Origin of the sequence: Streptomyces sp. NPDC048636, from assembly GCF_040650655.1 — a bacterium.
Taxonomy (GTDB): domain Bacteria; phylum Actinomycetota; class Actinomycetes; order Streptomycetales; family Streptomycetaceae; genus Streptomyces.
This window is the reverse complement of sequence record NZ_JBEZHR010000023.1, coordinates 1-57,671: the sequence shown is the minus strand read 5'-3', so window position 1 is coordinate 57,671 and position 57,671 is coordinate 1. Positions and strand designations below refer to the sequence as shown.

Genomic DNA, 57,671 nt, shown 5'->3' with positions numbered 1-57,671 from the left:
TGTCATGGTGTGGACTCCTCGGTGAGCCAGCCGTCGTCCAGGCCGAGGTTGGTGTCATGGAGCACGAACTCCCGTTCCACCTCCAGCGGTGGGAGACCGGCCGTGCGCACGGTCCCGAGCAGCGCGGACAGCCGCCGCTCGGCGGTGGCGCGGCCGACCCCGTGGCAGCGCTGGGTGAGGAACCGCTCCTGCTGTCCGTCGGCGCGGACCCGGCGGGCGTTCCATGACACATGGGCGCCGTGCGGAACGGCGAGGCGGGCCAGGGGTGTCCGGTCCCGCTCCACCGGCAGCAGCAGCTTGATGTGGTGTTCGAAGTAGCGGCCGGGGCCATGGACGGCCGCCGCGAGGTCGTCCTGGGGAACCCCGGCCGCCCAGGGCGCGGCCTCGGTTTTGATCCGCACCGGGCGGAAGCCGTCCGCCACCAGTTCGGCGGCCACCCGGTCCGTGGTGTCCCGCCAGACCGTGGCCGGGCCGTCGCCGCGGAGGTTCAGCATGGGCTGGGAGGGCGTACGGCCACGGGCGAGCACGATGTGGGTGAAGCCGAATCCGCGCGCCGCGGCCCAGGCCGCCAGCCGGTCGGTGGCGGACGCGGGGCAGGCCACGGTGATGTGGCTCTCCAGCGCGCCGCGTATGTCGGGGAGTGCGGGGGCCGCCCCCGGAGCGGTGGCCATCAGGGGGCCGACGCCTCGGAGCGCGGTGGCGCCGCGCCGCCGAACTCCTCGACGGCTCCCGCGACGATGGCCTCCAGCCGGGCGTGGTGGGCGCCGCGCCAGTAGACGCGCTCACAGGCGGTGCAGGCGGCGAAGACGTCGTAGCTGCGCCGGGTGCCGTGCTCAAGACGCTCCCGGACCATCTCCTTGTCGGCGTCCTCCAGCGGTCCGTTGCAGGCGGTGCAGCGGGTCCATGGCGCGAGGCGCGGGGCGAACCGGCCGAGCACATCGCGCAGTTGCTCCGCGGGGCGGTCGCTGTAGACATACGCCCCGGCCCACAGCTCACGTCTGCGCAGCAGCCCCCGGTCGCGGGAGAGCATCACCCGGCGCTGGGCGGCGGAGAGCGCGGCGAGCGCCGGATCGCCGATGTCCTCGCTCTCGTACGCGGCGTCGACGCCCAGCAGCCGCAGCCGCCGCGCGAGCGTGCCCAGATGCACATCGAGCAGGAAGCGCAAGGGGGCTCCCGGCACCGGCTGGGGCCGGACCACCGGACGCACCTCGACGCTCTCCCCCGCCCGCGGCACATGGGACACCGGGGTCTCCCGGCCGTCCACGAGCAGTGCGCCGACCTCGGTGAGCGGAACCCCGACCGACTCGACCACGTGCCCGAGGGTGGAGGCTCCGTCGGTGACGAGGGCGAGCTCTCCGCGGCGCCGTTCGGGGGCGGCGAAAAGCCGCAGCTCGGGGGCGATGCTGAGGTGAATCTCCGGTCCGTTCACACCGCCAGCATGCCAGGGTCGGGGGTGCCGGGGCGATCGGATCGACCACCGGTACGGGGCCGTCCGGCCCCGCCGCCTCCTCGGCGGCGGGGCCGGTGCACGGCTGTGCCGTCCGGGCGATCAGACCCGCGCCGTGGCCCGGGACAGGGCGGGCAGCAGACGGCAGGCGTTGTCCCTGTTGATCCCGCGCCGCTGGAGCTCGTCGAGCGCCGGGTCGTCGTCGAGGGCGGGTGCCGTGACCTCCGTGACGACGCGGGCCGGGGTGGGCGGCCAGTCGCTTCCGTAGAGGATCCGGGAGGGGTCCACGGCGGTCAGCAGACTGGGGGTGGCGGAGGGCGACATGGGCCCCGCGGTGTCGTAGTAGAAGCGGTGCAGATAGTCGCGGACCCGGGAGCCGTCGACCTTGGGGGTGAGCTGGTCGCCGAAGGTCTCCAGGCGGCTCGCGAGGTAGGGCAGGAAGCCACCGCCGTGCGGGAGGATGAAGGAGAGGTTCGGGTAGCGGTCCAGCGTCCCGTTGACGATCAGGCTGATCGCGGCACGTGTGGTGTCCATCAGGAAGTCGCACAGGAACGGCGGCACCCCCGGCAGCCCGGCCTCGTCGCCGGGTACCTCCATGGGATGGGTGCTGATGACGGCGGAGCGCTCGTCGAGTTCCGCCAGCAGCGCGTCATGGGACGGATCGCCGAGGAAGGTCCCGCGGACACTGGTGCGGGTGCTCACGCCGATCGCGCCGAGCTCGTCCATGCCGTACGTCACCGACCAGCGGGACAGCTCCATGTTGTCGAGGAAGACGGGGGTGAAGAAGGCGAAGCGCTCGGGATGGGCGCCGACCAGGTCGCTCGCGGACCGCAGTGCGACGCGGGCGCTCTCCTTGCGCAGCGCGGGCTCGCGCAGCCGCCCCAGCATGGCGACGGTGAGCACACTGGTCCGGATGCCCGCCCGGTCCATCAGGGTGAGCGCGCTGTCCAGGTCCCACCGGGTCCACCAGGGGAGCTTGCCGCGCTGGACGATGTCCTTGCTCTCGGCCCATTCGAGCCATTGCGGTGCGGTGTAGTGGTGGTGGACGTCCACCCGTGACCGCCGCGCGTCATCACCCGGCGGTGTGCCGGGGCGGTCCGCCGGGACGGTGTCGTCGACGACTGCGGTGTCGGACGTGTTGAGCGGGGTCATCGGACTCCTCGGGAACGTGAGGGGGGCGGACGGAGAGGTGCCGGGCGGGGTTCAGCGGCCCGAGCCACGTCCGAGGACTTCCAGGAGCACATCCGCCAGCTCCTGTTCCGCGTTCGGCGGCAGGGTCCGCGACCGCCAGGCCACGAAACCGTCGGGCCGTACCAGCACCGCGCCCTCCCGCGTGGTGCCGTGGGTCTCCGCCCAGTCCGCGCCGCCCCGGATCTGGAGGTCGGCGTCGGCGGAGGCGCCCACCAGGTAGGCGTCCAGCGGGACATCGAGCTTCTCCGCCACCGTGCGGGCGACGGCCCGCCACTCCGCCCCGGCCTGTCCGCAGAGCAGTACGAAGGAGCGCTCGTACAGGTCGATGGTGGACACCTCGGCGCCGTCCCGGGTGAGCCACATATGGGGCGCGCGGGTACCGGGGTCACCGCGCAGTTCGAAGGTGTCGGGCACGGTGGGGGCGTCCGGGTCGCCGCCGTGGACCGCGGTGGAGTGGTAGCGGTAGCACAGCGCGGTGGTGACCAGGTCGGTGCCGGTCTTCGCCGACTGGGAGGCGGAGTATCCGGGGTGCTGTTCCAGGGACGCCTGGAGGGTGGCCCGCGCACTGGTGGCCTGTGCCACCGGCCGCCGTTCCACCTCGTAGGTGTCCAGCAGTTCGGGGGCCGCCCAGCCGCGGAGCACCGCGGCCACCTTCCAGGCCAGGTTGTGGGCGTCCTGGATACCGGTGTTGGAGCCGAACGCGCCGGTGGGCGGCATCTCGTGGACGGCGTCGCCCATGAGGAACACCCGCCCGGTGCGGTAGCTGTCGGCGACCCGGTCCGCCGCGTGCCAGGGGGCCTTGCCGGTGACCTCCACATCCAGGTCGGGGACTCCCGCGCCGGCCCGGATGTGCTCCACGCACCGGCTCTCGGTGAAGTCCTCGATGGTTTCCCCGCTTTCGGGGGTCCAGGGCATATGGAAGACCCACTGCTCCTCGTTGTCGACGGGCAGCAGCACCCCCTCACCGGCCGGATCGGTGAGGTAGCACACCACGAAGGGCTGGTCGCCCGCGACATCGCGCAGCGCCTTGCTGCGGAAGGTGACGCTGATGTTGTGGAAGAGGTCGCCGCGTCCGGTGTGCCCGATGCCGAGGCGCTCGCGCGCGGGGCTCCGCGGTCCGTCGGCGGCCAGCAGATAGTCGGTGCGGACCGTGTACGTCTCACCGGATTCCCGGGAGCGCAATACGGCGTGCACCACGCGCTCGTCCTGGGTGAAGGAGACCAGTTCGGTGCCGAAGCGCACATCGCCGCCGAGTTCACGGGCGTGCTCCAGGAGGACCGGTTCCAGGTCGTTCTGGCTGCACGCACAGCGGAAGGTCGAGCTCTTCTCGGCCTCCGGGGGTCTGCCGGTGATCCGCGGGTAGATCCATCGCCGCTTGCCGCCCGCCAGGACGTCGGCCTGGAGGATGCCGTCGTTCTTGGACAGCACCGCGGCCGCCTTGCGGATGTCCGGCTCCAGGCCGGCGGTGCGGTACAGCTCCATCGTCCGCATGTTGTTCCCGCGGCCGCGCGGATGCGCGGAGGTGGCCGCATGGCGCTCGACCAGCAGATGTTCTACGCCGAGGCGGCCGAGAAAGACCGATGCGGACAGGCCGACGAGCGATCCCCCCACGATCAGCACGGGCACGTAATCGTTGTCTCGCGCTTTCATTTCCCGGCGTCCTCCATCTGCGTCGACGGCATGGCACCGCGGACCTCTCGGCCGTGGTGTCCCTGTGCACCATGCTCATCACGGGCCGCACGACCGCATCACCGGCGCGTCGTTTCGGTGCTTGCCGGGGGCGAACGAGTGAACACGGTTTCGCTCCGGCCCGGTCCGGGGAGGACGCGCCGCCCGGCACCTTCCGTCGTCGGCCGGGGCGCGCTCAGAGCCGCGCGCTCGGGGCCCGGGTGCGCTCAGGGCCCGGGTGCGCTCAGGGCCGGGGCGGGCCGTCCCGCCGCCGCTGACGGCGCCAGGCGACCAGCCGCAGAAACTCCTCGTGCAGCACCCGGCCCAGCAGTGCTCCACCGAAGACCACATAGCCGACACCCACCAGCCAGGACTGGACGACCAGCACGGTGCCGACGGGGCCGTAGGAGACGGCGCTGGAGGCGATCAGCGGGGAGAACACCAACTGGGAGAAGACCCGCAGACCCACCAGTCCGGCACCGGTCGCCAGCGCGCCGGGCAGCAGGGCGCCCCAGCTGATCCGCCCGCCCAGCAGCAGCCGCTGCGACCACCAGAAGAACAACACGGTGCCCACGACGGCGATGAGCAGCCGGCTGAGACCGGGGCCCAGATGTGAGGACAGCAGGAGATAGCCGATGAGCACCACGAGCCACACCAGATGGCGCCAGACGTTGTGCCAGCGCCCGGCGGGCAGTTCCCACACCTTCTCGTAGCCGGTCTGCACCGCCGCGCCGAAGCTCAGCCCGAAGATGGCCAGGGTCGCCAGACCGAACGCGGTGGTGGTCTCCAGCGCCCGCTTCGGCGGGGCGAACAGCTGCTTCACCTCGTCCCGCGAGGAGGTGGACACCCCGAGCCCCTCGGCCAGCCACTGGGCGAAACCATGGCGGTTCACCGGGTCGGCGGCGGCGACCACGATGAGCAGCGGCACCAGGGTGAGGAAGCCGAGCGCGGCGAAGCCCAACGCCCTGTGCAGCAGCTCGAACTCACTGCCCCGCCGCCATCCGCGGCCCGCCGGGGAGCGGTGGAACACATGGTGCAGCCGCTCGAACCGGGTGCGGTCGCCGCGCCGGTGCCGGTGCTCATGGCGATGCTCATGCCCGTCTGGCTGTCCGGGCTGGTGTCCGTGGTCCGGGGAGCCGGAGGGTTTCTCGGCCATCACCACTTCCCTACCCGTGCCGAGGGCCCGGACCCGGGCGCGCGGAAACGCGCGCCATACGGCGCGCGCACCACGAGTCCCCCTCAGTACGGGTGTCGGTCGGCCTTGTCCATCCATGCCTTGTACGCCTCGGCGCCGAGCTCGGGGTGGATCTGCTCGATCAGGATCCTGCGCTGGTCCATGGGTCTCTGGAAGTCCTCGTACTGATAGGCGTCATCGAAACCGATCCTCGCGGTGGCGGCCAGGTCACAGCTGAAGTAGACGGCGTCGATCCGCGACCAGTAGATGGCGCTCATGCACATCGGGCACGGCGCCCCGCTGATGTAGATCGCACAGCCCTGGAGCATCCGGGCGCGCTCGGCCACCGGGTCGGGCGATCCCTCGGGGCGAGGCACGAGTTCAAGCGTGCTCTCGTTCACATGCTCCCCGTCGATGCTCGGGGCCTCGGGGTTGAGCACCTGGATCGCCTTGCGGATGGTCTCCACCTCCGCGTGGGCGGTGGGGTCGCCGGTCAGCAGCACACGGTTCTGCCCACGGGCGATGATGTCGCCGTTACGACTGATCACCGCGCCGAACGGCCCGCCCCAGCCGTTCTCCACGGATTCGGTGGCCAGCCGTACCGCCTCGGCCAGGAACTCCTGCTTCGCCATGTCAAACCTCCGCTCGGCTCTGCGTGCCTGTGCCGGCACCCTTGCGGAACGCTCGGTTTGTCCAATAAATTCTGTTTGATCTAGACTACTCGGCATGGATAGCCGTGCAACCCATGGCTCCAGCGGAGCCGGGGCAACGGTGGTGACCTCGCAGAAAGTCCGCCCAGGACGCGACGAGGACTACAAGCGCTGGCAGGACAAGACCAACCGCACGGCGCGCGGTTTCGACGGCTTCGAGGGCACCGAGCTGTATCCACCGGGCCCCGGCCAGGAGAACGAATGGGTGGTCGTCTTCCGGTTCTCCCGGGTCGACCAACTGACCACCTGGCTGCGGTCGAGCGCCCGTCAGGAGCTGTTGGACGAGGGACGCCCGCTGTTCGAGGCACCGCCCACCCAGGAGGTGCTCAGCGGCGGAACGCCCGCCGAGGAGCCCGAGGGCATCACGGCGGTCATCTCCCATGAGATCCGCCCGGGATGCGAAGAGCCCTTTCTGCGCTGGCAGGAGAAGACGCTCAAGGCCCAGGAGAAGTACCCCGGCTTCATGGGCTCGGAGCTCTTCCGCCCGGTGCCGGGCATCCAGGAGCACTGGGTCGTGGTCTTCCGCTTCGACTCCCGTGAACACCTCGACCACTGGCTCGAGTCCGACACCCGCAAGAAGCTGCTGAACGAGGGCGGGCGGTACTTCACCCACTATGACGTGCGGAAGATCGGCTCACCGTTCAGCGGCTGGTTCCGCTTCGGGGAGGGGGCGGACCAGGGCATCCCGCCGAACTGGAAACAGGCCATGTCCGTGGTGCTGGCCCTCTATCCGACCGTGATGGTCCTCAACCTGACGGTGGGCGTCGGCCTCGACGACGCGGGGGTGCCCGGCTACGCGGCCCTGTTCATCGGCAACACCCTCAGCGTCTCCATCCTGACCTGGGTGCTGATGCCGCTGGTGAACCGGGCGCTCGCCTTCTGGCTGCTGCCCGGCCGGGCGCACACCCTGCGGGTCCATGTGGCGGGCGCCGCGCTGGTCGCCCTCTGCTACGGACTGCTCGTCCTCATCTTCGGCCTCACCACATGAGGATCCGCCCACCGGGCGGCAGCTAGGCCGTGAGTGCCACGGCCTCGCCGGTGTCGGCGTCCAGGACGCTCACCCGTACCGCGGGCTCGTGTACCGCGTCACGGCTGGCCGCGGCGTCGAGTGCGAAGAGCACCAGCACCGGGCGGGCGGCCGGGCCGCCGCCGTGGACCCCGGCGTACTGGAGGATCCGCCAGCCGCCGTCGTCCCAGTGGTCCAGCAGCGCGGAGCGCACCAGGGGCGCGGTGTGCTGCCAGGCCAGCGAGTGTTCCAGCAGTTCCACCGTGGCGGCCACCGGCACCCTTGTGGCCGCGCGCGTGCCGTCGAGCGGATGCCCGGTGAGCCGAAGCCGCAGTCTGCGCCAGGGCAGCCGCCAGCGGTCGGGGGCGAGGGCCAGCGCGCCGGCCAGCCCGGTGAGGGCGGCGCCCGCGGTGGCGGCCGGCTGGCGCGGGGCCGTGGTCCACCAGGGGTGCTCGGCGAGGACGACGGCCACCCCGCCCACCAGGACCGCGGTGGCCCGGCCGAAGGCGCGGACACCGACCGGTCCGTCGTCCCCGGCCGTGCAGCCGCAGGACGATCCGGGCGCTCTGCGGCGGGCGTAGCCGAGATAGCCGAGGAAACCGGTGCCGAGAGCGGCGGCCGCCGCTCCCGTGGCCACCGACGGCTCCAGCGCCAGCAGCGCCGCGCACAGCAGGAGTTCGACGGCGCCCAGGCCACGCAGGACGCGGGCCGCCCGGTCACCGCCGCGCACCAGCCGGGCCAGGGCGCTACGGGACGCCGATGTCACGGCGCTCCGGCCGAGGAGCTTGCCCGCACCGGCCGTGCCCAGCACCGCGGCGAGCAGCGGCGCGGCCAGGTCCACGGCCACGGTGGCGGTGGCGGTGGCGGTGGCGGCGGAGTTCACCGGCGGTGCCCGGCGCCCGGCCCGACCGACACCCGCACCAGCTCGACGGAGTCGTCCGACGGGCGCCAGGCGCCGAGCACCTGGGCGTCCTGGCCGATGCGCAGCCGGGAGAGATCCGCGGTGGGCGCGGCGCCGGAGTAGGAGACGCTGGTGGTGTCCGGGAGCACCCGGCCGACGATCTCGTGGGAGCCGTGGGCGAGATGCAGCCGGGTCTTCTCGATCCCGCGGACGGTGGTGTGGAGGTTGACGATGTTGACCCACACCGCGTCGGCGGCGAGGGTGCCGTCGGGCATCGGCACACCACGGGCGTAGAGGCCGTCACCGGTCTCGATGGCGGCGACGGTGGTGGCGCGCGCCTTCCAGACGCTGGTGGCCCCGGTGACCCGGACCCGGGCGTACTCGCCCCAGGAGCCCGCGACCTCCAGCAGCCCGCCGTCGATCCAGGTGATCCGCCCCTCCACGAAGGTGCCGTCGGCGCCCGCGGGATCCAGGGAGCGCAGCGGTCCGGCGAAGGCGGCGTCGGCGTCCACCGCGCCCAGGGCGGTCGCCCCGATGACACCGCCGCCGACGACGGTGGCGCCGCGGAGGGCGGCCGTGGTGAGGAAGCGGCGGCGGCCCAGGGGGTCGCCGGTCCGGTACGCGCTCATGTCCGCCCGCCTCATTCGAAGATGACCACCGGCAGGGTGCCGGTGCTCAGACTGCCGATCGCGGAGAAGGCGGCCGGGGTGAGGTCGATGACCCGGTTGGTGCGGCAGGTGCCGTCGCAGCAGCTGGACTCGGAGCAGAAGCTGCGGGTGCGCGGCCCGCAGTCGCTCACCGTGACGCACACACTGGCGCCGGAGCACTGGTGCCGCACCTTCATCACGGAACCGCAGCCGCGCCGGGGCATCTTCTCCCCGCACAGATCCGGCCGGGTGATGTCCCAGCACGCCTGGGAGGCGTTGGGCCAGGCCGCCTGCAATTTGCTGGACTTGCAGGTGCCGCAGGCACCGCCGCCCGCGGCGGCGCACGGGCCCCAGGCGTTGCCACAGCAGAACCAGGTGGCCTCGCCGTTCCAGAGACTGGTCGATCCGCACGCCATGAGGTCATCATGTGCGCGGCCGTCGGGGCCCGCCACGCGGGGAGGTCCGATCCGGCGGTGGCCCGTGCGGGGCCCGGGGCCGTCAGAGCCGTTCGACAATGGTGACGTTGGCCTGGCCGCCGCCCTCGCACATGGTCTGGAGGCCGTACCGCCCGCCGGTGCGCTCGAGTTCGTACAGCAGGGTGGTCATCAGCTTGGTGCCGGTGGCGCCGAGCGGATGGCCGAGCGCGATGGCCCCTCCGTTGACGTTGACCCGCTCCGGGTCGGCGCCGGTCTCCTTCAGCCAGGCGAGCACCACGGGGGCGAACGCCTCGTTGATCTCCACCAGGTCGATATCGGCGAGGGTCATACCGGTCTTCTTCAGGGCGTACGCGGTCGCGGGGAGGGGCGCGGACAGCATCCTGATGGGGTCCTCGCCACGCACCGAGAGGTGGTGGATCCGGGCGCGGGGGGTCAGCCCGTGGTCGCGTACCGCCCGTTCGGAGGCGATCAGCATCGCCGCGGCCCCGTCGGAGACCTGGGAGGAGAGGGCGGCGGTGATACGGCCGCCCGCCATGACGGGGGTGAGCGCGGCCATCTTCTCGAGGCTGGTGTCCCGGCGCGGCCCCTCGTCCGCGGTGACCTCCCCGTACGGCACGAGCTCGGCTGCGAAGCGGCCCTCGTCCGCGGCGCGTATCGCCCGCTGGTGCGAGCGCAGCGCGAACTCCTCCATCGCCTCGCGGGTGATGCCCCACTTCTCGGCGATCAGCTCGGCGCCGTAGAACTGGTTGACCGGCCGGTCGCCGTACCGCTTACGCCAGCCCTCGGAGCCCGCGAAGGGGCCCTCGGTCAGCCCGAGCGGCACGGTGGCCTGGCGGCTGGCGAAGGCGATCGGCACCATCGACATGTTCTGCACCCCGCCCGCGACCACCAGGTCCTGGGTGCCGGAGAGCACCGCCTGCGCGGCGAAGTGGATCGCCTGCTGGGAGGATCCGCACTGCCGGTCGACGGTCACCCCCGGCACCTCCTCCGGCAGTCCGGCCGCCAGCCAGCAGGTGCGCGCGATATCCCCGGCCTGCGGTCCGACCGTGTCCAGACAGCCGAGGACGACATCCTCGACGGCGGCCGGATCGGCGCCCGAGCGCTCCATCAGCGCCCGCAGGACATGGGCGCCGAGATCGGCCGGGTGGACGGCGGCCAGTCCGCCGTTCCGCTTGCCGACGGGGGTGCGTACCGCTTCGACGATGAATGCCTCGGCCATGACCGCTGACGCTCCTTCTGGGCTGGTGGTCATTGCCTCGGGGTGATGCCGTCCAGGACCATCGACAGGTACTGGCGGGCGATCTCCTCGGGGCTGTGGTGTCCGCCCGGCCGGTACCACGACGCGGCGACCCATACGGTGTCGCGCAGGAAGCGGTACGCCAGCCGGATGTCGAGATCGGCGCGGAAGGCCCCCTCGGCCACCCCGCGCTCCAGGGTGCCCAGCCAGGCCCGTTCGAACTTCCGCTGCGACTCGGTGAGATAGCCGAAGCGGGGCTGGGCGGCCAGGTGGCGGGCCTCCTTCTGGTAGATCGCCACGGCGGCGTGGTGCCGGTCGATCTCCCGGAAGGACTCGGTGACAAGCGCCTCGATGGTCTCCCTCGGGCCGAGCCCGGCGCCGAGCACCTCCTCGTACCCGGCCCACAGCTCGTCGAGGAAGGTGGTGAGGATCTCGTCGATCATCGACTCCTTGGAGTCGAAGTGGTAGTACAGGCTGCCCGCGAGCATCCCCGCCTGGTCCGCGATCCGGCGGACGGTGGTCGCGTTGTACCCCTGGGCGGCGAACACCTCCGCCGCCGTGGTGAGCAGTTCGCGACGTCGTTCGGGGGACGGGCTCACGGTCGTCTTCTTCTCGCTGTTCCCACTGGGGTTCTGGTTCGGCACGGGGTCATTGTCGCCTCATGCGTGCTGGCTGCTGACGGACACGGTCTCCCCCGTCATATACGAGGAATAGCCGCTGGCCAGGAAGACGATCACGTTGGCCACCTCCCAGGGCTCTGCGTACCGGCCGAACGCCTCCCGCTCGGTCAGCTCGGCGAGCAACTCGGGGGTGGTCACCTTCACCAGGTGCGGATGCATCGCCAGGCTCGGCGAGACCGCGTTCACCCGGACCCCGTATCCGGCCGCCTCGACGGCGGCGCAGCGGGTGAGCGCCATGACACCCGCCTTGGCCGCGGCGTAGTGGGCCTGTCCGGCCTGGGCGCGCCAGCCGACCACCGACGCGTTGTTGACGACCACGCCGCCGTGTCCGTCGGCCCTCATCCGGCGCAGCGCGGCGCGGGTGCAGCGGAAGGTGCCGGTCAGCGTGACGTCGATGACGCGGTCCCACTGTGCGTCGGTCATCTCTGTCAGCAGGGCGGTGCCGCCGAGACCGGCGTTGTTGACGACCGCGTCCAGCCGTCCGTGGCGCTCCTCGGCGAGGTCGTAGACCGCCGCGATCTGCTCCTCGTCGGTGACATCGCAGACCCGCCCGGCCACCCGGTCCGCGCCGAACTCCCCGGCGAGGGCGGCGGCCGTCTCCTCGAGCCTGCGCTCATGGGCGTCGCCGATGACGATCCGCGCACCCTCCTCCAGGAACCGGCGGGCGGTGGCCCCACCGATCCCGGAGCCCGCGGCGGCGGTGATGACGGCCGTGCGGCCGGTGAGCAGGCCGTGGCCGGGGACGTACGGCGCCTTGTTGTCCGTCACCCTGCCACGGTAACCTACCAAACACTTGTTAGGGAACCTGCGGGGCGAGGGGAGACGGCGCGGTGGACCTCGAACTCACCGAGCGGCAGCGGACGTTCCGGGACGGGGCCCGCCGCTGGCTCGCGGCGCACACCCCCGTCTCCCCGCTGCCCTCCCTGGAGACCGCCGAGGGCTTCGCCGCCCACCGCGCCTGGGAGCAGACGCTGGCCGAGGGCCGCTGGTCGGCGGTGACCTGGCCCGAGGAGTACGGCGGCCGGGGGGCGTCGCTGGTGGAGTGGCTGCTGTTCGAGGAGGAGTACTACGCGGCGGGCGCGCCGGGCCGGGTGAGCCAGAACGGGATCAGCCTGCTCGCCCCCACCCTCTTCGCGCACGGCACCGCCGGGCAGCGGGCGCGGGTCCTGCCGCCGATGGCGCGCGGCGAGGTGATCTGGGCGCAGGCGTGGTCCGAGCCGGAGTCCGGCTCGGACCTGGCCTCGCTGCGCTCCACGGCCCGCCGCGCGGACGGCGGCTGGCTGCTGAACGGCCAGAAGACCTGGTCGTCCCGGGCCGCCTTCGCCGACCGCGCCTTCGGGCTCTTCCGCGGCCACCGCGAGGAGGGCGCACCGCCGCACCGCGGGCTGACGTATCTGATGTTCCCGCTCGACGCACCGGGCGTGACCGTCCGTCCGATTGGCCGCCTCGACGGGAAGCCCGCCTTCGCCGAGCTCTTCCTCGACGAGGTGTTCGTGCCCGACGAGGACGTCATCGGCGAGCCGGGGCAGGGCTGGCGGGTGGCGATGAGCACGGCGGGCAACGAGCGCGGGCCGACCCTGCGCAGTCCGGGCCGCTTCACGGCGGCGGCCCGGCGGCTGCTCTCGCTGTGGCGGGAGCGGTCGGCGGAATCCGGTGCGGGCGAGGACGGCGCGCTGCGGGACCGGGTCGCGGACGCGGTGATCGGCGCCCGTGCGTATGAGCTGTTCGCGTACGCGAGCGCGACACGGCCGCAGGCGGGGCCGGAGGCGGGAAGCGCGGCGGGCGCCGCCACCGGGGCCGAGTCGAGCCTCAACAAGGTCTTCTGGTCCGAACTGGACATCGCCCTCCACGAGACGGCGCTCGACCTGCTCGGTCCGGTGGGTGAACTGGCCGACGGCGCGGCCGAGGCGGCCGGGGGCGGCGCCTGGGCGGACGGCTACACCTTCGCCCTGGCGGGCCCGATCTACGCGGGCACCAACGAGATCCAGCGCGATCTGATCGCCGAACGGCTGCTGGGCCTGCCGAAGGACCGGCGTTGACCCCGCCCTTCCCGCACCGGGGGCCCGCCCCTGGCCCCGGACTGCCGCGCGGCCGGGGCGCGTGCGTAGACGGCGGCGCACAGTCGTGAAATGGGGCGGGTGGAGAGGGGAACGTGGATGGAATTCGTGCTGGACCGTGCGCAGGGCGAGTTCGGGCGGACGCTGGACCGGATGCTCCATGAGGCGCGTACGGCGGAGGTGGTACGGGCCTGGGGGCGGGGGGATCACGGGCCGGGGCGGGCCCTGTGGCAGCGGCTCGGCGGGCTCGGGGTGACCGCGCTGGCCGTCCCGGAGATGTACGACGGCGTCGGGCCGCTACCGGTGGAACTGGCCGTGGCGTACGTGGAGTCGGGCCGGCACGCGGTGCCGGGGCCGCTGGCCGAGACCGCCGCCGTGGCCGTCCTGCTGGCCGCGCTGGCCGAGGCAGACGACACCCCGGCCGCCCGGCGCTGGCTGCCCCGGATCGCGGCCGGGCAGGCCGTCGCCACTCTGGCGGCGCCCGACGGCGGGCCGTACGCGCTGGACGCGGAGGCCGCCGACGCCGTGTTCGCCGTCGTGGGCGAGGAGTTGTGGCTCGCCCCGGGGCACGGCCCCGTACAGCCCTCGTCCGACCCGGCCCGGCGGCTGGCCCGGCCACGGTCCGGCGGTGAGCTGCTGGCCCGGGGTCCGGCGGTGGCCGCGGCCGCCGAACGGGCGGCGGACTGGGCCGCGTTCGCCACGGCCGCGCTGTCCCTCGGCACCGGACTGGCACTTCTGGAGCGGACGGTGGCGTATGTGAAGGAGCGGCGGCAGTTCGGCCGGGCGGTCGGGTCGTTCCAGGCGGTGAAGCACCGGCTGGCGGATGTGCTGATCGGGCTGGAGTTCGCCCGGCCGCTGCTGTTCGGGGCGGCGGTGGCGCTCGCGGCGGACGGGCCCGGCGCGCGTTCCGGGGTCGCCGCCGCCAAGGTGGCGGCGGGCGAGGCGGGTTACGCGGCGGCCCGCGCCGCGCTCCAGCTGCACGGCGCGATCGGCTACACCGACGAGTTCGATCTGTCGCTGTGGATCCGCCGGGCCCGCGCGCTGCGCTCCGCGTGGGGCACGCCCTCCGTCTGCCGCGCCCGCGTGCTGGCGGGCCGACCCCACAGCGAACCGCACGGCGAATCCCACGGCGGACCGCACGGGGAATCCCACGGCGAACACGGCGAACGACACGGCGAAACGGGACCGACCACGCCGAAGAGTGTTCCCCGCTCCCGTTCTTGATCCATGCTGGTGCGAGCCCCGGCGAGCGAACCCAGTGAACAGCGAGGGATGCCACAGATGTACCGGCCCCGGCCCACTCTGGAGAACGTGGCACGGCACGCGGGTGTTTCGCGCGCCACCGTGTCCCGTGTCGTCAATGGATCCACCACGGTCGGCGAGGACAGCCGGGAGGCGGTGCTACGGGCCATCCAGGAGCTCGGCTACATCCCCAACCAGGCGGCCCGCAGCCTGGTCACCCAGCGCACGGACTCCTTCGCGCTGGTGCTGCCGGAGGAGCCGGGCCGGGTCTTCTCCGACGACCGGTTCTTCCCGGGTGTGGTGCGCGGCGTGAGCCAGGAGCTGGAGGCGGCCGACAAGCAGTTGGTGCTGATGATGGCCCGCTCCCCCGCCAGCCGGGCCCGGATCGAGCGGTTCGCGCTGGCGCGCCATGTCGACGGGGTCATGGTGGCGTCCATGCACGGCGCCGATCCGCTGCCCGCCGCCCTGGCCCGGATGGGGATCCCGGTGGTCTGCAACGAACGGGCCCTGGGCGCCGCGATGCTGCCGTACGTGGGGGTGGACAACACCGCGGGCGCGGCGAGCGCCGTACGTCATCTGGCCGCCTCCGGCCGTACCCGGATCGGCACCGTGGCCGGTCCGCAGGACATGGTGGCCGGGATCGACCGGCTGGCGGGCTATCGCGCGGCGCTGCGGGCGGCGGGTCTTGATCCGTCGGTGGCGGTCGGCGACTTCACCCAGGAATCGGGTGCGGTGGCGATGCGGGAGCTGCTGGAGCGGCAGCCGGGGCTGGACGCGGTGTTCGTGGCGTCGGACCTGATGGCCATCGGGGTGCTGCGGACGCTGCGGCAGGCCGGGCGGCGGGTGCCGGACGATGTGGCCGTGGTGGGTTTCGACGATGTCGAACCCGCCCGTTACACCGAGCCGCCGCTGACCACGGTGCGTCAGCCGATCGCCGAGATCGGCCGCAGGCTGGCGCGGCAGCTGCTGCGGCTGACGGGCGGGGAGAGCATCGAGCCCGCGCTCGTCCTGCCCACCGAGCTGGTGGTCCGCGACTCGGGGTGACCGCGTGGTCCGCGACTCGGGGTGACCGTTCCGCCGCCCGCCCGCGGAGGCGCGGCGGTCAGCCGCCGGTGTGCTGGGAGAGCAGGGTGCGGAACTCGCGCTCGAAGGCGTCGTAGCGGCGTCGCAGCCCGGCGCCCGGCCAGTCCTCGGGCAGCAGCCGGGCGGGCAGTACTGGGTCGGCGAGCAGATGCCGCAGCGCGGCGGCGCCGACGGTGAAGCGCGCGGCGGGGCCCTCCGCGCGGTCCAGTGCCTCGCCCAGCGCCCGGGCCCGGTGGGCCCAGCCGTCCAGGTCCCACAGCCGCGCCGCGAGCGCGACCGGGTCGTCCTCAGGGCCGCCGGTGAACCAGCCGCACTGCGCGGCGGCGACGGCCGGGCGCGGGCGGACCAGATTGGCGGGGCGCAGCCAGGTGCCCTCACGGAGCTCGGCCAGCCTCAGGGTGGCCATCGCCTGGCGCAGTGCGGCGCGCTCGGCCGCCGCACGCCGGTCGGAGGTGACGACGGCGATCTCCCAGCCGCCGTCCCAGCGCCGGGTGCGGGGGGCCCGGCTGTCGTCCTGACGCGCCTGGCGGGCGAGCAGCCGCTCGGTGAGGACGTACTCGCCGTCGCGCTGTTCCAGGTCACCGGCGGCGACCATCCGGGTGAGCGCGACCCGGACGGTGCCCTCGGCGGTGCCGAAGAGCGCGCCGACGCGGACCAGGATGCGGGCGGGCAGCCGGGGCGGATGATGGCCGAGCAGGGTGCTGAGCACGATGGAGCGCGCGGTCAGCGGCCGCAGTGTGAGGGATCCGGTGTCGTCCATAGCTGCTGAGCACCCTATACATTACAGTTCTTCATCACGCATGATGGAAGTGTAAGACGCGTAGGACCGCCCGGAGGAGACCGGTGATACCGGTACGGACCGGGAGACCGGTGAGCCCGCCGCGACCAAGGAGTTGCCCGTCATGAGCTCGACGCATGAAGTCCTCAACCAGGCCCCGCCGCTCGTCGGCTTCACCACGGCGGACGACCCCGCCCTGCTGGAGGCGCTGCGCCGGGACGGCGGTGCCTGGGGCGAGGAGGAGGTCCGGCAGCTGGGCGCGCGGGCCGGTTCCGCCGAGGTCCAGGACCGGGCGCGGATGGCCGAGGAGCACCCGCCGGTACTGCACACCCACGACCGGTACGGGAACCGCATCGACGAGGTCGAGTACCACCCGGCCTACCACCAGCTGATGGCGGAGGCCGTGGCGAACGGTCAGCACGCGGCGGCGTGGCGGGAGAGCCGCTCCGGCGCCCATCTGGTGCGCGCGGCCAAGTTCTACGCCTTCGCGCAGGCCGAGGCCGGGCACGGCTGCCCCATCTCCATGACGTACGCCGCGGTCCCGGCACTGCGCGCCGAACCCGAGCTGGCCGCCGCGTACGAACCGCTGCTGGCCTCCCGGGAGTACGACTTCGGGCTGCGCGCGCCGCTCGGCAAGCGGGGCCTGATCGCGGGCATGTCGATGACGGAGAAGCAGGGCGGTTCGGACGTCCGCGCCAACACCACCCAGGCCGTCCCCAGTGACGACGGCACCTATGTGCTCACCGGCCACAAGTGGTTCACCTCCGCGCCGATGAGCGACGTCTTCCTGACGCTGGCCCAGGCCGACGAGGGGGTGACCTGCTTCCTGGTACCGCGGGTGCTGCCGGACGGCACCCGCAACACGCTGCGGTTGCAGCGGCTGAAGAACAAGCTGGGCAACCACTCCAACGCCTCGTCGGAGATCGAGTACGAGCGGACCGTCGCCTGGCGGGTGGGCGAACCGGGCCGCGGGGTGCGCACCATCGTCGAGATGGTGAACATGACCCGGCTGGACTGTGTCATCGGTTCGGCGGCGGGTATGCGCGCCGGGCTGCGGCAGGCGCTGCACCACGCCGAGCACCGCCGGGCGTTCGGCGCCGAGCTGATCGACCAGCCGCTGATGCGCCATGTGCTGGCGGATCTGGCGGTGGAGTCGGAGGCGGCCACCACCCTGGCGATGCGGCTGGCGGCGGCGCTGGACCGGGCCGAGGCCGGGGACGCGTCGGAGGCGGCGCTGCGCCGCCTCGGGCTCGCGGTCAGCAAGTACTGGGTGTGCAAACGCGGTGCGAGCCATGCCGCGGAGGCCCTGGAGTGCCTGGGCGGCAATGGCTATGTGGAGGACTCGGGGATGCCGCGGCTGTACCGGGAGGCGCCGCTGCTGTCCATCTGGGAGGGCTCGGGCAATGTCGCCGCGCTCGATGTGCTGCGCGCGCTCGGCCGTGAGCAGGGCGCGCTCGACGCCTTCCTCGCCGAGGTCGAGACCGCCGCGGGGGCCGACGCCCGGCTGGACGCGGCCGTGGCCCGGCTGCGGGCGCTGCTGCCGCGGCTCGGCGATCCACAGCGGGCCCAGGTGCTGGCGCGCAGGCTGGCCGAGCAGATGACCCTGGTGCTCCAGGGCAGCCTGCTGGTGCGGTACAGCCATCCGGCGGTGGCCGACGCGTTCTGCGCCTCGCGGCTGGACGGGGACTGGGGGCACGCCTTCGGCACTCTGCCGGCGGGCACCGACACCGGGCCGATCCTGGACCGGGCCCGCCCCAAGGACCTGCGGTGACGTCGGCCGGGGGCACGGCGGCGGTCCGTAGCGAGCGGTCGGGCCCGGTCACCACCGTGGTGCTCGCCCGCCCCGAGGTCCGCAACGCGGTGGACGGGGCCACGGCCACCGCCCTCGCCGACGCCTTCCGCGCCTTCGACGCCGACCCCGGGGCGCGGGTGGCGGTGCTGTGGGGCGAGGGCGGCACCTTCTGCTCCGGTGCCGATCTCAAGGCGGTCGGCACCGAGCGCGGCAACCGGGTGGCCGAGGACGGCGACGGGCCGATGGGGCCCACCCGGATGCGGCTGTCCAAACCGGTGATCGCGGCGGTGAGCGGCCACGCGGTCGCGGGCGGGCTGGAGTTGGCCCTGTGGTGCGATCTGCGGGTGGCGGAGGAGGACGCGGTCTTCGGGGTGTTCTGCCGCCGCTGGGGCGTGCCGCTGATCGACGGCGGCACGGTGCGGCTGCCACGGCTGATCGGTGCGAGCCGGGCGATGGACCTGGTGCTGACGGGGCGTGCGGTACCGGCTCCGGAGGCGTACACCATCGGGCTGGCCAACCGGCTGGTGCCACCGGGCGAGGCCCGTGCGGAGGCGGAGCGGCTGGCCGCCGATATCGCCCGTTTCCCGCAGATGTGTCTGCGCGGCGACCGTGCCGCGCTGCTCGACCAGGAGGGGCTGCCGGAGGAGGAGGCGATGGCGCGGGAACTGCGCCATGGCCGGGCCACCCTGGCGGAGGGTCTTGACGGCGCGGCGCGCTTCGCGGCGGGCGCGGGACGGCACGGCAGCTTCGACGCTCTGTGAGGCGCGGGCCCGGCGCATCGGTGCGTTGAGGGGGCGGAATCGCGCCCCTGACGTCAACCTCGACGCGGTGAACTCCGGTGCGCCGTCCCCCGTTCGAGGGAAAACACAGGGCCGTACGGCTGGCACCGGTCCGATGGGCCAAAGATCTTCCTCGTGAACCGATGGCATCGCGCATGGCGTTCAGGGGTCCTCGTCACGGCCCTGCTCTGCGCCTCGGCGGGGGCGACGGCCGTGGCCGACGGGAGCGGCGGGAAGGGCGGCTCGGCGTCCGTCACGCCCGCTCCCGGGCGGACGATCGACGTCCGGGTCCGGACAGGGGTGACGGACGAAGGGGCGTACGCGGCCGCGCGGATCGAGGTCCGCCCCGGATTCTGCGTATGCGCCGTCGCGTCGGCCGGAGGTGACGGCGCCTTCGCGCGGTACGGGCACTGCCCCACGCCCACTCCGACGCCCACTCCGACCCCGACCCCGACAGCGACGCCGACACCGACCCCCACGCCCACTCCGACGCCGACACCGAGTCCCACCCCGACGCCGTCGCCGACTCCGACGCCGAGCCCGACGCTCACCTCCGAGGCTCCGGCGCCCGCTCCGGAGCGCCCCGCGCCCAGCCGCCCTGCCGCGCCCCGGCCCACCCCGCCGCGCCCGTCGAAGCCCGCGCCCGCCGAGCCCACGGCACCGTCCTCGGAGCCGACCCCCACCCCGACCCGGGCGCGTCCGGTCCTGGCGCAGAACTATCGCCCGCCCCGCCGCGAGGAGCCCCCCGAGGGGACGTCGCTGGTCACCTTCACCCTGCTGCTCACGGCGCCCGCGGTGCTCGCGGCCGCCGCTCTCCGCCCGCGTTCGCGCTCCGCCTCCCGCGGCGGACGGCGCGGCTGATCCGCCCTGCCGACCCGCTCCGGAGGTTACCCATGCCCGAATGGCTCATTCTGACGCTGCTGATGGCCGGGATCTGCACCGCCGTCGTGGTGGCCGCGATCCTCAACGCCCGTCGTCTCGGTGTGGAAGACGACCCGTCCGAGACCCCCGATGTCCTCGACTACATGATCATGATGATCGGCGTGGTCTACGCGATCGTGCTGGGCCTGGCCATCGCCGGGGTCTGGGAGGCGCGTGGCGCCGCCCAGGACGGGGTGCAGTCGGAGGCCCAGGCGCTGCACGAGGTGGACGAGCGGGCCAGTGTCTATCCACGCTCCGTGCGCGCCCGGATCCATCAGGACATCGAGTCCTATGTGGACCATGTGGTGACCAAGGAGTGGCAGGTGATGATCGACAAGGGTGAGCTCACCGAACATGGCGCGGTGTTGCTGGACGCCGTACGCCATGACGTCACCCACGCCCGGCCGCGGACCGCCCTCCAGTCACAGGCGTATCAGCCCATGGTGGACGAGGTGGCCGCGGCGGACGCGGCCCGGACCGCCCGGCAGCAGAGCGCGGGGCCGACCATGCCCCGGGTGGTCTGGATCGGGCTGGCACTGGGCGCCACGCTGGTCATCGGGCTGATCTTCACCCTTCAGATCCGCCGCTCACCACGGGAGTTGATGCTGTCGGTGATGTTCACCAGCCTGATCGTCTTCCTGCTCTTCCTGGTCTGGGACTTCGACGATCCCTTCGGACGCTCGGCCGGTGACACCACCGCGCCGTTCACCGATCTGTTTCCCAGCGCACGGGGAGGCGCTTGAGCCCGTTCTGGAAGTTGGAGGTGAGCCGCACCGGCTCCCCGGCGAGACGCAGTCCGGGCAGCCGGTCGAGGGCGCCGCGCAGCATGGCCCGCATCTGGACGCGGGCCAGCCGCGCGCCCATGCAGAAGTGCGGGCCGTAGCCGAAGCTGACGTGGTCGTTGGGTGAGCGGGTGGGGTCGAACCGGTCCGGGTCGGGGAAGACCGTCTCGTCGCGGTTGGCGGAGGCGTGGAAGACCACGACCTTGTCACCGCGCCGGATCAGCTGTCCGCCCAGTTCCACATCGCGGGTGGCGGTACGGCGGAAGTCGATGACCGGCGGCCAGAAGCGCAGCATCTCCTCCACCGCGGAACCGGTGAGTTCGGGCCGGTCGAGCAGCAGTCGGTGGCCGGCGGGGTGGTCGAGGAGGGTGAGCAGTCCGCCGGGGATGCCGTTGCGCAGCGTCTCGTTGCCCGCCACCGCGAACAGGAAGAACATGTTCTCGAACTCCTCGCGGCCGAGGCCGCCCGCCCGCATCCGTGCCATCACACTGCCGGGCCGGGGCCGTTCGGCCAGTGCGTGGGCGTAGCCGAACATATCGGCCAGGGCCTCGCGGGAGCGCGGGTTCATCAGCCGTCCGTCCGGGCGGACCGCCGAGGCGGGCCGGAGCGCGAGCGCGGCCCGTCCCATGGGACTCAGCTCCTCCGGATCGGCGGTGCTGGATCCGGCGTGGTCCGTGTCCTGATAGCCGATGACCCGGTTCGACCAGTCGAAGAGCAGCCGCCGGTCGTTCTCGGGGACGCCCATCACCTGGGCCAGGGTCCACACCGGCAGATCGGCGGCGAGTTCGACGAAGTCGGCCTCGCCGCGGTCGGCCACCGAGTCGATGAGCGCCGCCGCGCGTTCCTCGATGGCCGTCTCCAGTTCGCGCACGGCCCGCGGGGTGAGGGCGGCGGCGACGATCCGCCGGAGCCGGGAGTGGCCGGGCGAATCCTGATTGAGCATCATCGCCCGGACGAAGTCAAGGTCGGCCGGGGTGTCGGGGTCACGGATCTGGGTGGCACCCAGCCAGGAGGAGAAGGTCTCGGGGGTGCGCAGCACGTGTTTGACGTCGGCGTGCCGGAACACCGCCCAGAAGCCCGGGCCCGCGGGCCACGCCCCGACCGCGGGCTCCTCGATCCGGCAGACGGGGCGGGTGGCGCGCAACTCGCGGAAGAGCGCGTAGGGGACGCCGCCCGCGTAGGTCTCGGGCAGGAACGCCTCGACAGGGTTCACAGCCGGGACCGTACGGCGCCGACCGCCCGGTCCGTCAAGACGGCATCGCGGCCCGCGTCATGGCACCGCCACCGGGAGGACCCGGCGCAGCGGGTCCTCGGGCAGCCTGCCGTGCGCCTTCCACTCGCGCGGATAGCCCACCGACACCTCCTGGAACGACACCCCGTCCTCCACCGTGGTGCGGGGGATGTGGAGATGGCCGTAGACCACCGTCGCGGCGCGGAACCGGACGTGCCAGTCGGCGGTCAGCTCGGTGCCGCACCACAGGGCGAAGTCCGGGTAGCGAAGCACCCGGGTGGGCAGCCGGGTCAGCGGCCAGTGGTTGATGAGCACCGTCTGCACGGTGGGGTCGCACGCGGCGAGCTTGGCCTCGGTCTCGGCGACCCGGGCGCGGCACCAGGCGTCACGGGTGGGGTACGGGTCGGGGTGGAGGAAGTGCTCGTCGGTGCAGACCACTCCGGACTCATGGGCGTGGGCCAGGGCGGCTTCCTTGGTGGTGATGCCGTCGAGCCGGAAGGTGTAGTCGTAGAGCAGGAAGAGCGGGGCGATGGTCAGCGGCCCCCCGACGCCCTCCCAGAGGGGGTAGGGGTCCTCGGGCGTCACGATGCCCTTGGCGCGGCACATCTCCACCAGCGCCTCGTAGCGTGCCACGCCACGGGCCTCCAGCGGGTCCTTGGGGTGGGTCCACAGCTCGTGGTTGCCCGGCGCCCAGATGACCTTGGCGAAGCGCTCGCTCAGCAGCCCCAGCGTCTCCTCGATCTCGGAGAACACCTCGCCGACGTCGCCGGCGACGATCAGCCAGTCGTCGTCGGAGCCCGGCCGCAGCCGCTCCACGATCTCCCGGTTCTCCGCGTAGGCCACGTGCAGGTCACTGATGGCGAGTAGTTCGCCCCGGTGCGTGCCGCCCATTGTTTCTCCTGTCGTACGGTGGCGGTCATGGTGCGATGGCGATGCTGTCGCACCCGGGTCCGGCCCGGCCGACCGCCGTTCCGTCCCTGGCGCTAGCCTCGCAGATGTGGTGGACAAACTCCCGGCGTCTTTTGAACGCGGTACCGACGGACCGAAGGTCATCCTGGTCGGAGTGGACGGCTCCGATTCCTCCTGGCGCGCCGCGTCGTACGCCGCCGGGCTGGCCAGACGGCAGAACGCGCTGCTGGCCGTGGTCTATGTGCAGCCGGTGCTGCCCGTGGGCGCGGCGCTCGGCGCGGCGGTGGCCGACACCACCGGTGAGGTGGCCGAGGAGCTGATCCGGGAGGTCCGGGAGGCCGCCGAGCGGCTGCGCGGGGTGTTCGAGGTGCGCTGGGAGTTCCACACCTTCCGCGGCGACCCCTACAGCGGTCTGGTGCAGGCCGCGGACGAGCTGACCGCGGACGCGGTGGTGGTGGGCGCGTCCGAGCAGGCGGGGCACCGGATCGTCGGCTCGGTGGCGGTCCGGCTGGTGAAGGCCGGGCGCTGGCCGGTGACCGTGGTTCCGTGAGACCGGGCCGCGGCCGTCCGGCTCGCGGACGGCGGCGTCGTGAGGCACGGTGGGAGGAGCAATCGGACCGCCCCACGGACCGGGGAGACTGCCATGTCCCACACCTACCGGGTGACCGAGATCGTCGGCTCGTCCAGCGAGAGCGTCGACGACGCGATCCGCAGCGGTATCAGCCGCGCCTCCCAGACGCTCCGGAATCTCGACTGGTTCGAGGTGGGCCAGGTCCGCGGGCATATCGAGAACGGCAGGATCGCCCACTACCAGGTGGGGCTGAAGGTGGGCTTCCGGCTGGAGGAGACCGACGACGGCGCGGGCGATCTGCCGGGCTGACCGCGGCCGGACCCGCGGGGCGGGCCCGGCCGGGGAGCGGTGTGCCGGGGGCGTGGAATCAGCCACGGGGCAGCACGGACGACAGCACGCTCGGCAGCGGGTACCAGTCGGCGGTCACGAAGCTGGCGTGCCGGGTGGCGAGTTCGGCCACCCGCGCCTTCGCCTGCTCCTCGGTGGGGTGGGTGCCGTCGATGGCCGGGGGCACGCTCTGCGCGTCGGTCATGATCAGTAGGTAGTGGCGGTCGTCGTACCAGGCGGTGTCGATCCCGCCGCCCACGAACGTGGACGCGTCCCCGTCGAAGAAGACGAACCAGGGGCGGATGGCGGCGTCCTCGTAGCGGGTGCGCGGATCACCGGCGGTGGCCTTGATGACCGCGGGGAAGGCGGCGGCCTGCCCGAGCTTCCCGGACGCGGCCAGGTCGCGGAGGTGGGTGGCGTACTCGCGGTCGGTCCACAGGTGGTCGAAGGGGTTGCTCTGCTCGACGGTGCCCGGGATCAGCTCGAAGACGAACTTGCCCGCGAGGGCGGAGCGGGACGGCCAGCCGTCGGCCCGGACCGCCTCGTCGAGGGTGGCATGGCCACCCGTCACACCGGCCGGGCGCAGCAGGGCGTCGCCCAGAGTGCCGTTCAGCAGGGCGTCCAGCTCGGCCGGACCGCGGCCGCCCTTACCGTTGAAGCCGTCCTTGAGCTCGGTCTTGATGACGATGGGGCGGTGCCCGGGGTGGGCGTCGTGCCAGACCTTGAGGTCGGCCAGACATCCGGCCAGGCTCTGATTGCGGGACTTGGTCCGCAGTTCGGCCGCGGATCCGGCGTTGGCACAGTTGTTGTCGTTGCCCAGTGGATTGCTGTGCGAGACCCGCCAGCCGGAGCCGAACGCGTTGGTCCACACGTCGAGTTCGAGCAGTGCGGCGCCGGAGTCGAGCGCGTCGGCGAAGTACGGGTACTTGTCCTTCTCGTACGCGTTGTGCACGCCCACCGCCGTGGTGGCGGAGTAGGGCGGATCGTCCGTGGTGTCCGCGGGCCGCGCGCCCGCCGGTGCCGCCAGACACAGTGCGGCGGCCGCCGCGACGACCGCCACCGTGCCCGTGCGCCGGGCCTTCTCGCCCGCGGCTCTGCCCAAGTGCCCCATGGTCCCCGCCCTTTGTCGACGTCCGGTACACAACTGGGCAGTAGCGTACGGGAGTCGCCTCGCGGGGTACGAGAGGCCGGGCGCGCACAGCTCGACGGACCCGGGGCGCTGGGGCCCCGGGCCCGTCGGACATCGTGCGGATCATATGGAGTTGTCCCGGCGGAGGGCCGCGAGCGGGCCGGTGCGCCGGATCAGGCGCGGACTCGGGCGCCGAGTCAGGCTCCGGCGAGTTCGCGGGCGGCGGCCACGATGGCGTCCGCGTCGATCCCGGCCTCGTGCAGCTGCTCGGCCGGGGTGGCCGAGACCGGCATATCGCGTACGGCGAGCCGGACCAGCCGGGGCACGGGGCGGCCGTCGGTGAAGGCGTCGAGCACCGCGTCGCCGAGTCCGCCCTCGGGGTGGTGGTCCTCCACCGTGATCAGCCGACCGGTCGCCTCGGCGGCGGTGCGCAGCGCCCCGGCGTCCACCGGCTTGACCGAGTAGAGGTCGATGACACGTACCGGGAGGGACTCCTCGGCCAGCCGGTCGGCTGCCGCGAGGGCCTCGGGCACCGTGACCCCGGCGGCCACGAGGGTGACGCGGTCGTCCTCGGTGGCGCGCAGGACCTTGGCTCCGCCGACCGGGAACTCCTCGGTGGGCGGGTAGATGACCGGGGTCGCGCCGCGGGTGGTGCGCAGATAGCGGATGCCCGACTCCCGGGCCATGGCGGCGATGAGGTGGGCGGTCTGGTTGGCGTCGCAGGGGTAGAGCACGGTGCTGCCGTGCACCGCCCGCAGCGCTGCCAGGTCCTCCAGGCCCATCTGGGAGGGGCCGTCCTCACCGATGGCCACACCCGCGTGGGAGCCGATGAGGTTGAGGTCGGCGCGGCTGACGGCGGCCATCCGGATGAAGTCGTAGGCACGGGTGAAGAACGCCGCGAAGGTGGAGACGTAGGGGGTCCAGCCGCGGGTCTGCATGCCCACGGCGGCGGCCACCAGCTGCTGTTCGGCGATGTAGAACTCGAAGTAGCGGTCGGGGTGTTCCTTCTGGAAGTACTCCAGCCGCGTCGAGTCGCCCACCTCTCCGTCCAGCGCCACCACATCGCCGCGGGCGGTGCCGACGGCGGCCAGGGCCTCCCCGAACGCGTCCCGGGTGGGGACGGTGTCGCCGGGGTTGAACCGCGGCAGGCTCAGCGGGCCCTCGGAGGTCGCCCGGGTGGGGGTGACCGAGGGCGGGCCGAGCACCGGCACCGCCATGTTCCGCACTCCGCCGAGTTCGGCGATGGCCTCCTCCGGGTCCTTCAGCGGTTTGCCGTGCATGCCCTCCCGGTTCTCCACCGCGGCCACACCACGGCCCTTCTGGGTGCGGGCGATGATGGCGGTGGGGCGGCCCACGGTGGACATCGCCTCGCCGTACGCGCGGTCGATCGCGGCGATGTCATGGCCGTCGATCTCGATGGTGTGCCAGTCGAAGGCGCGGATCCGCCGGGCGTAGGCGTCGAGGTCCCATTCGTGGCGGGTGGGGCCGCGCTGGCCCAGCCGGTTGACGTCGATGACGGCGGTGAGGTTGTCCAGATGGTCGAATCCGGCCTGCTCGAAGGCTTCCCAGGCCGATCCCTCGGCCATTTCGCTGTCACCGATGAGCACCCAGACCCGGCTGGCCACATGGTCCAGCCGTTTGGCGCTCAGCGCCATGCCGACGCCGAAGGGCAGTCCCTGCCCCAGGGAGCCGGTGGCCACGTCCACCCACGGCAACCGGGGGGTGGGATGGCCCTCCAGCCTGCTGCCCAGCTTGCGGAAGGTGAGCAGTTCCTCGTCGCTGATGGCGCCCGCGGCCTTGTAGACCGAGTACAGCAGCGGGGAGGCATGGCCCTTGGAGAAGACCAGGTGGTCATTGCCGGGGCGGTCGGGCTTTTCGAAGTCGTAGCGCAGATGGTTCCCCATGAGAACGGCCATCAGGTCCGCGGCCGACATCGAGGACGTCGGATGGCCGGACCCGGCTGCCGCGGCGGCGCGCACCGAGTCGACGCGGAGCTGCTGCCCGAGCTCGGTGAGCTGTTCGTGTCGCATGGTTCTCCTTCCTTCGGTGTCGGGCGGTTTCCTGTCAGGGCGGTTTTCCTCGGTGCCGGGCGGTCAGCCGCCGGACGTACGGGCCGTCCGGGCGACCTCGGGTGACTCGGTGTCCAGCGGAACCGCCCAGGAGGGCACCATTCCGAGTTGCACCGCCTGGCGTGGCAGCACCGCGTCGAGCAGCCAGTCGGCGGCCACGCGGACGCGATTGCCGGGCATGGCCATCAGGTGGTAGCCGCGGGTGAGCGCGTTGGCGATCGGTCCGGACAGCGGGATGTGCAGGGGGTCGGCGGCCGCCTGCACTCCACCGAGGTCGACCATGAACCCCAGATCGTGGTGTTTGTAGGGCTTGGCCGTGCCGTGGCCGAGGGAGGCAAGGATGTTGCGGGCCGCCGTCCGGCCCTGGCGCTGGGCGTGCTGCGCGGTCATCGCGGTGAACTGGCCCGGTCGGGTCAGATCGGGTACCGCGGCGGCGTCACCGCAGGCCACCACCTCCGGATGGCCGGGGACCGCGAGGTACTGGTCCACCCGCAGCCGCCCCTGCTCGGTGGCCAGTCCGAGGTCCTCCACCAGCGGGTCGGGGCGCACCCCGACACACCAGATCAGCGAGCGGGTGTCGATGAACTCGCCGTTGTCGAACAGCACCCCCTCGGAGGTGGCCTCCTTGACGCTGGTGCCGGTGCGCACCTCGACCCCGCGTTTGCGCAGCACCCGGTCGGCGGTGCGGGAGAGCCGTTCGTCCAGCCCCGGCAGGACCCGGGGCGCGACGTCGACCAGCAGCCAGCGGGGCGGGGCCGCACCGCGCAGCGCGGTGTTCTTCCGGGCCAGCGCGTCGGTGAGCAGCACCCCGTGGGCGGCCACCTCGGTGCCGGTGTACCCGGCGCCGACCACCACGAAGGTGCTGCGGGCGGCACGTTCCCGGGGGTCCTCGGCATTGCCCGCCATCTCGATCTGGCGGGTCACGTGGTCGCGCAGGTAGAGGGCCTCGGGCATCCCGCGGAAGCCGTGGGCGTGCTCGGCGACGCCCGGGATCGGCAGCAGCTTGTTGACGCTGCCGACGGAGAGGATGAGCCGGTCGTAGCTCAGCTCGCCGCGGTGTCCCTCCGGGTCCTCCCAGCCGACCCGGCGGTTCTCGAGGTCGACCGAGTGCACCTCGCCGAGCATCAGCCGGACATGCGGCAGGGTGCCGGTGAGGGAGACCGAGACCCGTCGGGGTTCCAGCACCCCCGCGGCCACCTCGGGCAGCAGCGGGAGATACAGAAAGTAGTCATTGGGGTTGATCAGGATTATCTCCGCCGCTTTGCGCAGGGTACGGGAGAGCGTACGGGCGGCCTGGTAACCGGCGAAACCGGCACCGACGATCACGATACGTACTGGGTTCACAAGGGACTCCCGGACGTACGGAACCAGAGCGTTCCAAGTGCCCGTGCGGACCGGGGCCAAACCTGGGTGGCGGGTGGCCCCGGCCACGGGGAGAATGTCCGGTGGCTCCCGGCGCGGACACCGGGCTCAGCGGCGGCCGCGGACCGCGGTCTCCCCTTCCACGGGCTGGTCCCAGTCGATGCGGTAGCCGGTCAGCCAGTCGGTGGCGGCCGCGCCGCCCGCCCGGTCCAGACGCCGCGGCAGGGTGGCGTCCCGCAGGGCGCGTTTGACCGGGCCGGGGGCGGTGCGGCGGGCCAGGTCCGCGCTGCTCCGGGCCACCTTCTCGACGCGCGCGCGGCGCAGCCCCTCGTAGGCGGCGAAGGCGGACCGGGGGTGGCGCAAATCGCGCAGACACTTGGCGAGCACCACCCCGTCCTCCATGGCCAGAGAGGCGCCCTGTGCGGCGTTGGGGGCGCACGCGTGTGCCGCGTCCCCCACGATGACCATGGCCTCCGAGGACCAGGTGGGGGTGGAGACGATGTCGTAGCCGCCGGTGGCGATGATGTCCTCGCCGGTGGCGCCGATGATCCCGGCGGCCGCGGTCCGGTCCTCGGCGAACAGCCCGGTGAGCTTCTCGCGCCACTGCTCGGGGGTGACGGCGGCCAGCTCCGCCGGGGGCAGCTCGGGGGCCGGGGCGTTGGCGAACCACCAGATCCCGCCGTCCGGTGCGGTGGTGCAGCCGAAGAACGCCTGTTTGCCGAAGATCATGGTGTAGGTGTCGGGGTCGGGGGGTGCGGGGACCTCGCGGGCGTAGCCGCAGACGGTCTGCTGTCCGGTGTAGCGCGGCCGGGCCGAGGCGGCGTCGATGGTCCTGCGGGTCAGGGAGTGGAGGCCGTCGGCCCCGATGAGCACGTCGGCCATCGCCCGGCCGCCGTCGGCGAAGCAGCCGACGACGGTGCCGTCGGGGCTGGTGTGGGCGGCGAGCAGCCGTTTGCCGTACTCGATGCGCACCCCGCGGCGCGCCGCCTCCTCGCGCAACACCCGGACCAGGGTGGCGCGTTTGATGGTGCGTGACCCCGGACCGCCGTCCGCCGAACCGGAGATCGGTTTGCGGCCGAGCCGTTTGCCGGTGTCGCTGATGAAGTCGACATGGCCGGTGGCGAAGGAGTGGTCCAGCACGGGTCCATGGGCGTCGATCGTGCGCAGCGCCTCCAGGCCGTTGGCCGCGACGACGAGGAACGCACCCGTGTCGATGGCGCCGGCGTCGGCGACATGGGGGGATGCCTCGTGGACGACCGCGTCGATCCCGGCCCGGTGCAGGGCCATCGCGGTCACCGTGCCGGCGATGCCGCCACCGATGATCAGGGCTGTGGTCATGGCCACCATATGGCGGGGTTGTCTTGCCCGGGTCAAGAGGGTGTCGCCAACTGACCGTTCCTATGCGCTATTTGAGCAGTCGGGACATCCTGCGGTCGGCAAGTGGTTTGCCGCCGGTCTGGCACGTGGGGCAGTACTGGAGGGCGGAGTCCCTGAAGGACACCTCGCGGACCGTGTCACCGCACACCGGGCAGGGCTGGCCGGCGCGTCCGTGCACCCGCATCCCGCTGCGCTTCTCCGCCTTGAGGTCACCGGCGGCGAGCCCGCGGGAGCGCTCGACGGCGGAGCGCAGCGTGGTGTCCATGGCCTCGTACAGGGCGGCGATCTCCTCCTCGCCGAGGTCGGAGGCGAGCCGGTAGGGCGACATCTTCGCGGTGTGCAGGATCTCGTCCGAGTAGGCGTTGCCGATTCCGGCGATGACGCTCTGGTCGCGCAGCACCCCCTTGATCCGGTGGCGTACGCCGCGCAGCAGTCCGGCGAACGCCTCAGGGGTGAGGGAGCCGTCCAGCGGGTCCGGGCCGAGCCGGGCGATCCCCGGGACCTCCTCGGGCGAACGTACGACGTACACCGCGAGCCCCTTGCGGGATCCCGCCTCGGTGAGGTCGAAGCCGGAGCGCTCCGGACCGGCCAGGACCAGCCGCAGCGCCAGCGGGCCCTTGCCGGGCCGGGGCGGAGCCTCCGGCAGGCCGTCCTTCCAGCGCAGCCAGCCCGCGCGGGCGAGATGGACCACCAGATGGGGCCCGTCGGTGGCCAGGTCCAGGAATTTGCCATGGCGGCGCGCGGCCGTGACGGTCCGCCCCTCGAGGGCGGTCAGCGGTGGATCGTACGTCTTGAGCACGCTCACCGCGACGGGCAGGACACGGTCGATCTCCCGTCCGACGGCACGCTCGGCCAGGATCCCGGTGAGGGCCTCCACCTCGGGCAGTTCCGGCATGCACCCAGTGTGCCGCAGCGGCCGGCGGCCGCGCCGCCGGAGACGGCCACCCCCGCGACCGGCCCGGGCTGCGGCCCCGGACTCCCTCCCCTACCGTCTTCTTTTATTCCTGTTTCGCAGGTTTCCTCGGGTTTCCTTGTGCATTCGTCGCATATGAGTCGTGTAGGTCCCCGTACGGAGAGGTCCCCATGGTCGACACCGGACAGCAGGAGCAGTCCGTACGGAGTCACGGGCACGACGCGACGGCCCACCCGGCACCCGGGCACTACGAGGCGTACGAGGGAGGCAGCCCCGAGGCAGAACGGGTGCTCCTCGACAAACTGGCCCGTGAGCTGATGCGAATGCGGCGCACCCATCGGGACATCGCGGGCGCCACCCAGCTGCCGCGCGCCTTCCACGCCGGGGCGGCGCTCGGTGTGGAGAACGCCCGGCTGCGGTTCCGTGACGACCTCCCGCCCGAGCTGTGCGTGGGGTACGCCCGGCCGGGCGCGGAGTACCCGGCCGTGGTGCGGCTGTCCAACGCCCGTGGCACCGAGCGCCACAACGCCTCGCCGGATCTGCGCGGTATGGCGGTCCGGGTCCAGGCCGGGCCAGAGGAGACCCACGATCTGCTGGCCACCGGCTTCCCGGTGTCCCATGCCGCCGACGCCCGGGAGTTCGTGGCGTTCGCCAAGGCCATGGCGGGCGCGACCAGCGCCGTGGAGCAGGCGTTCGGGCTCTTCGTCCGGCTGCCGCTGGCGGTGGGCTGGGGCAGCGCGGACCGGATGCGCCGCAATGTGCGCACCGCCACCCGGCACACCGTCGGCTCCCTCGCCCGGGAGACCTTCTGGAGCCGGGGCGCGATCCTGTGGGGCGGCGCCGGGCCGGTCCGCTACCAGCTGCGTCCGGCGCCCGGTGGCACCCCCGCTCCCCCGCCCGACCGCGGCGACCCCGACTACCTCCACCATGAGCTGGCGCTGCGCCTGGTCACCGGGGACATCGCCTTCGAGCTGTGTCTCCAGCGCTACCGGGACGAGCGCCGCACCCCGGTGGAGGACGGTTCGGTGGAGTGGCCGGAGAGCGACGCGCCCGTCGAACCGGTGGCCCTGCTGACCGTGGCCCGCCACGACCCGGACTCCGCCGAGGCGCGCTCCGCCGCCCGCCGCGTCGAGCAGCTGGCGTTCAACCCGTGGCACACCACCGAGGAGTTCCGGCCGCTGGGCAATCTCAACCGGGCCCGCAAGGCCGCGTACGAGGCCGCCGCCGCACACCGTCTCGGACAGCGCTCCTCCAGCCCCGAACCGCGCCACGACACCCTGTTGCGGGTGCCCATTCGGGTCGCCTTCGGGCTGGTCGACCGGGTGGCGGCGGGGCACCGGCCGCCGGTGCCGCTCGGGCTGCTCAACCTGGTGGCGCTCCGGCGGACCCTGCGCCGGTTCCACCTGATCGACCCCGAGCTCCCGGACACCCCGCCGCGGCCCGGCCCGGCGCCCGCCCGGCCCGACGACAGGCCGCGCGCACAGCGCTCCTACGACGGCTAGGGCACGGGCACGATGCCGGTGTCCTGCCGGAAGCGGTTGATCGCCGGCAGATGGCGCTCGCGCAGCTCGTGGTCGCGTACGCCGAGTCCCTCCTGGGGGGCCAGGCACAACACCCCCACCTTGCCGGAGTGGCGGTTGCGGTGGACGTCCTGGGTGGCGACGCCGACCGAGTCCAGCGGATAGACCGTGGACAGCGTGGGGTGGATCATCCCCTTCGCTATCAGGCGGTTGGCCGCCCATGCCTCGCGGTAGTTGGCGAAGTGGGTGCCGACGATGCGCTTGAGCCCCATCCATAGATAGCGGTTGTCGTACTCGTGGCGGTAGCCGGAGGTGGCGGCGCAGGTGACCACGGTGCCGCCGCGGCGCGCCACGTACACACTGGCGCCGAAGGTCTCCCGGCCCGGGTGCTCGACCACGATGTCCGGGTCCTCGCCGCCGGTCAGTTCGCGGATCCGGGCGCCGAACCGCTTCCACTCCCGGGGGTCGGGGGTGGCGGCGTCCTTCCAGAAGCGGTAATCCTCCTCGGCGCGGTCGATCACCAGCTCCGCGCCCATGGAGCGGGCCAGCGCGGCCTTGTGCGGGCCCGAGACCACACACACCGGGACCGCCCCGCCGTTGACCGCCAGCTGGGTGGCGTAGGAGCCGAGGCCACCGGCCGCGCCCCAGATGAGCGTCACATCGCCCTGTTTCAGCTGGGCGCCGTTGCGGGAGACCAGCTGCCGGTAGGCGGTGGAGTTGACCAGTCCGGAGGAGGCGGCCTCCTCCCAGGTGAGGTGTTCGGGTTTGGGCATCAGCTGGTTGGCCTTGACCAGGGAGAGTTCGGCCAGTCCGCCGAAGTTGGTCTCGAAGCCCCAGATCCGCTGTTCGGGGTCGAGCATGGTGTCGTCGTGGCCGTCCGGCGACTGGAGCTCGATGGACAGACAGTGGGCCACCACCCGGTCGCCCGGCTTCCAGCGCCGCACCCCGGGGCCGGTGCGCAGCACGATGCCCGACAGGTCGGAACCGAGGACGTGGTAGGGCTGGTGGTGGCGGGCGGCCTGGGGGTCGTCGGAGCGTGCGTAGCGCTCCAGGAAGCCGAAGGTGGGCAGCGGTTCGAAGATGGCGCTCCAGACGGTGTTGTAGTTGATGGCGCTCGCCATCACCGCGATCACCGCCTCGCCCGGCCCCGGTTCGGGGGTCGGCACCTCCCGTATGTGCAGGGACTTCTGGGGGTCCTTGTCCGAGGTGGCCATTCCCTGGAACATCTCGGACTCTTCCCGGAGGATCACCGCGCCCCGATAGGAGTCCGGAATCTCCATGGCGGAGAAATCCCCGCCCTCCGCGTCCTCGGCCGCCGCGGCGCTGCTGATCTCCTGCATGACATGTCCTCCGATGTACCGCTCCGGGGTGCCCGACGCTTTCGGAGGCTAGAACAGCGAACGGGGCCGAATAACCCCTAGACCGGGCACCCCTGAAAGGAGCCCCTATTTCACGAGGAGGCTGTGCAGACAGGCGATCAGGGTGCGGGCCTCGACATTGACATAGTGGCTGTGGCGGATCAGATCGAGCAGTTGGTGCAGCGCCATCCAGCGGAAGTCCGGATCGTCGGGCGCGACGACGTCCATCGCGGAGTCGACCACCAGATAGCGGTTGAAGGCGTGGTAGAAACGCCCGCCCTCCTCGGAGAGCACGGTGTCGAAGCGCACCCGGTCCGCCGGGGCGTGGACCACCTCGTCGAGGAAGCGCGGCATGGCCGCCCCGGGCAGATGGGTGTAGTTCCGCGGGGTGCACTGCACGGTGGGCGCGAGCTCCACCACATCGGTGTAGCCGGGTTCGGCACGGGCCTGCACCAGCACATGCGGTACCCCGTCGGCGTGGGCCAGCAGGAAGGCGGCCACCCCCGGACCATGCGGCTCGATCATGGGCTGGGTCCAGCCGCGCACCTCACGGCCACCGGCCCGGACGTCCACGGCCATGACGCTGAAGTAGCGGCCGCTCTCATGCGAGATCCGGTGGCCGGTGCGGTGCCATCGGTCCGTCTCGCGCAGCGGGATCCGTTCGGTCTCCACCTCGCGGTCGGTGCGCAGTCCGGTGACCCAGCTGAGGATGTCGGCGGTGCGGTGGACGCTGCCGCCCGCTCCCGGCGGGCCGCCGTCGTAGCTCGCCGGGAGACAGGCCAGGGCGCTACGGGCGTCCATGTTCACCAGGTCCTCGACGGCCAGCAGGTGGTGCAGCTGGCCGAGGGTCAGCCAGCGGAAGCCGTCGCGCACCTCGATGTCCTCGTCGGCCGCGACCTCGACGAGCATGTTGCGGTTGCGTTTGCGGAAGAACCAGGTGCCCTGTTCCGACTGGCGCACATCGGCGAGTACCCGGTGCCGGTCCATGCGCTGGAAGTACTCCACGTACGGCACCGGCCGGCCCCGGTGCACCCGGGTGTAGTTGCTGCGGGTGGCCTGTACGGTCGGCGAGAGCTGGAGTCCGCCGTGGTTGCCCGGCTCCATCTTCGCCTGCATCAGGAAGTGCGGTACGCCGTCGAAGTCCTTGACCAGGATGCCGAGGATGCCGATCTCGGGCTGGTGGAGGATCGGCTGCGTCCACCGCTCCACGGCACCGCCGGGCATCCGCACCCGCAGCCCCTCGACGCTGAAGAACCGGCCGGTCTCATGGACCAGGTTGTGGGTGTCGGCCGCGAAGCTCCAGCCGCGCAGCTCCTCGAACGGAATGATCTCGACGCGGGAGGTGTCGGCCTCGGTGCGTGCATGGAACCACCGCTGGATGTCGGCCAGTCGACCGGCCGAGGTGTCCACGGTGGCCGCGGACCGCGCCAGCCGCTCCTGGAGCGTATTCACCACGCCCATGCCTCCGGTCCCGGGCCGCCGTTGCCGATCGGCGGGAACAGGGTGTCGAGTTCGGTCAGCACCTCGTCGGGGAGGGTGAGCTCCAGGGCCTGGAAGGCCCCTTCGAGCTGCTCCAGGCTGCGAGGCCCGATGACCGGGGCGGTGATACCGGGGCGCTGCATCACCCAGGCGAGCCCCACCTGCGCGGGGTCGGTACCGAGGTCGGCGCAGAGCTTCTCGTATCCGGTGATGGCGTCGTGGTGGCGCTCCAGCGCCTCGGCGGCGCGGCCCTGGGCGGTCTTCATGGCCGTGCCGTCGGCCAGTTTGCGCAGCGCTCCGCCGAGGAGTCCGCCGTGCAGCGGTGACCAGGCCAGCACCCCGACCCCGTAGCGCTGGGCGGCGGGGATCAGCTCCAGTTCGATATGGCGGGTGACCAGGTTGTAGACGCTCTGCTCGGAGACGATGCCGAGGAAGTGGCGGCGGGTGGCGGCCTCCTGGGCCTCGGCGAGGTGCCAGCCCGCGAAGTTGGACGAGCCGACGTAGCGCACCTTGCCCTGCCGGGTCAGCGTCTCCATGGCCTGCCACACCTCCTCCCAGGGCGCGTGGCGGTCGATGTGATGCATCTGGAAGAGGTCGATCCAGTCGGTGCGCAGTCTGCGCAGCGAGTCCTCGCAGGAGGCGATGATGTGGCGGGCGGACAGCCCGGAGTCATTGGGCCAGTCGCTCATCGGGTTGAAGACCTTGGTGCCCAGCACGGTCTTCTCGCGGCGGCCGCCGTCCCGTGCGAACCAGCTGCCGAGGAATTCCTCGGTGTAGCCCTTGTGTTTCTGCCAGCCGTACTGGTTGGCGGTGTCGACGAAGTTGACCCCGCGCTCCAGCGCGGTGTCCAGGATGGCGTAGCTCTCCTCGTCGCTCGCCCGGACCCCGAGGTTCAGGGTGCCCAGACAGACCCGGCTCACCAGGAGGCCCGTGCGGCCGAGATGGGTGTACTGCATCAGTGTCCTTCGGTACGGGCCGCCGCGGCAGCCGGTCGACGCCGGGCGGAGGCCGCCCACAGGTCGTACAGGGATTCCTTCAGCGGCACTTTCGGGGACCAGCCCAGCAGGGTGCGGGCGAGCCGGATGTCGGCCTGGGTCCAGCGGCCGCCCTTGCTGTGGACGGGGGCGTCCTCCTCGCGCACCAGATGCGGGGGGACGCGCGAGGCGGAGATCAGCAGTCCGGCCAGCTCGCGCATCCCGGTGGCGGTGCCCTGGCCGATGTTGATGACCTGGCCGCCGACCGGCGCCCCGGCGGCGCGCACCACGGCGTCGGCCACATCGCGTACATCGATGAAGTCGCGCCGGTCGTCGACGAGGGTGAGGGTGAGCGGGGTGGCCTCGTCGGTCTCGCGCAGCCGGGCGGCGAGGCGGCCGAGGAAACTGCCGTACGGGGTGCCCGGTCCGCAGACGTTGGTCACCCGCAGCACACAGCCGTCGATCCGTCCCGCGTCCGCGGCGCCCAGCACGATCCGGCTGCCGACCAGTTTGGTGCGGGCGTAGGGGGTTTCGGGGGCGGTGGGGTGGTTCTCGCCGACGGCCGTGCCGTCGGGGACCGGGCCGTACTCGTGGACGGAGCCCAGATGCAGCAGTCTCGGCCGCCGGGGAAGGGTGGCGACGGCGCTCACCAGCTGGTCGACCAGCGGGATATGCGAGGCCGTCATCCGCTCCTCGTCGCCCTCCCAGCTGTCGCCCGCGGCGTTGACGACGAGGTCGGCCGGGCCCACCGCGGCGGCGATGTCGCCGACCGGTGCGGCCACCGCGTCCAGCGCCAGGAATCCGACTCCGGGAATCGCTTCAGCGGGTTTTCTCGCCATTGCCAGGACGTCATATTCCTGTCGGGCGAGAGCCCGGCAGATATGCCGCCCGATGAATCCGGTGCCGCCGACGACGACGGCCCGCCGATTACGCGAAAGGGCCATATCGCCAACCTATGGTCGCCGCTTCGCGCGCAACAACCCCTACCCTGGCCCACCCCTATCCGGCACCCCTACCCCGGGTGCCGGATGGCCTTCCTAGCCGAACAGATGGCGTTTATGGGCCTCGCTGACGGCCGCCGCCCGGTCCTTCACCCCGAGTTTTTCGTAGACATGGAGAAGGTGTGTCTTGACGGTCGCCTGGCTGATGAACAATGCGGCGGCGGCCTGTCGATTGGTGGCGCCGTCGGCGATGAGCCTCAGCACTTCGAGTTCGCGTTCGCTCAAGGGTCCCCGGGTGGGTTTGCGCACCTGTCCCAGCACCCGTCCGGTGACGGCGGGGGACAGTACGGACTGGCCCGCGGCGGCGGACCGCACGGCGCGGGTCAGCTCCTCCCGCGGGGTGTCCTTGAGGAGGTAGCCGGTCGCCCCGGCGGCCAGCGCGCCCATCACGTCGCTGTCGGTGTCATAGGTGGTCAGCACCAGGATGCGGGCGTCCGGATCCTGGCCCAGCAGCCGTTTGATGGCCTCCACCCCACCCATCCGCGGCATCCGCAGATCCATCAGCACCACATCGGCCGGGGCCGAGGCGTACAGCTCCACGGCCTCGGCGCCGTCACCGGCCTCACCGGTGACGGTGAACTCCGGATCCCGCTCCAGCACCCCGCGCAGCCCGTCGCGGACCACGGGGTGGTCATCGACGATGAGGATACGAATGGGAGTGGGGGTGGCCGGAACGCTGTTCATGGTGTGACGGTTTCCGCTCATTCACCGGCTTCCAGGGGGATGACGGGGACGGCCGCGCTGATGGCGGTGCCCTCTCCGCGGGCGCTTTCGATGTCCAACGTACCCGCGACCCGGCGCAGTCGGCGGCCCATCGCCACCAGTCCCAGGCCGTGGCCGCCGGAGCGGCCCGCCCCGGCCGCGGCGGAGGCGGGGTCGAAGCCGATACCGTCGTCGAGGACATCCAGGACCACGAGGTCGTCCATATAGGACAGGGTGATGCCCACCTTCGACGCCTCGGCGTGTTTGGCGATGTTGGTGAGCGCCTCCTGCGCCACCCGGTACAAGGTGGCTTCCACTTCGGCGACCATGGGCGTGGCGGTGCCGGTGGTCTCGAAGCCGACACACAGATCGCGCTCCCGGGACCAGCCGTCGGCCAGCGCCTCCAGGGCGTCGGGCAGGGTCCTCGACTCCAGCTGTTCGGGGCGGAGCGCCTGCACCGAGCGGCGCGCCTCGGCCAGGGACTCCCGGGCCAGGTCCTTGGCGGCGACCAGATGGCGCCGCCAGCGCTCGCGGTCGTGTTCGGCGTCCTCGGCGGCCTCGAGTTGGCGGATGATCCCGGCCAGCCCCTGGGCGAGGGTGTCATGGATCTCCCCCGCCATCCGCTGGCGTTCGTCGTGCACTCCGGCCTCACGGGCCTGGGTGATCAGCTGGGCGTGCAGTCCGGCGTTCTCGGCGAGCGCGGACCGCAGTTCGGCCACCGTGCGCTTGCGCCGCTGGTGCTGTTCGTTCAGCCGGCTCGACAGGAGGTTGATCCAGCCGATCACCACGGTCTGGAAGGCGATGGCGGCGAGATAGCCGACGACCGCGGTGGTGGAGGGCTCGGGGAAGCCGTGCGGCACGGTGTTGACGACGAACGAGGTGGCCGCCACGCAGACGAACGCCCATACGGTGGGCAGCAGCACCAGGGCCTGGAGGAAGCCGGTGGCGGCGAACAGCATGAACACCGTGTCGCGGGCCATCAGCACCGCGGCGAGGGCGAGCAGTCCGGCGAAGTACACGGATGTGCGGGCCGTGCCGTACGCCTGGCGGCTGCGCCGCCCGGTCGGGAGGGTGTAGGTGCCGAGGATCCACGCGGCGGCCACCGCCACCAGTGCGAGGGTGGTCAGCCGGTGCCGGTCCGCCTGGCCGCCGTGGAGCAGGCTCAGCCCGGTGGACAGCAGCAGGAGGAGGTAGGGCAGCCCCCCGAACAGGATGTCGGAGTGCCGCTCCCACCGTCCGCCGTCGTCCTTGGCCGCGCTCACCTCACTCCCAGCGGAAGAGCTTGGCGGCCGCCGCGGTGGCGGCCACGCCGATCGCGGCGAGCACGGCCAGGTGCAGATTCTGCGGCCACTGTCCCTCCCAGGAGTCGCGCAGCGCCTGGAGCGCGGCGCCGAGCGGGGTGTAGTCGCCGATGGTGGCCACCGTCCCGGGCAGATCCTCCTTGGGCAGGAACGCCCCGCCGAAGAACAGGCTGGGGAAGAGCAGGGAGAGCCCCATCGCGGTGGCCGACTTGCTGCTGGGCGCCACGGCCGCCACCACCAGGCCGACGGCGAACAGCGCCCAGGTGCCGAGGGCGAAGCTGATCAGGAACGCCGGGATGTCGCCCGGCAGATCGGTGTCGAAGGCGGCGGTGCCGACGGCGATGACCAGGACGGCGGAGACGGCCGCGGTCACCAGGTTGATGACCAGCTGGGCCACCAGCAGATTGCCCGGGTGGACGGGGCTGGCGGCCATCCGCCGCAGGATGCCCTTCTCCCGGTAGGTGGCCAGGGTGGTCGGCAGCAGGTTCAGGGCCAGCATCGTCAGACACAGCGACATGGCCATCGCGGGGACGAACGCGGCCATGGACGCCTTGGTGCTGGCGTCGTCGTCCGATTTGGTGGTCACGAAGTGAAAGATCGTCAGCAGCATGATGGGCAGCGCGATCACGAAGAACACCGCGGTGGGATCGCGCAGGAACAGCTTGCTCTCGACGAAGGTCAGCTTGGTGCGCCCGGACATGGGACGGTCTCCTCGGGGTTCAGTGGGCGGCGGGCTGGGCGCCGGTCAGGGCGACGAAGGCGTCATCGAGGCTGGCCTGTTCCAGGCGCAGTTCGTTCGCCACGATCTGGTTGCGGGCCAGGACGGAGATCACCGCGTAGACGACATTGCCCTTGCCGACCACCGTCACCTGGGAGCGGGACCGGGTCACGCTGTCCACCTCGGGCAGCGCGGTCAGCAGGGCGTCGTCCAGCGGCACCGAGGGCTTGAAGCGGATGATCTGCTGTTCATCGACCCGGGAGACCAGTCCGGAGGGGGTGTCGAGGGCCACGACCCGGCCGGACTCGATGATGGCGATCCGGTCGCAGAGCCGCTCGGCCTCCTCCATGAAGTGGGTGACCAGCAGCACGGTGACGTCCTGGGCGCGGACCTTCTCGATCAGCTTCCAGGTCTCGCGGCGGGCGTGCGGATCGAGCGCGGTGGTCAGCTCGTCGAAGACGGCGATCCGGGGGTTGCCGACGAGGGCGAGGGCGATGGACAGCCGCTGCTGCTGGCCGCCGGAGAGCGAGCCGTAGGCGGCGTCGGCCTTGCCCGACAACCCCCATTCCTCGATGAGTTGACGCCAGTCGACGGGGTCGCGGTAGAAGGTGCTGTACAGCTCCAGCGCCTCCCACACCTTCATCTTGGGCGGCAGTTCGCTCTGCTGGAGCTGGATCCCGATGGACTGGCGCAGCTCGGCCACGTCCTTCAGCGGGTCCAGACCCATCACGGAGATGCGCCCGCCGTCCCGTTTGCGCATCCCCTCGACGCATTCCACGGCGGTGGTCTTCCCGGCGCCGTTGGGGCCGAGGATCCCGAAGATCTCGCCCTCCTCGACGGAGAAGGACACATCCTGCACGGCAACGTGATTGCGGTATTCCTTGCGCAGGTTCTCTACCTCGATCAGCGGCATCGGCCCGCGTCCTCCTCGGTCGGTTCGCTCACCCTTCCACCGTAGGAATCGGGTGCCCGGTGCGGATCGGCCCATCGGCCGCCCGTCGGGCTGATCCTTCCCCCACCGACCGGCCGATGGGTGGCATCAACCGATCGGTGGATGCGGAATCAGCCACCTCGCTTGTGCAGTGCCCGGCAGGCCGCGTAGGACGGCAGCAGTCCGGCGCGTTCCGCCTCGGCCAGCGTCGGGGCGCTCCGGTCACGTGCGGAGACCAGATGCTCCAGGTCGTCGGGCCAGGGAAGGGCGAGCGCCGGGTCGAAGGGGTTGATCTCGTGCTCGGCGGCCGGGTTGTACTCCTCGGAGTTCAGATAGGCGGCCACCGTGGTGTCCGCCAGGGCGACGAAGGCGTGGCCGAGCCCCTCCTCCAGATAGACCGCCCGGCAGGACACCGGGTCCAGCCGCACACTGTCCCAGCGCCCGAAGGTGGGTGACCCGGTCCGCAGGTCCACGACCACATCGAGCAGTTGGCCGCCGGTACAGGTCACCACCTTGGCCTGGCCGGGCGGTACGTCCGCGTAGTGCACCCCGCGGACGGCGCCGCGCCGGGAGACGCTGTGGTGGTTCTGGCCGAGCCGCAGCGGGTGACCGATGGCCTCGGTGAACGCGGAGGACACATAGTGCGCGACGAACGCGCCGCGGTCGTCGCGGTGCACCTCCGGGGTGATCTCCCAGGCGCCGGGCACCGCCAGCTCACGGACCTTCACCGGCGGCGCTCCGCGGTGAGCCGCTCCAGTACCGGCACCAGGTCGTGCGGGGTGGGCGCGGCCAGGTTCTCCTCGCGCAGCCGTTCCGCGGCCTTGGCGAAGGAGTCCTCCTCCAGCAGCCGCGTGACGCTCTCCCGCAGCCTGTCGGCGGTCAGTTCGGAGGCGTGGACGGCGAGCCCCGCCCCGGCCTCCTCCAGACTGGTCGCCTTGTTCCACCAGTCCGCATAGCGGATGGTGGGGATGAACTGCGGTACGGCGTTGGCCACCGCGGTGCCCCAGGAGCCGAAGCCGCCGTGGTGGATGAGGACCGAGGCGCCGGGCAGCAGGGCGTGCAGCGGGACGAAGTCCACGAGGCGGGTGTTGTCCGGGACCGCCTCCAGGGCCTCGACCTCCTCCGGCGGCACCGCGGCCACCACGTCGACGTCCATCTCGCCCAGAGCGGCGATCATCTCGGCGAGGGGCATGAAGGTGGCGCCCAGCGCCGCGCGGGTGGACACTCCGGCGGTGAGCACGACCCGCGGGCGGGCCGGGGGCTCGCTCACCCAAGCGGGTATCTCCGAGGGGCCGTTGTAGGGCAGATAGCGCACCGGCACCCGGTCGACGGTCAGCGGGAGCTGGAGGCTGCCGGGTATCTGGTCGATGGTCCACTGGCCGACCACGTCCTCCTCGTCGAAGGTGTGGCCGTAGCGGGCGAGGATGCCGCCGAGCCAGTCGGCGAGCGGGTCCTCGCGGCGCTCCTCGGGCTGTTCGGCGAGCCGCTCGAGGAACACCTCGCGCATCTTGGAGTAGATGTCGATACACCACAGCAGCCGGGCGTGGGCGGCGCCGGACACCTTGGCCGCCACCGGTCCGGCGTAGGTGACGGGGTCCCAGATGACCAGATCGGGCTTCCAGTCCCGGGCGAAGGCCACCAGTTCATGGACCATGCAGTCGTTGTAGGTCTGGTAGGCGAACATCACGCTGACCTTGAACTTCATCAGCACCTGTTCCCAGGAGTGCTGTTCGGGGTCCGGGTCGGACCAGTCGGACAGCGGGTTCTCCAGGGAGTCCCGGTTCTGGGTCAGCATCTCGTGGAGGTTGTGGTCCTTGCCGACGGAGACCGCGGGCAGACCGGTGCTCCTGATCGCCTCGGTGAGGGCCGGGTTGCTGGCGACCCGCACCTCATGGCCCGCGGCCGCCAGGGACCAGGCCAGTGGCACCATGGTGAACAGATGGGATTTCTCGGACACCGTCGCAAAAAGGATACGCATCGTCGGTTCTCTCTCAGTCGTTGAGTGGGCCGCCGTGGGCGGTGTACGTCCGCAGGGTGTCCGCGATGACCCCGGCCACCGCCGCCTTCTGCTCCCCGACGTAGAAGTGGCCGCCGGGGAATACCTCGAGCCGGAAGGAGCCGGAGGTGTGCTCCTGCCAGCTCGCCACCTCCTCGACCGCGACCCGGTTGTCGGTGTCGCCGATGAGCCCGACGATGTCGCAGCGCAGCCGGGGGCCGGGCCGGTACTCATAGGTCTCGGCCGCCTTGTAGTCGCTGCGGATGGACGGCAGCGCCAGCTGAAGCAGTTCGGCGTCGCCGAGGATCCGGGCGTCGGTGCCGCTGACGAGCTGGAGTTCGGAGATGATCCCGGCGTCGTCGAGCCGGTGGATGTCCCGGCTGCGGTGGCGGGAGGGGGCCGGGCGGCCCGAGGCGAAGAGCGCCAGGGGCACGGTGTCCAGCTCCGCTTCCAGCAGCCGGGCCAGCTCGAACCCCACGCTCGCGCCCATGCTGTGGCCGAAGAGGGCCAACGGCCGTGTGGCGGCGTGCGGTCGCAGCGCCGCGAAGACCTCGCGCGCCATCTCATGGACGCTCTCGATACGCGGATCGCGGCGGCGGTCCTGCCGCCCCGGGTACTGGACGGCCAGGACCTCCACGGTCGGCGGCAGCAGCTCGGAGAGCGGGAACCAGAAGCTCGCGGCTCCTCCGGCGTGCGGCAGGCAGACCAGGCTCACCTCGGCCTCCGGACTGGGGTGGAACCGGCGGAACCACAGACTCTCGTCAGCAGCGGGCAACGCCATGGTTGTCGGTGTTCCTTTCGCGAAACGTAGCGGTGGGTACGGGGCGGTGACACGGCGGTGCGGAGGAAGTGGCGCCGGGGCGTCAGCGCGTGCCTCGGCCCGTGTCGCGCGGACGGCGTTCCAGCCAGTCCTCGATGGCCTGCGCGGTGGGTGTGGAGTGGTCCTCCATCATGGTGAAGTGGTTGCCCCGCACATCGACGATGTCGTGCGGCAGCTCCCAGAAGGACCGCCAGTCGGGCAGCTCCTCCAGCTTCAGGGAGCCGGTGGACAGCGGTTCCCGCGCGCGGACCAGCAGGGTGGGGGTACGGATCGGCTCCGGCTCCCAGGTGCCGAAGAGGTTGAGGTACCAGCCCATGGCGGACAGCCGGTCGTCGTCCATGGTGACGAACACGCCCTCGCGCTCGGTCATCCCGTCCATCAGGGACAGTCCGAACTGGTTGAGGATGCTGCTCTTGGGCACGTAGGTGTCCACCAGGACCACGGCGGCGGGCTCGAGGCCCATCCGCTCCAGATGTCCGGCCGCGGCCTGGGCGAACCACCCTCCCGCCGAGGAGCCGAGCAGTACGATCGGCGCCCCGTCGGCGGCCTCCGCCACCGCCTCGGCCTGTGCCGCCACCACCGCGTCCGCGGTCTCCGGCAGCGACTCCCCGCGGCCGAACCCCGGCAGCGCGAGGGCCGACACATTGCGGCGGCCGCGCAGGGAGGCCGCGAACCGGGCGTACTGGTGGATGCCCGCCACCGCCAGGCAGGAGGAGAAGCAGAACATATGCTCCTCGGCCGGGCCCTTGCTGAGCCTGACCGGCGTCGGCAGCCGGTCCAGCTCGGCGGTGGAGGAGAACCGCGGCCGCAGCGCCGCGGTGGCGTGCAGCAGATCGAAGATCTCTTTCCACTTCCCGGTCTCGAACGCCTGGGTGTACAGCGCGGAGAGCGTGGTGGAGTCCCCGGACGCGGCGGGCACGGTCCGCGCCGGTGCCGCACCGCCGTCCGCGGGCGCCGACTGCCGGGCGGCCGCCAGATCGGTACGCAGCCGGGCGGCCAGATCGGCGGGGCTCTCATGGTCGAACACCAAGGTGGCGGGGAGCCGCAGCCCGGTCGCCGCGTTCAGCCGGTTGCGCAGTTCCACCGCGGTGAGGGAGTCGAAGCCGGAGTCCACGAACTCATGGCCGGGGCCGACGGCGGACGGGTCAGGATGGCCGAGCACGGTGGCCACCTGGGCACACACCAACTCGACCAGGACCGTGTGCTGTTCGTCCTCGGAGAGCCCGGCCAGCCGGTCCGTCAGCGCCGCTCCGCCGCCGGAGCCACCGCCGCGGGTGGCCGCGCCCGCCCGCCGCGCCGGTGCGCGGACCAGTCCGCGCAGCAGCAGGGGCACCGAACCCGATCCCGCGCCCGCGCGCAGCGCGGCGAGGTCGATCCGCATCGGGACCAGCAGCGGGGTGTCCAGGGCGAGTGCGGTGTCCAGCAGTTCCATGCCCTGCTCGGAGGAGAGCGGGGCCACCCCGGAGCGGGTGGTCTGCGCGGTGTCCACCGCCCCGGTCATCGTGCTGCTCTGTGCCCACAGCCCCCAGGCCAGCGAGTGCGCGGGCAGTCCCAGCGCCCTGCGGTGCTGGGCGAACGCGTCCAGGAAGCCGTTGGCGGCCGCGTAGTTGCCCTGCCCCGCGCCGCCGAGCACACCGGCCGCGGAGGAGAAGAGCACGAACGCCGACAGATCCAGGCCCTGGGTCACCTCGTGCAGATTGAGCACGGCGTCGACCTTCGGCCGCAGCACCCGGTCCACCCGCTCCGGGGTGAGCGAGGAGATCACGCCGTCGTCCAGCACCCCTGCGGTGTGGAACACCCCGGTCAGCGGACGGTCGGCGGGCACCCGGGCCACCAGCTCCGCCAGGGCGTCCCGGTCGGCGGTGTCACAGGCCGCGACCGTCACCGTGGCGCCCAACGCGGCGAGTTCGTCGCGGAGTTGACCGACGCCCTCGGCCGCCGCGCCACGGCGGCTGGTCAGCAGCAGATGGCGGACACCGTGGCCGGTCACCAGGTGGCGGGCGAGCAGCCCGCCCAGGGTGCCGGTGGCGCCGGTGATCAGCACGGTGCCCTCGGGGTCCAGCGCCCGGTCCGTGGCGGTGCCGCCCTGCGCACGCGCCAGCCGCGGGGTGTGCGGCACTCCGGCGCGCAGCGCGAGCTGGGGTTCGCCGGAGGCCAGCGCGGCCGGCAGGGCGCGTACCGAGTCCTCGTGTTCATCGAGATCGACCAGGGTGAACCGGTCGGGGTTCTCCGACTGCGCGGAGCGCACCAGCCCCCAGACGGCGGCGTGCGCCAGATCCGGCACGTCCTCGCCGGGTTCGACGCCCACCGCGCCACGGGTGACGAACACCAGCCGGGAATCGGCGAACCGCTCGTCGGCCAGCCAGGTCCGCGCCAGTTCCAGCGCGGTGTGCACGGATGTGCGTACCGCACCGGCGAGTTCGGCGGGCTCCGGGGCGCAGGAGATCAGGACGGCGGCGGGCGCGGACGTCCCGGCGTCGACCGCGGCGCCCAGCGACTCCAGGTCCGCGTACGACTCCAGGTGGACCCCGGCCTCGAAAAGGTCCTCGGTCACCTTGAGGCCGTCGTCGCCGATGAGCGCGGCCCGGCCGAGCGGGGGCGGCGCCGGTGCGGTGATGGCCGGAGCGGGCCAGTCGAGCCGGAACAGCGACTCACTGGCGGCCGCGCGGGCACCGCTGAGCTGGTCACCGGTCATCTTCCGCAGCAGCAGCCCGTCGACGGTGGCCACCGGACGGCCCTCGGGGTCGGCCACCGCGAGTGCCACGGTGTCCGCTCCCGCCGGGGAGATCCGCACCCGGACCTCATCGGCGCCGGTGGCGTGCAGGGACACCCCGGTCCAGGAGAACGGCAGCCGTCCCCGCGCGGTGTCCGGGTCCTCGCCGTCGAACAGGGTGCCGAGGGCGATGCCGTGCAGCGAGGCGTCGAGCAGGGCGGGGTGGATGCCGTACCCCTCGGCGGACTGCCGCTGCTCCTGGCCGAGCCGTACCTCGGCGAACACCTCGTCGCCGCGCAGCCAGGCGGCGCGCAGGCCCTGGAACGCGGGGCCGTAGCCGAAGCCGCTCGCGGCGAACCGCTCGTACACATCGCTGACGTCGAGTTCGGTGGCGTCCGCCGGGGGCCATGCGGTCAGCTCCCGCGGTGTGGCCGGTTCGGCGGTGGCGAGGGTGCCGGTGGCGTGCGGGGTCCACGGTTCGCCGAACCCGGCGCCGTCCGGGCGGGAGTGGACGTTCAGCGGGCGCCGCCCGCCGTCGTCGGGTTCGCCGACGGTCACCCGGAGGGTGAGCGCGCCCCGCGTGGGCAGGATCAGCGGCGCCTGGAGGGTCAGCTCCTCCACCTGGTCGCAGCCGACCTGGTCGCCCGCCTGGACGGCGAGTTCGAGGAAGGCGGTGCCGGGGAAGAGGACCGTGCCGGAGACGGCGTGGTCGGCCAGCCACGGCTGGGCGGCCAGCGAAAGCCGTCCGGTGAGGACCAGACCGTCGGAGTCGGCGAGTTCGACGGCGGCGCCCAGCAGCGGATGGCGGGCGGCGCCCAGACCCGCGGAGGCCATGTCGCCCGCGGCGGCGGGCGCGTCGAGCCAGTAGCGCTGCCGCTGGAACGCGTAGGTGGGCAGCTCGACGGGGTGTGCGCCACGGCCCGCGAACATCCGCTCCCAGTCGACGTGGCCACCGAGGGCGTGCAGCAGCCCGACGCCGGACAGCACCGTCTCGGCCTCGGGCCGGTCGTCGCGCAGCAGCGGGACGAACGAGGCCGCCCCTGCGTCGGACACACACTCCTGGCCCATGGCGGAGAGCACACCGGCGGGGCCGATCTCCACATAGCGGGTCACGCCCTGGGCCTCGAGGGAGCGGATGCCGTCCTTGAACCGCACCTCCTGACGCACATGGCGCACCCAGTACTCGGGGGTGCACAGCTCCTCGCCCACCGCTTCCCCGGTCACATTGGAGATCACCGCCATCCGGGGCGCGGCATAGGTGATCGAGGCCGCCACCTCGCCGAACGCGGCGAGCATGGGGTCCATCAGCGGGGAGTGGGAGGCGGCGGAGATCCGCAGTCGCTTGCTCTTGGCGCCGACGGCGGCGGTGACCGCGGCGGCCACGTCCAGGACCGCGCGCTCCTCACCGGAGATCACGGTGGCGGCCGGGCCATTGACCGCGGCCAGGCTCACCCGGTCCTCGTAGCCCGCAAGATGGGGCAGCACCTCGGCCTCGGCGGTCCGAAGGGAGACCATCGCGCCACCGGCGGGCAGCGCGTCCATCAGCCGTCCGCGGGCCGCGACCAGCGCACAGGCGTCCTCGAGCGAGAAGACGCCCGCCACATGGGCCGCCGCCAGTTCACCGACCGAGTGGCCGACCAGGAAGTCCGGGGTGACGCCCCAGGACTCGACCAGCCGGTGGAGCGCCACCTCGATGGCGAACAGCCCGGTCTGGGTGAACACGGTCCGGTTCAGTGTCTCCGCGTCCTCGCCGAACATCACCTCGCGCACGGAACGGTCGATGTGGCCCGTCAGATGGCGGTCGAGCCCGGCACAGACGGTGTCGAAGGCGGTCGCGAACACCGGGAAGGCGGAGTGCAGGGCACGTCCCATGCCGAGCCGCTGTGCGCCCTGCCCGGGGAACAGGAACGCCGTGCCGCCCGCACCTGCCACCGCGCCGGAGTCCACGCCCTTGGCCAGCCGCTCCAGTCCGCGCAGCAGCTCCTCGCGGCCGCTCCCGGTGACAACGGCGCGGTGCGGGAAGGTGGCGCGGGTGAGGGCGAGCGAATAGCCGATGTCCACCGGGGACACCTCGGGTGAGCGCTCCACATACGCGCGCAGCCGGTCGGCCTGTTCCCGCAGCGCCTCCTCGGACCGCCCGGAGACCGGCCAGGGGACGGCGTCGCAGGTGACGGCGGGTGCGACAGCTGTCTCGGGGGCGGTGTCCGCCGCGGTGGCGCCCGGTGCGGTGGCGCCCGGTGCGGTGGCGCCCGGTGCGGTGGCTTCGGGTTCGGCGGCCTCCTCCGGGGGTGCCTGCTCGAGGATCACATGGGCGTTGGTGCCGCTGAACCCGAAGGCGGACACCGCGGCGCGGCGCGGCCGTTCGGTCTCCGTCCTGGGCCATTCCCTGGCCTCGGACAGCAGTTCCACCGCGCCCGAGGACCAGTCGACGTTGGGGGTGGGCTCCTCCGCGTGCAGCGTTTTGGGCAGCACAGCGTGGCGCAGCGCCAGCACGGTCTTGATGACACCGCCGACCCCGGCCGCGGCCTGGGTGTGGCCGATGTTGGACTTCAGCGAACCCAGCCACAGCGGATGGCCCTCGGGCCGCTCCTTGCCGTACGTGGCCAGCAGCGCGCCCGCCTCGATCGGATCGCCCAGCGAGGTGCCGGTGCCATGGGCCTCCACCGCGTCCACGTCGGCGGCGGTGAGTCCGGCGTCGGCGAGCGCCTGGCGGATGACCCGCTGCTGGGAGGGGCCGTTGGGGGCGGTGAGCCCGCTGCTCGCACCGTCCTGGTTGACGGCGCTGCCGCGCAGCACCGCGAGTACCCGGTGGCCGTTGCGCCGCGCGTCCGACAGGCGTTCCATGAGCAGCATGCCCACGCCCTCGCCCCAGCCGGTGCCGTCGGCGTCCGCGGAGAACGCCTTGCACCGGCCGTCGGAGGCGAGGCCGCGCTGACGGCTGAAGTCCACGAACGCCACCGGCGTGGACATCACCATGGACCCGCCGACCAGGGCGAGTCCGCACTCCTCCTTGCGCAGCGCACGCGCCGCCAGGTGCACGGCCACCAGCGAGGAGGAGCAGGCCGTGTCGACGGTGACGGCGGGGCCCTCCAGACCGAAGGTGTAGGCGATACGGCCGGAGGCGATACTGCCCGAACCGCCGCTGCCGACATAGCCCTCGACATCGTCGGCCACCTGCCGCAGCCGGGTGGCGTAGTCCTGGTACATCACCCCGGCGAACACACCGGTGCGGGTGGCGCGCAGCGAGGCGGGGTCGATCCCGGCCCGCTCCATCGCCTCCCATGAGGTTTCCAGCAGCAGCCGCTGCTGCGGGTCCATGGCCAGCGCCTCGCGCGGCGAGATGCCGAAGAACGCGGGGTCGAACCGGTCGGCCCCGGCGAGGAATCCGCCTTCGCGCGCATAGCTGGTCCCCGGCTTGTCCGGGTCCGGGTCGTAGAGCGCGTCCAGGTCCCAGCCGCGGTCGGCGGGGAAGGCCGACACCGCGTCCCGGCCGTTCGCCACCAGCTCCCACAGGTCCTCGGGCGACGCCACCCCACCTGGGTAGCGGCACGCCATCCCGATGATGGCGATCGGCTCCCGGTCCCTGTCCTCGAGCTCCTGAACACGCCGGCGCGTACGGTGCAGATCCGTGGTCACGCGCTTGAGGTAGTCGCGGAGCTTTGCCTCGCTCACCGTGTACCGCCCATCTCTTTGAGTTCCGTTCGTGAGCACAATCAGGACAGGCCGAGTTCGTTCTCGATGAAGTCGAAGATCTCATCGTCCGAGGCGGCGTCGATGCGAGTGGAGACCACGTCGTCCGCGCCCTCCGCGTGCCGCGCGTCCTCCTGGATCCGGCCCAGCTGGGCCAGCAGGTCCTGCAACCGGGTGGTGAGGGCCTCACGCGCCCCGTCGTCCGCGGCGAAGCGGCCCAGGCCCCGTTCCAGGGTGTCGAGTTCCGGGAAGGTGGCGCCCGTGGCGGCGAACGCCTCCGGCGCGATCTCGGCTTCCAGGAACTCGGCGATCGCCTTCGAGGTCGGGTAGTCGAAGAGCAGCGTCACCGGCAGCCGCCGTCCGGTGGCCTTGCCCAGCTGGTTGCGGAGTTCGACAGCGGTGAGCGAGTCGAAGCCGAGGTCCAGCAGACCGCGCTCCGCCTCGACGGCCGACACACCCTCGTAGCCGAGCACCCCGGCGACGGTCGTACGGACCAGATCCAGCAGGAAGCGGCCGCGCTCGGCGTCCGGCAGAGCCGACAGATGCCTCTTGAGCCCCTCGGGCCCGTCGGGGCCACCACCGGCTCCGGTGGCCGCGGCGGTGCGGCGGACGGACGGGCGCGCGGGGGTCCGCACCAGCCCGCGCAGCAGCGCCGGGACCGAGCCGGAGGACGCCGTGAACGCGGCGGTGTCCAGCCGCATCGGCAGTACGACCGGGGCGTCCAGCGCCCGTGCGGCGTCGAAGAGCCGCGCCCCGTCCGCCGAGGAGAACGGCACGATGCCACCGCGCGCCAGCCGGGTCAGATCGGCGTCGGCCAGCTTGCCGGTCATCTCACTGCGCTGGGCCCACAGCCCCCACGCCTGCGACTGGACGGGGTGGCCCTGGGCACGGCAGTGCTGGGCGAAGGCGTCCAGGAAGGCGTTGGCCGCGGCGTAGTTGCCCTGGCCCATCCCGCCGAAGGTGCCCGCGATGGAGGAGAACAGCACCAGGGCGGACAGGTTCAGCTCGCGGGTCAGCTCGTACAGATTCACGGCGGCGTCGACCTTCGGACGCAGCACCCGGTCCACCCGCTCGGGAGTGAGCGAGGAGACCACACCGTCGTCCAGCACGCCTGCCGTATGCACCACCGCCGTCAGCGGATGCGCGGCCGGGACGGTGGCCAGCAGTTTCGCCAGCGCCTCGCGGTCGGACACATCACATGCGGCGAGCGTCACGTCCGCGCCCAACGCGTTGATGTCGGCGATGAGTTCGGCCGCGCCGTCGGCTTCCGGGCCACGGCGCCCGGCGAGCAGCAGATGCCGGACACCTCCCTCGGCGGCCAGATGGCGGGCGATGACCCCGCCGATGGTGCCGGTGGCGCCGGTGACGAGCACCGTGCCGCGGGGATCCCACGCGGGAGCCCCCTCGGTGGCTTCCGCGGCCGTGGCGGCGGAGGTGCGCGGGGTGGGGGCCAGCCGGGCCACGCTGACGGCACCGTCGCGGATCGCCAACTGTGGCTCGTCCAGGGCCAGGGCGGTGGTCAGGGCGGAGACCGAACGCTGGTGTTCATCGAGGTCGACGAGGACGAACCGGTCGGGGTTCTCCGACTGCGCGGAGCGCACCAGACCCCAGACGGCGGCGTGCGCCAGATCCGGCACGTCCCCGGCGGGTTCGAGGGCCACCGCGCCACGGGTGAGGAACACCAGCCGGGAATCGGCGAACCGCTCCTCGGTCAGCCACGCCCGCACCAGTTCCAGCGCCCGGTGGCATGCCGCCCGTACCGAGTCGGCCACTCCCCCGGGCTCCGGCACACACGGCACCAGGAGGGTGGTGGGCACCTCGGCGGCTTCGACGGGCAGCGCCGACAGCTCCCGGTAGCCACGCACATCGAGGCCGACCAGTTTGAAGTCGTCGTCGCCGAGGAGTCCCCAGCCCTCGGTGGTGAGCGGTTCCCGCCCGGCGGGCTCGTCGGCCGTGGCCACCCAGTCCAGCCGGTACAGCGCGTCGCCGACACCACCGGGGCCCGTGTCGACGAGCCGTTCGGGACGCTTGCGCAGCACCAGGGATTCGACCGTGGCCACCGGTCGGCCGATGGCGTCGGCCACGGTGAGCGCGACCGTGTCGGTGCCGTTCGGCGTCAGCCGTACCCGCACCTCGCCCGCCCCGGCGGCGTGCAGGGACACACCGGTCCAGGAGAACGGCAGCCGTCCCTCGCCCGCCTTCAGCATCGGGCCGAGCGCGATGGTGTGCAGAGCGGCGTCCAGCAGGGCGGGGTGCAGCCCGTACGCGGTGGCGTCGGACTGCCGCTCCTGGGCGAGCCGCACCTCGGCGAACACCTCGTCGCCGCGCAGCCAGGCGGCCCGCAGCCCCTGGAACGCCGGACCGTAGCCGAAGCCGTTCTCGGCGAACCGCTCGTACAGGTCCGTGACATCGATCGCCTCGGCGCCCTGCGGCGGCCATACCCCGCCCAGGTCGTACGAGCCGTCGGGCGCACCGGTGATCAGCGCCCCGCTGGCGTGCTGGGTCCAGGGCAGGTCCGCGCCGGTGTCCGCGGGTGTGCCCGGGCCGGTGGCCTGCGGACGGGAGTAGACGGTGAGCGCGCGGGCGCCCCTCTCGTCCGGTGGTTCCACGACCAGCTGGAGGGTGACGGCGCCGCGCTCGGGGAGGATCAGCGGTGCCTGGAGGGTCAGTTCCTCGACGTGGTCACAGCCGACCTGGTCACCGGCCTGGATGGCCAGCTCCAGGAAGGCGGTGCCGGGGAAGAGAACCGCACCGGAGACGGCGTGGTCGGCCAGCCACGGATGGCTGCGCACGGACAGGCTCGAGGTCAGCACCAGCCCGTCGGAACCGGCCAGTTCGACGGCCGCGCCCAGCAGCGGATGCTCCGCCGTGCCCAGACCGGCCGACGTCATATCGCCCACGGTGGCGGGCGCGTCGAGCCAGTAGCGCTGGCGCTGGAAAGCGTAGGTGGGCAGCTCGACGCGGTGGGCGCCACGGCCCGTGAACACCCGCTCCCAGTCCACCGCACCGCCATGGCAGTGCAGCAGTCCGATGGCGGTGTGCAGCGCCTCGACCTCGTCGCGGTCCTTGCGCAGCAGCGGAACGAACGCGGGGTCGGTGTCGGTGTTGGAGTCGGTCGCCTTGTCGTCGGTGACACATTCCTGGCTCATGGCGGTGAGCACACCGGCCGGACCCAGCTCGACAAAGCGCGTCACACCCTGAGCCCTGAGGGTGCGGATGCCATCGGCGAACCGCACCGCCTGCCGCACATGACGCACCCAGTACTCCGGAGAGCACACCTCCCCACCGGCCACCTCGCCCGTCACATTCGACACGATCGGGACGACAGGCGCGGTGAAGGTGACACGGTGTGCGACGGCGGCGAACTCGGCGAGCATCGGCTCCATCAACGGCGAGTGGAACGCATGCGACACCCGAAGCCGCTTGCTCTTACACCCCACCACCTCCGCGATCTCCAACACCGCTGTCTCCTCCCCGGAGATGACCGTCGCACGCGGTCCATTGACCGCCGCCACACTCACCCGGTCCTCGAGACCCGCCAGATGCGGCAATACCTCGGCTTCAGGCGCCTGAAGAGACACCATCGCGCCACCCTCCGGCAACGCCTGCATCAACCGACCCCGAGCCGCCACCAAAGCGCAAGCGTCCTCCAACGAGAACACCCCCGCCACATGAGCCGCCGCCAACTCACCCACCGAATGACCCACCAAGAAGTCCGCCACCACACCCCAGGACTCCAGCAGGCTGAACAGCGCCACCTCAAAGGCGAACAGCCCCGACTGCGTGAACACCGTCCGATCCAGCGCCCCGGCGTCCTCACCGAACACCACCGACCGCACCGAACCATCCAGATGACGTTCCAACTCCGCACAGACAGCGTCGAAGACCGACGCGAACACCGGGAAGGCGTCATACAGCTCACGCCCCATACCCAGGCGCTGCGCGCCCTGCCCCGTGAACATCAACGCCGTCCGGCCACTCACGGCCGCCGTGCCCGGTGCGAAGTCGGAGGCCAGGTCCGCCAGCCCAGCGAGCAGCGCCTCGCGGTCGGAGCCGACCACGGTGGCACGGTGCGAGAACGCCGAACGGCTCAACGCCAGCGAATAGCCCACATCCACCGGCGACAACTCCGGCCGCGCCGCCACATACCCCCGCAACCGCTCCGCCTGCGCCCGCAACGCCCCCTCACCACGGCCTGAAAGCACCCACGGCACCACATCCGTCACCACCGACGGCTGCGGTGCGACGGCTTCCACCGGCTCCGCCACCGGGCCCTGCTCCAGCACCACATGCACATTGGTGCCGCTGACGCCGAAGGCGGAGACACCCGCACGCCGTGGCCGTCCGGTCTCGGGCCAGTCGCGGACGTCGGTGAGCAATTCCACGGCACCGGCCGACCAGTCCACGTTCGGCGAGCGCTCGTGGGCGTGCAGCGTCCTGGGCAGCAGTCCCTGCCGCAGTGCCAGCACCATCTTGATGACCCCCGCCACGCCCGAAGCGGCCTGGGTGTGGCCGATGTTGGACTTCAGCGCGCCCAGCCACAGTGGCCGGTCCGCGTCGCGCTCCTGGCCGTAGGTGGCCATCAGGGCCTGTGCCTCGATCGGGTCGCCCAGTGAGGTACCGGTGCCATGTGCCTCGACCGCGTCCACGCCGGTGGCGGTGATACCCGCGTTCGCCAGCGCCTGCCGGATCACCCGCTGCTGCGAGGGGCCGTTGGGGGCGGTGAGGCCGTTGCTGGCGCCGTCCTGGTTGACGGCGGAGCCCCGTACGAGGGCCAGCACCTCATGGCCGTTGGCCCGCGCGTCCGACAGCCGCTCCAGCAGCAGCATCCCGACGCCCTCGGCCCACCCGGCACCGTCCGCACCCGCGGAGAACGCCTTGCAGCGGCCGTCGGGGGCCATGGCGCGCTGACGGCTGAACTCGATGAAGGTGTCCAGAGTGGACATCACCACCACACCGCCCGCGAGCGCCATCGTGCACTCGCCCTGACGCAGTGCCTGTGCCGCCTGGTGGAGGGCGACCAGCGACGAGGAGCAGGCGGTGTCGATGGTGACGGCCGGGCCCTCGAGACCGAAGACGTACGAGATCCGGCCCGACGCCACACTGCTCGCGCTGCCCGTGGCGAGATAGCCCTCGAACTCCTCGGGCGCGCGCTGGAACCGCGATCCGTAGTCGTTGTAGCTCGCGCCGATGAACACACCCGCTCGGCTGCCCTTGACCGCGGCGGGGTCGATCCCGGCCCGTTCGAAGGCTTCCCAGGTCGTCTCGAGCAGCAGCCGCTGCTGCGGGTCGATGGCCAGCGCCTCGCGCGGGGAGATACCGAAGAACTCGGGGTCGAAGTGGTCGGCGTCGTAGAGGAAACCGCCGCCGGTGGCGTAGAAGGTGCCGGGCTTGTCGGGGTCGGGATCGAAGTGGCCGTCGATGTCCCAGCCGCGGTCGGTGGGGAAGTCCCCGATGGCGTCGCGGCCGTCCATGAGCAACTGCCACAGTTCCTCGGGGGTGCGGACACCGCCGGGGAGGCGGCAGCTCATCGCCACGATCGCGATCGGGTCGTCGTCGGTCACCGCGTTCACGGCCGCCGGGCCCGCCGGGGCGTCCGTCGCACCGGGCCCGGTGGCACCGGTCTCGGCGAGCAGGAAACGGGTCAGGGAGGTGACATTCGGATAGTCGAAGACAAGCGTGACCGGCAGCCGCAGTCCGGTGGCGGTGCCGAGCCGGTTGCGCAGGTCGACGGCGGTCAGGGAGTCGAACCCCAGCTCGCGGAAGGCACGTCCGGTTTCGACGGCCGAGGCGTCCGGGTAGCCGAGCGCGGCCGCCACCTCGGTGCTGACGAGCTCCATCAGCGCCTCTTCGGCCTCCTGCGGCGACAGTCCGTCGAGCCGCTGGGCCAGCGGGGTCACCGGGTCGCCCACACCGGTGTCCGCCGCTCCCCGCTCCGACAGCCCCCGCACCTCGGGGAGTTCACGGAGGACGGCGGCGGAGGCCGACGAGGGGGTGGCGGCGATGAGCCGGTCCCAGGCGATGTCGGCCACCGCCACATAGGTGTCGGACACGTCGAGGGCGCGCTGAAGGGCCGTAATGGCCGGTTCCGGTGCCATCGCGGGCATACCAGTGGCGTGCAGCCGGGCCTCCACGGCCTCGTCGACCAGCCCGCCGCCGGACCACGCGCCCCATGCGAGGGAGGTGGCGGCGAGGCCCTCGCCGCGGCGCTGCTGCGCGAGGGCGTCGAGGAAGGCGTTGGCGGCCGCGTAGCTCCCCTGTCCGGGGCCGCCGAGCGTGCCCGCGAAGGAGGAGAAGAGCACGAAGGCGGACAGTTCGCGGTCCCGGGTCAGCTCGTGCAGGTGCAGGGCCGCGTCCACCTTGGGGCGCAGCACCCCGTCGGCCCGTTCCGGGGTGAGGGTGTCGAGCACACCGTCGTCCAGGACTCCCGCGGTGTGCACCACGGCGTCGAGCGGGGTCTCGTCGTCGTCCAGCCCGGTGAGCAGGGCGGCCAGCGCGTCGCGGTCGGCCACGTCGCACGCCGCCACGGTCACCCGGACGCCCGATGCACGCAACTCGTCCGCAAGTTCGGCGGCACCGGGGGCATCCGGACCGCGGCGGCTGGTGAGCACCAGGTGTGCGGCGCCACCGCGCGCCAGCCAGCGGGCCACATGGGCGCCGAGGCCCCCGGTGCCGCCGGTGACCAGCACGGTGCCGCGCGGCTGCCACCGGTCGGGGGCTTGCGCGGGTGCGGTGGCGGCGTGCACGAGTCGGCGTCCGTAGATCCCGGAGCCACGGACGGCCACCTGGTCCTCGCCGTCCAGCGCGCCCGCGAGCACTCCGCACAGCCGGGCGATGGCGCGGTCGTCGAGGGTGTCGGGCAGGTCGAGCAGCCCGCCCCACCGCTGGGGGTACTCCACGGCCGCGATACGGCCCAGTCCCCAGGTGAGGGCCTGGAGGGGGTGGTCCAGCGGGTCGGCGCGGCCGACGGACACCGCCCCACGAGTGGCGTACCAGAGCGGGATGTCGGTCCCGGTGTCGCCGAGGGCCTGGAGCAGGGCGAGGTTGAGGGCAAGTCCGGCCGGCTGCGCGGTGTCCGTACGGTACGGCTGTTCGGCGAGGGCCAGGAGGGAGAGCACACCGGTCGGCGGGGTGTCCGCCGTCTCCTGGCCGAGGCGCCGTGCGAGGGTGCCGCGGACGGCGTCGGCCTCGGTCAGCTCCAGCACCCGGGCGGCGGCGCCGTGGGCCCGCAGCGCCTCGGCGATGAGCTCGCCCTCGGGGGCTCCGGCCGGGGTGGCGATGAGCCAGCTGGCACCGGCCGTCGCCGGGGTGTGCGAGGTGGCGAGCGCGTCGCCCAGGGGCTTCCAGCTGATGTGGTAGCGCAGGGCGTCCTGGGCGGAACGCTCACGGCGGGCCCGGCGCCACGCGGCGAGCGCGGGCACCACCATCGCCAGCGAGGATTCCTCGGCGTCGAGGTCCAGTGCGGTGGCGAGGGCTTCGAGGTCGCCGCGGTCCACGGTGTCCCAGAACTCGGCGTCGGCGGGGTCGCCTTCGGCCGTCACCGGCCCCGCGGCACCCTCCAGCCAGTACCGCTGACGCTGGAACGCATACGTCGGCAACGCCACCACCGAAGCGCCCAGCCCCGACAGCACCGCACCCCAGTCCACCGCCACACCACGAACGAACGCCTCACCCAACGACGCCAAAAGCCGCCCCGGACCACCCTCATCACGCCGCAACGACCCCACCACCACGGCATCCTCCACCGTGGCCTGCACCGGCATCGTCAACACCGGATGCGGACTCATCTCCAGAAACGTCCCGAAACCAGCCGACGCCAACCCCCGCACCGCCGACTCCAGCTCCACCGTCTCCCGCAGATTCGTGTACCAATACCCCGCGTCCAAACCCACGGTGTCCACCGGCCCACCCGTCACCGTGGACCAGAACGGCACCTCGGCGCTGCGTGGCGCGATCGGCGCGAGCACATCGAGGAGTTCTTCGCGCAACTCCTCGACATGCGCCGAGTGGGACGCGTAGTCCACCGGGATGATCTTCGCGCGTACGTC

The 57,671-nt window shown here is 72.4% G+C and carries 45 protein-coding genes (1 of these 45 running past the window's edge); 11 read left to right on the top strand and 34 right to left on the bottom strand.

Translation table 11 applies throughout. The features are described from left to right. The 7 genes from AB0C66_RS34985 to AB0C66_RS34955 form a co-directional block, all read right to left on the bottom strand. Nucleotides 1-6, bottom strand: partial view of a nucleotidyl transferase AbiEii/AbiGii toxin family protein gene (locus AB0C66_RS34985; RefSeq protein WP_362448283.1) — the start only. Its footprint begins 1,287 nt before the window's first position; 6 of the gene's 1,293 nt are visible here — the first part of the coding sequence; it begins with the start codon at nucleotides 4-6; its stop codon lies off the left edge, out of view. Beyond that, entirely contained in the window at nucleotides 3-671 is a 669-nt protein-coding gene (locus tag AB0C66_RS34980; protein ID WP_362448280.1) for a hypothetical protein, read from the bottom strand. The genes AB0C66_RS34985 and AB0C66_RS34980 overlap by 4 nt, the downstream gene beginning before the upstream one ends. Further along, on the bottom strand, nucleotides 671-1,429 hold the full coding sequence (locus AB0C66_RS34975) for a Mut7-C RNAse domain-containing protein (protein WP_362448277.1): 759 nt from the start codon (nucleotides 1,427-1,429) through the stop codon (nucleotides 671-673). The genes AB0C66_RS34980 and AB0C66_RS34975 overlap by 1 nt, the downstream gene beginning before the upstream one ends. 120 nt (nucleotides 1,430-1,549) lie before the next feature. After that, nucleotides 1,550-2,599, bottom strand: a complete 1,050-nt coding sequence (locus tag AB0C66_RS34970) for an amidohydrolase family protein (RefSeq protein WP_362448274.1) — start codon at nucleotides 2,597-2,599, stop codon at nucleotides 1,550-1,552. Nucleotides 2,600-2,650: 51 nt separating this feature from the next. Then, nucleotides 2,651-4,288, bottom strand: a complete 1,638-nt coding sequence (locus tag AB0C66_RS34965; protein WP_362448272.1) for an FAD-dependent monooxygenase — start codon at nucleotides 4,286-4,288, stop codon at nucleotides 2,651-2,653. 262 nt (nucleotides 4,289-4,550) lie between these two features. Continuing rightward, on the bottom strand, nucleotides 4,551-5,462 hold the full coding sequence (locus tag AB0C66_RS34960) for a ribonuclease BN (protein ID WP_362448270.1): 912 nt from the start codon (nucleotides 5,460-5,462) through the stop codon (nucleotides 4,551-4,553). 83 nt (nucleotides 5,463-5,545) lie between these two features. Further along, nucleotides 5,546-6,112: a nucleoside deaminase gene (locus AB0C66_RS34955; protein WP_362448267.1), complete on the bottom strand. Its 567-nt coding sequence runs from the start codon at nucleotides 6,110-6,112 to the stop codon at nucleotides 5,546-5,548. Between the two features lie 94 nt (nucleotides 6,113-6,206). On the opposite strand from AB0C66_RS34955, the gene AB0C66_RS34950 reads away from it, so the two are divergent. Next, nucleotides 6,207-7,178: an antibiotic biosynthesis monooxygenase gene (locus AB0C66_RS34950; RefSeq protein ID WP_362448264.1), complete on the top strand. Its 972-nt coding sequence runs from the start codon at nucleotides 6,207-6,209 to the stop codon at nucleotides 7,176-7,178. Nucleotides 7,179-7,200: 22 nt separating this feature from the next. Here AB0C66_RS34950 and AB0C66_RS34945 read toward each other — a convergent pair whose 3' ends face one another. From AB0C66_RS34945 to AB0C66_RS34920, 6 genes are all read right to left on the bottom strand, one after another. Then, on the bottom strand, nucleotides 7,201-8,079 hold the full coding sequence (locus AB0C66_RS34945) for a MauE/DoxX family redox-associated membrane protein (protein ID WP_362448261.1): 879 nt from the start codon (nucleotides 8,077-8,079) through the stop codon (nucleotides 7,201-7,203). Further along, entirely contained in the window at nucleotides 8,076-8,726 is a 651-nt protein-coding gene (locus AB0C66_RS34940) for a cell wall protein (RefSeq protein ID WP_362448258.1), read from the bottom strand. The genes AB0C66_RS34945 and AB0C66_RS34940 overlap by 4 nt, the downstream gene beginning before the upstream one ends. A gap of 11 nt (nucleotides 8,727-8,737) precedes the next feature. Beyond that, nucleotides 8,738-9,160 carry a septal ring lytic transglycosylase RlpA family protein gene (locus AB0C66_RS34935; protein WP_362448255.1) on the bottom strand — a complete coding sequence of 141 codons (423 nt, stop codon included), beginning with the start codon at nucleotides 9,158-9,160 and terminating at the stop codon, nucleotides 8,738-8,740. 82 nt (nucleotides 9,161-9,242) lie between these two features. After that, entirely contained in the window at nucleotides 9,243-10,400 is a 1,158-nt protein-coding gene (locus AB0C66_RS34930) for an acetyl-CoA C-acetyltransferase (RefSeq protein WP_362448252.1), read from the bottom strand. A 29-nt stretch (nucleotides 10,401-10,429) separates the two neighbouring features. Further along, entirely contained in the window at nucleotides 10,430-11,017 is a 588-nt protein-coding gene (locus tag AB0C66_RS34925) for a TetR/AcrR family transcriptional regulator (RefSeq protein WP_362448378.1), read from the bottom strand. 60 nt (nucleotides 11,018-11,077) lie between these two features. Beyond that, nucleotides 11,078-11,866, bottom strand: a complete 789-nt coding sequence (locus tag AB0C66_RS34920) for an SDR family oxidoreductase (RefSeq protein WP_362448249.1) — start codon at nucleotides 11,864-11,866, stop codon at nucleotides 11,078-11,080. A gap of 62 nt (nucleotides 11,867-11,928) precedes the next feature. On the opposite strand from AB0C66_RS34920, the gene AB0C66_RS34915 reads away from it, so the two are divergent. From AB0C66_RS34915 to AB0C66_RS34905, 3 genes are all read left to right on the top strand, one after another. Further along, nucleotides 11,929-13,137, top strand: a complete 1,209-nt coding sequence (locus tag AB0C66_RS34915) for an acyl-CoA dehydrogenase family protein (protein WP_362448246.1) — start codon at nucleotides 11,929-11,931, stop codon at nucleotides 13,135-13,137. Between the two features lie 117 nt (nucleotides 13,138-13,254). Beyond that, the gene (locus AB0C66_RS34910; protein ID WP_362448243.1) at nucleotides 13,255-14,379 is read left to right on the top strand and encodes an acyl-CoA dehydrogenase family protein; all 1,125 of its coding nucleotides are present in this window, start codon (nucleotides 13,255-13,257) and stop codon (nucleotides 14,377-14,379) included. A gap of 57 nt (nucleotides 14,380-14,436) precedes the next feature. After that, nucleotides 14,437-15,441: a LacI family DNA-binding transcriptional regulator gene (locus tag AB0C66_RS34905; RefSeq protein WP_362448240.1), complete on the top strand. Its 1,005-nt coding sequence runs from the start codon at nucleotides 14,437-14,439 to the stop codon at nucleotides 15,439-15,441. 58 nt (nucleotides 15,442-15,499) lie between these two features. On the opposite strand, the gene AB0C66_RS34900 is transcribed toward AB0C66_RS34905, so the two are convergent. Further along, complete coding sequence (locus AB0C66_RS34900) at nucleotides 15,500-16,240, bottom strand: PaaX family transcriptional regulator C-terminal domain-containing protein (RefSeq protein WP_362448237.1); 741 nt, start codon at nucleotides 16,238-16,240, stop codon at nucleotides 15,500-15,502. Between the two features lie 142 nt (nucleotides 16,241-16,382). On the opposite strand from AB0C66_RS34900, the gene AB0C66_RS34895 reads away from it, so the two are divergent. The 4 genes from AB0C66_RS34895 (at nucleotide 16,383) to AB0C66_RS34880 (ending at nucleotide 20,493) form a co-directional block, all read left to right on the top strand. Further along, the gene (locus tag AB0C66_RS34895; RefSeq protein WP_362448234.1) at nucleotides 16,383-18,029 is read left to right on the top strand and encodes an acyl-CoA dehydrogenase family protein; all 1,647 of its coding nucleotides are present in this window, start codon (nucleotides 16,383-16,385) and stop codon (nucleotides 18,027-18,029) included. Beyond that, the gene (locus AB0C66_RS34890) at nucleotides 18,026-18,811 is read left to right on the top strand and encodes a crotonase/enoyl-CoA hydratase family protein (RefSeq protein WP_362448231.1); all 786 of its coding nucleotides are present in this window, start codon (nucleotides 18,026-18,028) and stop codon (nucleotides 18,809-18,811) included. Before AB0C66_RS34895 ends, AB0C66_RS34890 begins: the two co-directional genes overlap by 4 nt. A gap of 153 nt (nucleotides 18,812-18,964) precedes the next feature. Further along, the gene (locus tag AB0C66_RS34885; RefSeq protein ID WP_362448228.1) at nucleotides 18,965-19,690 is read left to right on the top strand and encodes a hypothetical protein; all 726 of its coding nucleotides are present in this window, start codon (nucleotides 18,965-18,967) and stop codon (nucleotides 19,688-19,690) included. A 32-nt stretch (nucleotides 19,691-19,722) separates the two neighbouring features. Then, nucleotides 19,723-20,493, top strand: a complete 771-nt coding sequence (locus AB0C66_RS34880; protein ID WP_362448225.1) for a DUF4239 domain-containing protein — start codon at nucleotides 19,723-19,725, stop codon at nucleotides 20,491-20,493. On the opposite strand, the gene AB0C66_RS34875 is transcribed toward AB0C66_RS34880, so the two are convergent. Further along, nucleotides 20,456-21,745 (bottom strand): cytochrome P450, encoded by a 1,290-nt coding sequence (locus AB0C66_RS34875; RefSeq protein WP_362448222.1) that lies wholly within the window; start codon nucleotides 21,743-21,745, stop codon nucleotides 20,456-20,458. The two genes, AB0C66_RS34880 and AB0C66_RS34875, sit on opposite strands and share 38 nt — an antisense overlap. Nucleotides 21,746-21,802: 57 nt before the next feature. After that, nucleotides 21,803-22,654: a metallophosphoesterase gene (locus tag AB0C66_RS34870; RefSeq protein ID WP_362448219.1), complete on the bottom strand. Its 852-nt coding sequence runs from the start codon at nucleotides 22,652-22,654 to the stop codon at nucleotides 21,803-21,805. Between the two features lie 106 nt (nucleotides 22,655-22,760). On the opposite strand from AB0C66_RS34870, the gene AB0C66_RS34865 reads away from it, so the two are divergent. Both AB0C66_RS34865 and AB0C66_RS34860 read left to right on the top strand, forming a co-directional pair. Further along, nucleotides 22,761-23,222, top strand: coding sequence for a universal stress protein (locus AB0C66_RS34865; RefSeq protein ID WP_362448216.1), 462 nt, complete (start codon nucleotides 22,761-22,763; stop codon nucleotides 23,220-23,222). Between the two features lie 93 nt (nucleotides 23,223-23,315). Next, nucleotides 23,316-23,552, top strand: a complete 237-nt coding sequence (locus tag AB0C66_RS34860; protein ID WP_362448213.1) for a dodecin — start codon at nucleotides 23,316-23,318, stop codon at nucleotides 23,550-23,552. A gap of 58 nt (nucleotides 23,553-23,610) precedes the next feature. On the opposite strand, the gene AB0C66_RS34855 is transcribed toward AB0C66_RS34860, so the two are convergent. The 5 genes from AB0C66_RS34855 to AB0C66_RS34835 form a co-directional block, all read right to left on the bottom strand. Further along, on the bottom strand, nucleotides 23,611-24,681 hold the full coding sequence (locus AB0C66_RS34855; RefSeq protein WP_362448210.1) for a phosphatidylinositol-specific phospholipase C domain-containing protein: 1,071 nt from the start codon (nucleotides 24,679-24,681) through the stop codon (nucleotides 23,611-23,613). A 215-nt stretch (nucleotides 24,682-24,896) separates the two neighbouring features. Then, nucleotides 24,897-26,729 carry a transketolase gene (locus AB0C66_RS34850; RefSeq protein WP_362448207.1) on the bottom strand — a complete coding sequence of 611 codons (1,833 nt, stop codon included), beginning with the start codon at nucleotides 26,727-26,729 and terminating at the stop codon, nucleotides 24,897-24,899. A gap of 63 nt (nucleotides 26,730-26,792) precedes the next feature. Further along, entirely contained in the window at nucleotides 26,793-28,112 is a 1,320-nt protein-coding gene (locus AB0C66_RS34845) for an NAD(P)/FAD-dependent oxidoreductase (protein ID WP_362448204.1), read from the bottom strand. A gap of 126 nt (nucleotides 28,113-28,238) precedes the next feature. Continuing rightward, nucleotides 28,239-29,468, bottom strand: coding sequence for an FAD-dependent monooxygenase (locus AB0C66_RS34840; RefSeq protein WP_362448201.1), 1,230 nt, complete (start codon nucleotides 29,466-29,468; stop codon nucleotides 28,239-28,241). Nucleotides 29,469-29,535: 67 nt separating this feature from the next. Then, a complete protein-coding gene (locus AB0C66_RS34835; protein WP_362448198.1) occupies nucleotides 29,536-30,402 on the bottom strand; it encodes a DNA-formamidopyrimidine glycosylase family protein in 867 nt (288 codons plus the stop codon). A 188-nt stretch (nucleotides 30,403-30,590) separates the two neighbouring features. Between AB0C66_RS34835 and AB0C66_RS34830 the strand changes: the two genes are divergently transcribed. Beyond that, complete coding sequence (locus AB0C66_RS34830; RefSeq protein WP_362448195.1) at nucleotides 30,591-31,922, top strand: hypothetical protein; 1,332 nt, start codon at nucleotides 30,591-30,593, stop codon at nucleotides 31,920-31,922. Here the strand turns inward: AB0C66_RS34830 and ccrA are convergent. The 13 genes from ccrA to AB0C66_RS34765 all read right to left on the bottom strand — a co-directional run bounded on the left by ccrA (nucleotide 31,919) and on the right by AB0C66_RS34765 (nucleotide 57,656). After that, nucleotides 31,919-33,280 (bottom strand): crotonyl-CoA carboxylase/reductase, encoded by a 1,362-nt coding sequence (gene ccrA / locus AB0C66_RS34825; protein ID WP_362448192.1) that lies wholly within the window; start codon nucleotides 33,278-33,280, stop codon nucleotides 31,919-31,921. The two genes, AB0C66_RS34830 and ccrA, sit on opposite strands and share 4 nt — an antisense overlap. A gap of 105 nt (nucleotides 33,281-33,385) precedes the next feature. Beyond that, entirely contained in the window at nucleotides 33,386-34,753 is a 1,368-nt protein-coding gene (locus AB0C66_RS34820) for an NDP-hexose 2,3-dehydratase family protein (RefSeq protein WP_362448375.1), read from the bottom strand. Then, on the bottom strand, nucleotides 34,747-35,733 hold the full coding sequence (locus AB0C66_RS34815; RefSeq protein WP_362448189.1) for an aldo/keto reductase: 987 nt from the start codon (nucleotides 35,731-35,733) through the stop codon (nucleotides 34,747-34,749). Before AB0C66_RS34815 ends, AB0C66_RS34820 begins: the two co-directional genes overlap by 7 nt. After that, entirely contained in the window at nucleotides 35,733-36,695 is a 963-nt protein-coding gene (locus AB0C66_RS34810; protein ID WP_362448186.1) for an NAD(P)-dependent oxidoreductase, read from the bottom strand. Before AB0C66_RS34810 ends, AB0C66_RS34815 begins: the two co-directional genes overlap by 1 nt. Nucleotides 36,696-36,788: 93 nt before the next feature. Further along, nucleotides 36,789-37,436: a response regulator transcription factor gene (locus AB0C66_RS34805; protein ID WP_362448183.1), complete on the bottom strand. Its 648-nt coding sequence runs from the start codon at nucleotides 37,434-37,436 to the stop codon at nucleotides 36,789-36,791. A 17-nt stretch (nucleotides 37,437-37,453) separates the two neighbouring features. Next, nucleotides 37,454-38,716: a sensor histidine kinase gene (locus tag AB0C66_RS34800; RefSeq protein WP_362448180.1), complete on the bottom strand. Its 1,263-nt coding sequence runs from the start codon at nucleotides 38,714-38,716 to the stop codon at nucleotides 37,454-37,456. Between the two features lies 1 nt (nucleotide 38,717). Next, on the bottom strand, nucleotides 38,718-39,455 hold the full coding sequence (locus AB0C66_RS34795; RefSeq protein WP_362448177.1) for an ABC transporter permease: 738 nt from the start codon (nucleotides 39,453-39,455) through the stop codon (nucleotides 38,718-38,720). 19 nt (nucleotides 39,456-39,474) lie between these two features. After that, the gene (locus AB0C66_RS34790) at nucleotides 39,475-40,386 is read right to left on the bottom strand and encodes an ABC transporter ATP-binding protein (protein ID WP_362448175.1); all 912 of its coding nucleotides are present in this window, start codon (nucleotides 40,384-40,386) and stop codon (nucleotides 39,475-39,477) included. Between the two features lie 149 nt (nucleotides 40,387-40,535). After that, a complete protein-coding gene (rfbC, locus tag AB0C66_RS34785) occupies nucleotides 40,536-41,132 on the bottom strand; it encodes a dTDP-4-dehydrorhamnose 3,5-epimerase (protein ID WP_362448172.1) in 597 nt (198 codons plus the stop codon). Then, a complete protein-coding gene (locus AB0C66_RS34780) occupies nucleotides 41,129-42,382 on the bottom strand; it encodes an activator-dependent family glycosyltransferase (protein ID WP_362448169.1) in 1,254 nt (417 codons plus the stop codon). Before AB0C66_RS34780 ends, rfbC begins: the two co-directional genes overlap by 4 nt. Nucleotides 42,383-42,395: 13 nt before the next feature. Beyond that, nucleotides 42,396-43,181, bottom strand: a complete 786-nt coding sequence (locus AB0C66_RS34775) for an alpha/beta fold hydrolase (RefSeq protein ID WP_362448166.1) — start codon at nucleotides 43,179-43,181, stop codon at nucleotides 42,396-42,398. Nucleotides 43,182-43,263: 82 nt separating this feature from the next. After that, a complete protein-coding gene (locus AB0C66_RS34770; RefSeq protein WP_362448164.1) occupies nucleotides 43,264-49,605 on the bottom strand; it encodes a type I polyketide synthase in 6,342 nt (2,113 codons plus the stop codon). Nucleotides 49,606-49,646: 41 nt separating this feature from the next. Then, nucleotides 49,647-57,656, bottom strand: coding sequence for an SDR family NAD(P)-dependent oxidoreductase (locus AB0C66_RS34765; RefSeq protein ID WP_362448372.1), 8,010 nt, complete (start codon nucleotides 57,654-57,656; stop codon nucleotides 49,647-49,649). Nucleotides 57,657-57,671 lie beyond the last annotated feature (15 nt).

Bases quoted from the DNA above. Each gene is read 5' to 3' on its own strand.
- AB0C66_RS34900 (WP_362448237.1), bottom strand. From the start codon at position 16,240: ATGGACGACACCGGATCCCTCACACTGCGGCCGCTGACCGCGCGCTCC.
- AB0C66_RS34880 (WP_362448225.1), top strand. From the start codon at position 19,723: ATGCCCGAATGGCTCATTCTGACGCTGCTGATGGCCGGGATCTGCACC.
- AB0C66_RS34870 (WP_362448219.1), bottom strand. From the start codon at position 22,654: ATGGGCGGCACGCACCGGGGCGAACTACTCGCCATCAGTGACCTGCAC.
- AB0C66_RS34905 (WP_362448240.1), top strand. From the start codon at position 14,437: ATGTACCGGCCCCGGCCCACTCTGGAGAACGTGGCACGGCACGCGGGT.
- AB0C66_RS34840 (WP_362448201.1), bottom strand. From the start codon at position 29,468: ATGACCACAGCCCTGATCATCGGTGGCGGCATCGCCGGCACGGTGACC.
- AB0C66_RS34805 (WP_362448183.1), bottom strand. From the start codon at position 37,436: ATGAACAGCGTTCCGGCCACCCCCACTCCCATTCGTATCCTCATCGTC.
- AB0C66_RS34835 (WP_362448198.1), bottom strand. From the start codon at position 30,402: ATGCCGGAACTGCCCGAGGTGGAGGCCCTCACCGGGATCCTGGCCGAG.
- AB0C66_RS34795 (WP_362448177.1), bottom strand. From the start codon at position 39,455: ATGTCCGGGCGCACCAAGCTGACCTTCGTCGAGAGCAAGCTGTTCCTG.
- AB0C66_RS34970 (WP_362448274.1), bottom strand. From the start codon at position 2,599: ATGACCCCGCTCAACACGTCCGACACCGCAGTCGTCGACGACACCGTC.
- AB0C66_RS34895 (WP_362448234.1), top strand. From the start codon at position 16,383: ATGAGCTCGACGCATGAAGTCCTCAACCAGGCCCCGCCGCTCGTCGGC.
- AB0C66_RS34930 (WP_362448252.1), bottom strand. From the start codon at position 10,400: ATGGCCGAGGCATTCATCGTCGAAGCGGTACGCACCCCCGTCGGCAAG.
- AB0C66_RS34855 (WP_362448210.1), bottom strand. From the start codon at position 24,681: ATGGGGCACTTGGGCAGAGCCGCGGGCGAGAAGGCCCGGCGCACGGGC.
- AB0C66_RS34860 (WP_362448213.1), top strand. From the start codon at position 23,316: ATGTCCCACACCTACCGGGTGACCGAGATCGTCGGCTCGTCCAGCGAG.
- AB0C66_RS34965 (WP_362448272.1), bottom strand. From the start codon at position 4,288: ATGAAAGCGCGAGACAACGATTACGTGCCCGTGCTGATCGTGGGGGGA.
- AB0C66_RS34830 (WP_362448195.1), top strand. From the start codon at position 30,591: ATGGTCGACACCGGACAGCAGGAGCAGTCCGTACGGAGTCACGGGCAC.
- AB0C66_RS34775 (WP_362448166.1), bottom strand. From the start codon at position 43,181: ATGGCGTTGCCCGCTGCTGACGAGAGTCTGTGGTTCCGCCGGTTCCAC.
- AB0C66_RS34815 (WP_362448189.1), bottom strand. From the start codon at position 35,733: ATGCAGTACACCCATCTCGGCCGCACGGGCCTCCTGGTGAGCCGGGTC.
- AB0C66_RS34940 (WP_362448258.1), bottom strand. From the start codon at position 8,726: ATGAGCGCGTACCGGACCGGCGACCCCCTGGGCCGCCGCCGCTTCCTC.
- AB0C66_RS34810 (WP_362448186.1), bottom strand. From the start codon at position 36,695: ATGGCCCTTTCGCGTAATCGGCGGGCCGTCGTCGTCGGCGGCACCGGA.
- ccrA (WP_362448192.1), bottom strand. From the start codon at position 33,280: ATGCAGGAGATCAGCAGCGCCGCGGCGGCCGAGGACGCGGAGGGCGGG.
- AB0C66_RS34850 (WP_362448207.1), bottom strand. From the start codon at position 26,729: ATGCGACACGAACAGCTCACCGAGCTCGGGCAGCAGCTCCGCGTCGAC.
- AB0C66_RS34950 (WP_362448264.1), top strand. From the start codon at position 6,207: ATGGATAGCCGTGCAACCCATGGCTCCAGCGGAGCCGGGGCAACGGTG.
- AB0C66_RS34960 (WP_362448270.1), bottom strand. From the start codon at position 5,462: ATGGCCGAGAAACCCTCCGGCTCCCCGGACCACGGACACCAGCCCGGA.
- AB0C66_RS34790 (WP_362448175.1), bottom strand. From the start codon at position 40,386: ATGCCGCTGATCGAGGTAGAGAACCTGCGCAAGGAATACCGCAATCAC.
- AB0C66_RS34780 (WP_362448169.1), bottom strand. From the start codon at position 42,382: ATGCGTATCCTTTTTGCGACGGTGTCCGAGAAATCCCATCTGTTCACC.
- AB0C66_RS34910 (WP_362448243.1), top strand. From the start codon at position 13,255: ATGGAATTCGTGCTGGACCGTGCGCAGGGCGAGTTCGGGCGGACGCTG.
- AB0C66_RS34955 (WP_362448267.1), bottom strand. From the start codon at position 6,112: ATGGCGAAGCAGGAGTTCCTGGCCGAGGCGGTACGGCTGGCCACCGAA.
- AB0C66_RS34980 (WP_362448280.1), bottom strand. From the start codon at position 671: ATGGCCACCGCTCCGGGGGCGGCCCCCGCACTCCCCGACATACGCGGC.
- AB0C66_RS34935 (WP_362448255.1), bottom strand. From the start codon at position 9,160: ATGGCGTGCGGATCGACCAGTCTCTGGAACGGCGAGGCCACCTGGTTC.